The organism is Streptomyces sp. NPDC107654 (assembly GCF_055639035.1).
The window spans coordinates 168,446-223,497 of the sequence record NZ_JBVKBI010000011.1 but is presented as its reverse complement, the minus strand read 5'-3'; the positions used below and the strand labels follow the sequence as shown (position 1 = coordinate 223,497).

The 55,052-nt window shown below is 74.3% G+C and carries 52 protein-coding genes and 3 pseudogenes (1 of these 55 cut by a window edge); 22 read left to right on the top strand and 33 right to left on the bottom strand.

Annotated elements, in window-relative coordinates; genetic code table 11:
• Positions 1-95 precede the first annotated feature (95 nt).
• A complete protein-coding gene (locus tag ACZ7N4_RS21590) occupies positions 96-668 on the top strand; it encodes a helix-turn-helix domain-containing protein (RefSeq protein ID WP_471359993.1) in 573 nt (190 codons plus the stop codon).
• Positions 669-711: 43 nt separating this feature from the next.
• The gene (locus tag ACZ7N4_RS21585) at positions 712-1,272 is read left to right on the top strand and encodes a YbaK/EbsC family protein (protein WP_471359991.1); all 561 of its coding nucleotides are present in this window, start codon (positions 712-714) and stop codon (positions 1,270-1,272) included.
• 85 nt (positions 1,273-1,357) lie between these two features.
• Here the strand turns inward: ACZ7N4_RS21585 and ACZ7N4_RS21580 are convergent, their stop codons facing one another.
• Positions 1,358-2,413, bottom strand: a complete 1,056-nt coding sequence (locus ACZ7N4_RS21580) for a cation diffusion facilitator family transporter (RefSeq protein WP_471359989.1) — start codon at positions 2,411-2,413, stop codon at positions 1,358-1,360.
• 61 nt (positions 2,414-2,474) lie between these two features.
• Here ACZ7N4_RS21580 and ACZ7N4_RS21575 point away from each other — a divergent pair, with 61 nt between their 5' ends.
• A complete protein-coding gene (locus ACZ7N4_RS21575) occupies positions 2,475-2,840 on the top strand; it encodes an ArsR/SmtB family transcription factor (protein ID WP_471359987.1) in 366 nt (121 codons plus the stop codon).
• Here the strand turns inward: ACZ7N4_RS21575 and ACZ7N4_RS21570 are convergent.
• The 3 genes from ACZ7N4_RS21570 to ACZ7N4_RS21560 form a co-directional block, all read right to left on the bottom strand.
• A complete protein-coding gene (locus ACZ7N4_RS21570) occupies positions 2,837-4,066 on the bottom strand; it encodes a 4-hydroxybenzoate 3-monooxygenase (protein ID WP_471359985.1) in 1,230 nt (409 codons plus the stop codon). The two genes, ACZ7N4_RS21575 and ACZ7N4_RS21570, sit on opposite strands and share 4 nt — an antisense overlap.
• Before the next feature lie 66 nt (positions 4,067-4,132).
• Positions 4,133-5,767, bottom strand: coding sequence for an APC family permease (locus ACZ7N4_RS21565; RefSeq protein ID WP_471359983.1), 1,635 nt, complete (start codon positions 5,765-5,767; stop codon positions 4,133-4,135).
• A gap of 226 nt (positions 5,768-5,993) precedes the next feature.
• Positions 5,994-6,401 (bottom strand): CoA-binding protein, encoded by a 408-nt coding sequence (locus ACZ7N4_RS21560; protein ID WP_471359981.1) that lies wholly within the window; start codon positions 6,399-6,401, stop codon positions 5,994-5,996.
• A 140-nt stretch (positions 6,402-6,541) separates the two neighbouring features.
• Here ACZ7N4_RS21560 and ACZ7N4_RS21555 point away from each other — a divergent pair.
• The 5 genes and pseudogenes from ACZ7N4_RS21555 to ACZ7N4_RS21535 all read left to right on the top strand — a co-directional run.
• A pseudogene (locus ACZ7N4_RS21555) lies at positions 6,542-6,907 on the top strand (hypothetical protein); the annotation flags it as partial.
• Positions 6,908-7,590: 683 nt separating this feature from the next.
• Positions 7,591-8,136: a SixA phosphatase family protein gene (locus ACZ7N4_RS21550; RefSeq protein WP_471359979.1), complete on the top strand. Its 546-nt coding sequence runs from the start codon at positions 7,591-7,593 to the stop codon at positions 8,134-8,136.
• Positions 8,137-8,170: 34 nt separating this feature from the next.
• The gene (locus tag ACZ7N4_RS21545; RefSeq protein ID WP_471359977.1) at positions 8,171-8,800 is read left to right on the top strand and encodes a YigZ family protein; all 630 of its coding nucleotides are present in this window, start codon (positions 8,171-8,173) and stop codon (positions 8,798-8,800) included.
• 104 nt (positions 8,801-8,904) lie between these two features.
• Complete coding sequence (locus ACZ7N4_RS21540) at positions 8,905-10,068, top strand: exonuclease SbcCD subunit D (RefSeq protein WP_471359975.1); 1,164 nt, start codon at positions 8,905-8,907, stop codon at positions 10,066-10,068.
• On the top strand, positions 10,065-13,058 hold the full coding sequence (locus ACZ7N4_RS21535; protein ID WP_471359973.1) for an AAA family ATPase: 2,994 nt from the start codon (positions 10,065-10,067) through the stop codon (positions 13,056-13,058). Before ACZ7N4_RS21540 ends, ACZ7N4_RS21535 begins: the two co-directional genes overlap by 4 nt.
• A gap of 50 nt (positions 13,059-13,108) precedes the next feature.
• Here ACZ7N4_RS21535 and ACZ7N4_RS21530 read toward each other — a convergent pair whose 3' ends face one another.
• Positions 13,109-13,555, bottom strand: a complete 447-nt coding sequence (locus tag ACZ7N4_RS21530; RefSeq protein ID WP_471359971.1) for an Lrp/AsnC family transcriptional regulator — start codon at positions 13,553-13,555, stop codon at positions 13,109-13,111.
• Between the two features lie 94 nt (positions 13,556-13,649).
• Between ACZ7N4_RS21530 and ACZ7N4_RS21525 the strand changes: the two genes are divergently transcribed.
• The 5 genes from ACZ7N4_RS21525 (at position 13,650) to ACZ7N4_RS21505 (ending at position 17,341) form a co-directional block, all read left to right on the top strand.
• Positions 13,650-14,126 carry a rhodanese-like domain-containing protein gene (locus ACZ7N4_RS21525; protein ID WP_471359969.1) on the top strand — a complete coding sequence of 159 codons (477 nt, stop codon included), beginning with the start codon at positions 13,650-13,652 and terminating at the stop codon, positions 14,124-14,126.
• 83 nt (positions 14,127-14,209) lie between these two features.
• Positions 14,210-14,746: a GNAT family N-acetyltransferase gene (locus ACZ7N4_RS21520; protein WP_471359967.1), complete on the top strand. Its 537-nt coding sequence runs from the start codon at positions 14,210-14,212 to the stop codon at positions 14,744-14,746.
• Between the two features lie 82 nt (positions 14,747-14,828).
• Entirely contained in the window at positions 14,829-15,473 is a 645-nt protein-coding gene (locus tag ACZ7N4_RS21515; RefSeq protein WP_471359965.1) for a histidine phosphatase family protein, read from the top strand.
• A 117-nt stretch (positions 15,474-15,590) separates the two neighbouring features.
• Complete coding sequence (locus ACZ7N4_RS21510) at positions 15,591-16,244, top strand: response regulator (RefSeq protein WP_471359963.1); 654 nt, start codon at positions 15,591-15,593, stop codon at positions 16,242-16,244.
• Positions 16,241-17,341 (top strand): sensor histidine kinase, encoded by a 1,101-nt coding sequence (locus tag ACZ7N4_RS21505; protein ID WP_471359961.1) that lies wholly within the window; start codon positions 16,241-16,243, stop codon positions 17,339-17,341. Before ACZ7N4_RS21510 ends, ACZ7N4_RS21505 begins: the two co-directional genes overlap by 4 nt.
• Before the next feature lie 86 nt (positions 17,342-17,427).
• On the opposite strand, the gene ACZ7N4_RS21500 is transcribed toward ACZ7N4_RS21505, so the two are convergent.
• The 6 genes from ACZ7N4_RS21500 to ACZ7N4_RS21475 form a co-directional block, all read right to left on the bottom strand.
• Positions 17,428-18,666, bottom strand: coding sequence for a cytochrome P450 (locus ACZ7N4_RS21500; protein WP_471359959.1), 1,239 nt, complete (start codon positions 18,664-18,666; stop codon positions 17,428-17,430).
• Between the two features lie 36 nt (positions 18,667-18,702).
• The gene (locus ACZ7N4_RS21495; protein WP_471359957.1) at positions 18,703-20,094 is read right to left on the bottom strand and encodes an NAD(P)/FAD-dependent oxidoreductase; all 1,392 of its coding nucleotides are present in this window, start codon (positions 20,092-20,094) and stop codon (positions 18,703-18,705) included.
• Positions 20,084-20,314, bottom strand: a complete 231-nt coding sequence (locus ACZ7N4_RS21490; RefSeq protein WP_388328053.1) for a ferredoxin — start codon at positions 20,312-20,314, stop codon at positions 20,084-20,086. The genes ACZ7N4_RS21495 and ACZ7N4_RS21490 overlap by 11 nt, the downstream gene beginning before the upstream one ends.
• A gap of 154 nt (positions 20,315-20,468) precedes the next feature.
• Complete coding sequence (locus ACZ7N4_RS21485; RefSeq protein ID WP_471359955.1) at positions 20,469-21,173, bottom strand: hypothetical protein; 705 nt, start codon at positions 21,171-21,173, stop codon at positions 20,469-20,471.
• Positions 21,174-21,350: 177 nt separating this feature from the next.
• Positions 21,351-23,042, bottom strand: a complete 1,692-nt coding sequence (locus ACZ7N4_RS21480; protein WP_471359953.1) for a DUF885 domain-containing protein — start codon at positions 23,040-23,042, stop codon at positions 21,351-21,353.
• A gap of 53 nt (positions 23,043-23,095) precedes the next feature.
• Entirely contained in the window at positions 23,096-23,581 is a 486-nt protein-coding gene (locus ACZ7N4_RS21475) for an Lrp/AsnC family transcriptional regulator (protein ID WP_356148846.1), read from the bottom strand.
• Positions 23,582-23,641: 60 nt separating this feature from the next.
• On the opposite strand from ACZ7N4_RS21475, the gene ACZ7N4_RS21470 reads away from it, so the two are divergent.
• Positions 23,642-24,844 (top strand): trans-sulfuration enzyme family protein, encoded by a 1,203-nt coding sequence (locus ACZ7N4_RS21470; protein ID WP_471359951.1) that lies wholly within the window; start codon positions 23,642-23,644, stop codon positions 24,842-24,844.
• 313 nt (positions 24,845-25,157) lie between these two features.
• On the opposite strand, the gene ACZ7N4_RS21465 is transcribed toward ACZ7N4_RS21470, so the two are convergent.
• The 4 genes and pseudogenes from ACZ7N4_RS21465 to ACZ7N4_RS21450 form a co-directional block, all read right to left on the bottom strand.
• Positions 25,158-26,561, bottom strand: coding sequence for a GNAT family N-acetyltransferase (locus ACZ7N4_RS21465; protein ID WP_471359949.1), 1,404 nt, complete (start codon positions 26,559-26,561; stop codon positions 25,158-25,160).
• Between the two features lie 112 nt (positions 26,562-26,673).
• A pseudogene (locus ACZ7N4_RS21460) lies at positions 26,674-28,259 on the bottom strand (alkaline phosphatase D family protein).
• A gap of 197 nt (positions 28,260-28,456) precedes the next feature.
• Complete coding sequence (locus ACZ7N4_RS21455) at positions 28,457-29,287, bottom strand: alpha/beta fold hydrolase (RefSeq protein ID WP_471359947.1); 831 nt, start codon at positions 29,285-29,287, stop codon at positions 28,457-28,459.
• Between the two features lie 100 nt (positions 29,288-29,387).
• Complete coding sequence (locus tag ACZ7N4_RS21450; protein WP_471359945.1) at positions 29,388-30,041, bottom strand: NADPH-dependent F420 reductase; 654 nt, start codon at positions 30,039-30,041, stop codon at positions 29,388-29,390.
• Between the two features lie 121 nt (positions 30,042-30,162).
• On the opposite strand from ACZ7N4_RS21450, the gene ACZ7N4_RS21445 reads away from it, so the two are divergent.
• Entirely contained in the window at positions 30,163-31,047 is an 885-nt protein-coding gene (locus ACZ7N4_RS21445; protein WP_471359943.1) for an RNA polymerase sigma-70 factor, read from the top strand.
• A 288-nt stretch (positions 31,048-31,335) separates the two neighbouring features.
• Positions 31,336-32,097: a GntR family transcriptional regulator gene (locus tag ACZ7N4_RS21440; protein WP_471359941.1), complete on the top strand. Its 762-nt coding sequence runs from the start codon at positions 31,336-31,338 to the stop codon at positions 32,095-32,097.
• Between the two features lie 264 nt (positions 32,098-32,361).
• On the opposite strand, the gene ACZ7N4_RS21435 is transcribed toward ACZ7N4_RS21440, so the two are convergent.
• From ACZ7N4_RS21435 to ACZ7N4_RS21425, 3 genes are all read right to left on the bottom strand, one after another.
• Complete coding sequence (locus tag ACZ7N4_RS21435) at positions 32,362-33,519, bottom strand: ROK family transcriptional regulator (RefSeq protein WP_471359939.1); 1,158 nt, start codon at positions 33,517-33,519, stop codon at positions 32,362-32,364.
• A 98-nt stretch (positions 33,520-33,617) separates the two neighbouring features.
• Complete coding sequence (locus tag ACZ7N4_RS21430; RefSeq protein ID WP_471359937.1) at positions 33,618-34,274, bottom strand: response regulator; 657 nt, start codon at positions 34,272-34,274, stop codon at positions 33,618-33,620.
• Positions 34,275-34,288: 14 nt separating this feature from the next.
• Positions 34,289-35,443 carry a sensor histidine kinase gene (locus tag ACZ7N4_RS21425; protein WP_471359935.1) on the bottom strand — a complete coding sequence of 385 codons (1,155 nt, stop codon included), beginning with the start codon at positions 35,441-35,443 and terminating at the stop codon, positions 34,289-34,291.
• A gap of 107 nt (positions 35,444-35,550) precedes the next feature.
• Here ACZ7N4_RS21425 and ACZ7N4_RS21420 point away from each other — a divergent pair, with 107 nt between their 5' ends.
• From ACZ7N4_RS21420 to ACZ7N4_RS21410, 3 genes are read left to right on the top strand one after another with little or no spacing between them, the layout of a single operon-like run.
• The gene (locus ACZ7N4_RS21420) at positions 35,551-36,468 is read left to right on the top strand and encodes an ATP-binding cassette domain-containing protein (protein ID WP_471359934.1); all 918 of its coding nucleotides are present in this window, start codon (positions 35,551-35,553) and stop codon (positions 36,466-36,468) included.
• A gap of 2 nt (positions 36,469-36,470) precedes the next feature.
• The gene (locus ACZ7N4_RS21415) at positions 36,471-37,172 is read left to right on the top strand and encodes an ABC transporter permease (protein ID WP_471359932.1); all 702 of its coding nucleotides are present in this window, start codon (positions 36,471-36,473) and stop codon (positions 37,170-37,172) included.
• Positions 37,173-37,231: 59 nt separating this feature from the next.
• A complete protein-coding gene (locus tag ACZ7N4_RS21410) occupies positions 37,232-37,675 on the top strand; it encodes a hypothetical protein (protein WP_471359930.1) in 444 nt (147 codons plus the stop codon).
• Here ACZ7N4_RS21410 and mug read toward each other — a convergent pair.
• The 9 genes and pseudogenes from mug to ACZ7N4_RS21365 form a co-directional block, all read right to left on the bottom strand.
• Positions 37,636-38,166, bottom strand: a complete 531-nt coding sequence (gene mug / locus ACZ7N4_RS21405; protein ID WP_471359928.1) for a G/U mismatch-specific DNA glycosylase — start codon at positions 38,164-38,166, stop codon at positions 37,636-37,638. The genes ACZ7N4_RS21410 and mug overlap by 40 nt on opposite strands.
• Before the next feature lie 53 nt (positions 38,167-38,219).
• Positions 38,220-39,662 (bottom strand): adenylosuccinate lyase, encoded by a 1,443-nt coding sequence (gene purB / locus ACZ7N4_RS21400; protein ID WP_471359926.1) that lies wholly within the window; start codon positions 39,660-39,662, stop codon positions 38,220-38,222.
• Positions 39,663-39,920: 258 nt separating this feature from the next.
• A complete protein-coding gene (locus tag ACZ7N4_RS21395) occupies positions 39,921-40,709 on the bottom strand; it encodes an SGNH/GDSL hydrolase family protein (RefSeq protein WP_471359924.1) in 789 nt (262 codons plus the stop codon).
• Positions 40,710-40,824: 115 nt separating this feature from the next.
• A complete protein-coding gene (locus tag ACZ7N4_RS21390) occupies positions 40,825-41,844 on the bottom strand; it encodes a hemolysin family protein (protein ID WP_471359922.1) in 1,020 nt (339 codons plus the stop codon).
• Entirely contained in the window at positions 41,841-43,283 is a 1,443-nt protein-coding gene (locus ACZ7N4_RS21385) for a hemolysin family protein (protein WP_471359920.1), read from the bottom strand. The genes ACZ7N4_RS21390 and ACZ7N4_RS21385 overlap by 4 nt, the downstream gene beginning before the upstream one ends.
• 94 nt (positions 43,284-43,377) lie before the next feature.
• Positions 43,378-43,749, bottom strand: a pseudogene (locus ACZ7N4_RS21380) (GNAT family N-acetyltransferase).
• Positions 43,750-43,821: 72 nt separating this feature from the next.
• Positions 43,822-44,712, bottom strand: a complete 891-nt coding sequence (locus tag ACZ7N4_RS21375) for an LLM class F420-dependent oxidoreductase (protein ID WP_471359918.1) — start codon at positions 44,710-44,712, stop codon at positions 43,822-43,824.
• Positions 44,713-44,775: 63 nt separating this feature from the next.
• Positions 44,776-47,343 (bottom strand): ABC transporter permease, encoded by a 2,568-nt coding sequence (locus ACZ7N4_RS21370; RefSeq protein WP_471359916.1) that lies wholly within the window; start codon positions 47,341-47,343, stop codon positions 44,776-44,778.
• Positions 47,344-47,347: 4 nt separating this feature from the next.
• Entirely contained in the window at positions 47,348-48,190 is an 843-nt protein-coding gene (locus ACZ7N4_RS21365) for an ABC transporter ATP-binding protein (RefSeq protein WP_471359914.1), read from the bottom strand.
• Between the two features lie 145 nt (positions 48,191-48,335).
• Here ACZ7N4_RS21365 and ACZ7N4_RS21360 point away from each other — a divergent pair, with 145 nt between their 5' ends.
• Both ACZ7N4_RS21360 and ACZ7N4_RS21355 read left to right on the top strand, forming a co-directional pair.
• A complete protein-coding gene (locus ACZ7N4_RS21360) occupies positions 48,336-48,623 on the top strand; it encodes a toxin-antitoxin system HicB family antitoxin (RefSeq protein WP_471359912.1) in 288 nt (95 codons plus the stop codon).
• Positions 48,624-48,627: 4 nt separating this feature from the next.
• Positions 48,628-49,002 carry a fic family toxin-antitoxin system, toxin component gene (locus ACZ7N4_RS21355; protein ID WP_471359910.1) on the top strand — a complete coding sequence of 125 codons (375 nt, stop codon included), beginning with the start codon at positions 48,628-48,630 and terminating at the stop codon, positions 49,000-49,002.
• Here the strand turns inward: ACZ7N4_RS21355 and ACZ7N4_RS21350 are convergent, their stop codons facing one another.
• The 4 genes from ACZ7N4_RS21350 to bioB all read right to left on the bottom strand — a co-directional run bounded on the left by ACZ7N4_RS21350 (position 49,003) and on the right by bioB (position 53,174).
• Entirely contained in the window at positions 49,003-49,695 is a 693-nt protein-coding gene (locus ACZ7N4_RS21350; RefSeq protein WP_471359908.1) for a class I SAM-dependent methyltransferase, read from the bottom strand. It lies immediately after the preceding gene.
• Between the two features lie 240 nt (positions 49,696-49,935).
• Positions 49,936-50,652 (bottom strand): dethiobiotin synthase, encoded by a 717-nt coding sequence (bioD, locus tag ACZ7N4_RS21345; RefSeq protein ID WP_471359906.1) that lies wholly within the window; start codon positions 50,650-50,652, stop codon positions 49,936-49,938.
• 1 nt (position 50,653) lies between these two features.
• Positions 50,654-51,934: an adenosylmethionine--8-amino-7-oxononanoate transaminase gene (locus ACZ7N4_RS21340; protein ID WP_471359904.1), complete on the bottom strand. Its 1,281-nt coding sequence runs from the start codon at positions 51,932-51,934 to the stop codon at positions 50,654-50,656.
• Positions 51,927-53,174 carry a biotin synthase BioB gene (gene bioB, locus ACZ7N4_RS21335; RefSeq protein ID WP_471359902.1) on the bottom strand — a complete coding sequence of 416 codons (1,248 nt, stop codon included), beginning with the start codon at positions 53,172-53,174 and terminating at the stop codon, positions 51,927-51,929. The genes ACZ7N4_RS21340 and bioB overlap by 8 nt, the downstream gene beginning before the upstream one ends.
• A 147-nt stretch (positions 53,175-53,321) precedes the next feature.
• Between bioB and ACZ7N4_RS21330 the strand changes: the two genes are divergently transcribed.
• The gene (locus tag ACZ7N4_RS21330; RefSeq protein WP_471359901.1) at positions 53,322-54,449 is read left to right on the top strand and encodes an 8-amino-7-oxononanoate synthase; all 1,128 of its coding nucleotides are present in this window, start codon (positions 53,322-53,324) and stop codon (positions 54,447-54,449) included.
• 57 nt (positions 54,450-54,506) lie between these two features.
• Here the strand turns inward: ACZ7N4_RS21330 and ACZ7N4_RS21325 are convergent, their stop codons facing one another.
• Positions 54,507-54,728 carry a DUF397 domain-containing protein gene (locus ACZ7N4_RS21325; protein WP_471359899.1) on the bottom strand — a complete coding sequence of 74 codons (222 nt, stop codon included), beginning with the start codon at positions 54,726-54,728 and terminating at the stop codon, positions 54,507-54,509.
• Between the two features lie 9 nt (positions 54,729-54,737).
• Positions 54,738-55,052, bottom strand: partial view of a helix-turn-helix domain-containing protein gene (locus ACZ7N4_RS21320; RefSeq protein WP_471359897.1) — the 3' portion only. 546 nt of this gene lie beyond the right edge of the window; only the last 315 of its 861 coding nucleotides appear in the window; its start codon lies off the right edge, out of view; its stop codon occupies positions 54,738-54,740.

The window sequence follows — 55,052 nt, the reverse complement described above, 5'->3', positions numbered from 1 at the left end:
TACAGTTCGGTGAACACTCGGGTGCACCGAACCGTAGTTCAGTGAGATGAACTACGCCATCCAGAATATTGACCTTCCCGGATATTGGACACAACGTGTCGGACCTCGACCTCCTGACCCAGTCCCTGGCGCGCAACGTCAGGCACTGGCGCTCGGTGCGCGGCTTCACGCTCGACGTGCTCGCCGCCCGGGCGGGTGTCAGCCGTGGCATGCTCATCCAGATCGAGCAGGCCCGCACCAACCCCAGCATCGGCACGGTCGTCAAGATCGGCGACGCGCTCGGTGTCAGCATCACCACGCTCCTCGACTACGAGCAGGGGCCGAAGGTCCGCGTGGTCCCCGCCGAACGCGCCGTACGGCTGTGGCACACGGAGGCCGGCAGCTACAACCGGCTGCTCGCCGGCACCGAGGCGCCCGGACCGCTGGAGATGTGGGACTGGCGGCTGATGCCGGGGGAGAGCAGCCCCTCCGAGCCGCATCCCTCCGGCACGGTGGAACTGGTCCACGTCACCGCGGGCGAGCTGACGCTCACCGTCGAGGGCGAGGAGTACCGCGTCCCGGCGGGCGGGAGCGTCTCCTTCGAGGCCAACGTCCCGCACCGGTACGGCAACCAGGGCGAGGAGCCGATGGAGATGATCATGGCCGTCTCCGTGCCGCCCGTCCCCTGAGACCCCGGTACGGCGGACGGGCGCGCCTTGCTAGCGTGCGGCCATGCGCGCACCCATCGGCAACTTCGACGCCGCGACCCCCGCACCGGACTGCCTCGACGAACTGAGCGCCCCGGTCGCCGACGCCGTACGCGACTGGCGGGGCGCGGTCCCGGCCGACCGGATCCTGTACGTCGACACCGAGCCGCAGTGGGCCGACACGGCCGTCTTCGTGGAGCACTACGGCCGGGACCTGCTGGAGCGGTCGGCGAACTGCGTGGTGGTCGCCGGAAAGCGGGCCGGAGAGACCACCCTGGCCGCGTGCGTGGTGCCGTCCGCCACCCGGGTCGACGTCAACGGGGTCGTGCGCCGCCAACTGGGCGCCCGCAAGGCCTCGTTCGCCTCGATGGAGACGGCGACCGGCGAGACCGGCATGGAGTACGGCGGCATCACCCCGATCGGCCTGCCCACCGCCTGGCCGGTCCTGCTGGACCCCGCCGTAGTGGACCTCCCCTACGTCCTGATCGGCAGCGGCCGGCGTCGCGGCAAACTCCTGGTCCCCGGCAAGGCCCTCACCGAACTCCTCGGCGCGGTGGTCGTGGAGGGCCTGGGCGTACCCGCCTGACCCGCCCCGCCCCGGCCCGGGTGGGAGTCGGCCCCGTCGGTCGTCCGATCGTGCGGCCGCACCCCGCCGCGCACCCCGGTCGCGCTCACCTCACCCCGTGGTGGGCCAGTGTCAGATGGGGATCCGCTTCTCCCGGGGCCGGTGCCGGGTCCGCGTGGACGAGCGCCGCCGTGAGGCGGGGTACCGCGTGGAGCAGGGCGTGTTCCGTCTCGACGGCGATGGCGTGGGCCTGGCGCAGGGTCGCCTCGCCGTCCACCACCACCGTGAGTTCGGCCCGCAGCCGGTGCCCGATCCAGCGCAGCCGCAGCTCGCCCACCTCCCGGACCCCCGGCACCGCGCGTACCGCGTGCTCGGCCCGGTCCACCAGGGCCGGGTCGACGGCGTCCAGGATCCGCCGGAACACCTCCCGGGCCGCGTCCCGCAGCACCAGCGCGATCGCGGCCGTGATCACCAGGCCGACGACCGGATCGGCCAGGTCCCAGCCCAGCGCCGAGCCGCCCGCGCCGAGCAGTACCGCCAGCGACGTGTAGCCGTCGGTACGGGCGTGCAGACCATCGGCGACCAGGGCCGCGGAGCCGATCTCCCGGCCCACCCGGATCCGGTACCGGGCCACCCACTCGTTCCCGGCGAAACCGAGCAGCGCCGCCAGCGCGACCGCCGGCACCTGGGTGACCGGGCGCGGTTCCAGCAGCCGCCCGACGGCCGCCCAGCCGGCGAAGGCCGCGGAGGCCGCGATGGTCAGCACGATCACCAGACCCGCGAGATCCTCGGCCCGGCCGTACCCGTAGGTGAACCGCCGGGTCGCCGCCCGTCGGCCCAGCACGAAGGCGATGCCGAGGGGGACGGCGGTCAGCGCGTCCGCCGCGTTGTGCACCGCGTCGCCGAGCAGCGCCACCGACCCGGAGGCGGCCACCACGACCGCCTGCGCCAGTGCCGTCGTCCCCAGCACCGCCAGTGACACCCACAGCGCCCGGACACCGCGCGCCGAGGACTCCAGCGCCGGGTCGAGCTTGCCGGCGGTCTCGTGGGAGTGCGGGGTGAGCAGGTGGGCCAGGCGGTGCCGCAGGCCGGGCGAGGGGTGCGGGTGCTCGTGGGTGTGGTGGTGCGGATGCGCGTGGGTGTGGTGGTGCCGGTCGCTCACGTCCGTCCCCTTCCGGTGTGCGGGAGTGGACGCTCGGCGCCCACGGAGTCATTATGTGCGTATGAGCGCACGCATGCACCTGTCACCTGCGCACCATGCGCACGAGCGCACCCCGGGCGAGGAGCACTTCGCCCTCGCCGCCGACCTCCTCGCCCTGCTCGGCGACCGCACCCGCCTCGCCCTGCTGCACACCCTGACCGCCGGCGAGGCCGACGTCACCACCCTCACCGAGGCGTGCGGAGCCGCCCGCCCGGCCGTCAGCCAGCACCTGGCCCGGCTGCGGCTGGCCGGTCTGGTGGACACCCGCAAGGAGGGCCGCCGGGTGATCTACTCACTGCGCCACGGACATGTGCGGCGGCTGGTGGAGGAGGCCCTGAAGACGGCGGACCACCGCCTCGCCGACGGCGGTGGCCGAGGGGAGCGCTAGGCGGGTCGGAACGCGTCGGCCGTGCCCAGGTACTGCTCGGCGAAGGCAGCCGCCGCCGCGGGCGAGGTGAACAGCCGGCGCAGGCGGGCCAGCGTGGTGCCGGACCGGTAGGGGTCGCCGCTGGAGACGCCGTGGTAGATCTCGGACAGCCACTGCGAGAACTCCTGGTAGTCCCACACCCGGCGCAGGCAGGCGTCCGAGTAGCCGTCCAGGCCTGAGGAGTCGCCCGTCGTCAGCTGCGCGACCAGCGCGTCACCGAGCAGGAACGCGTCGCTCAGCGCCAGGTTCATGCCCTTCGCGGCGATCGGCGCGACGAGGTGCGCGGCGTCGCCCGCCAGGAAGAGGCGGCCGGACGCCATGGGCTCGACGACGTAGTTGTGCATGTCCAGCACCCGCTTCTCCAGCAGCCGCCCCTCCTTCAGCGGAGGGCGGTCCGCCGCGCCGAGACGCCGCTGCAGCTCGTCCCAGACGCGCGCGTCCGACCAGGCGTCCGGGTCGTCGCCGGGCGGGCACTGGAGGTAGTAACGGGTCATCCCGGGACTGCGGGGCATGTGCCCGGCGAACCCGTCGGCGTGCATCCCGAACAGCACGCGGTCGGCGGACGGCGGTGCCTCGGCCAGCAGCGCCAGCCAGCCGATGCCGTAGTCGTACCGCGAGATCCGCGTCCGCCCCGGCAGCGCGGCCCGGCTCGCCCCCCGGGCCCCGTCGCAGCCGGCGACGAACGCGCAGTGCACCCGTTGCCGTTCCCCGCTGTCCGGGTCGGTGTAGGAGACGGCGGGCCGGTCCGAGTCCAGGTCGTGCAGCGTCACGTCGCGCACGCCGAAGCGGATCTCCCCGCCGCGCACGTCGGCGTACTCGCGGACCAGGTCGGTCACGAGCAGCGGCTGCGGATACACCCAGTGGTGACGCCCCGTCAGCTCCGCGTAGGCGAAGCGGTGACCGTGCCCGTCGAAGCGGAACTCGCACGCGGAGTGCCGCTCCGCGCGGGCCGACAGACCGGCGGCCAGGCCGCGTCGCTCCAGGCCGCGTACGGCCCACTCCTCGATGACGCCGGCGCGGGGCCGTTGTTCGATGAACGCCCTGCTCCCGGTCTCCAGGACCAGGCAGTCGACACCGGCGGCCCGCAGGATGTTCCCGACGGTCAGGCCGGCCGGCCCGGCGCCCACGACGACGACCGGGAAGCGGGTGGCGGCAGGGGAGTCCGGGTGGGGGGAGGGAGACGTCACACGGGCCATTATGACGGTGTCCCGTCAGACGAGCCGACGGGACACCGGGGTGCGGGACGGGCGGGGTCAGTGCGCGGGCGCGTCCGTGACCACGACCTCGTCGATGCTCCGCTCGATCGCCTCGGGCCGCGACGCGGTGGCCTTGGCCCAGTAGTAGATGACCAGGGAGAACGCCGCGACGACCAGGATGTCCCACCACAGCGGGATGGTGCCCCGGCCGCCGAAGCCGCCCAGCCAGGAGATCACACCGAGGCCGGCCAGGTAGGCGGGCAGCCACTGCGCGGCCCTGAAGTCCAGCCGGGGCGCGTCGGGAAGCCGCTTGCCGGTGGCGTACCAGGCGTAGGAGCCCAGCAGCACGTAGCCGAGCAGGATCGCGAAGCCCAGCCGCCACAGGGTGTCCCAGCCGGCCCAGTAGATGATCAGGTTGGCGACCACGAACGACAGCGGCGAGATGATCTTGCCGCCGGGCAGCCGGTAGGGGCGCTCGAAGTGCGGCAGCCGGTCGGCGAACACGCCGTAGGCCAGCGGCGCGCCCGCGTACATCAGCACGCTCGCCGAGGTGATGAAGCCGACCAGCTCCTGCCAGCTCGGGAACGGCAGGAAGCAGACCACACCGGTGACGAACGACATCAGCAGGCCGAACCACGGCACACCGCGCTTGTCGGTCTTCGCGAAGGCCTTCGGCGCGTAGCCGTTCTTGGCCAGGCCGAAGGAGACGCGCGAGGTGGCGGTGGTGTAGATCAGGCCGGTGCCGCCGGGGGAGATGATCGCGTCCACGTAGAGCACCCAGCCCAGCCAGCCCAGGCCCACGAGGGTCGCCAGGCCCGCCCAGGGGCCGCTGATGCCGGCAAAGTGGAGCTGGGCCCAGCCGTGGGCGAAGGAGGCGTGCGGCAGCGCGGCGATGAACACGACCTGCAGCAGGATGTAGATCACGGCGCCGATCGCCACCGAGCCGAGGGTCGCCCGCGGCAGGTCGCGCTTCGGGTTGCGGCTCTCGCCCGCGAGCTGGATCGCCTGCTCGAAGCCGAGCAGCGCGAAGATGATGCCGCTGGAGCTGATGGCGCCGAGGACGCCCTTGGCGCCGAAGGGCGCGAAGCCCTCCGAGGTGAAGTTGCTCGTGTGGAAGTTGCCCAGCGCGATGACGAAGATCGCCCCGAGCGGGACGGCGATCTTCCACCAGGTGGCGGCGCTGTTGGTGTGCGCCAGCGCTCGGACGCCGAAGAAGTTGACGCCGACGAAGACCGCCATCAGGGCCACGGCGGTGAGGAAACCGCTGGTCGTGAGGGTTCCGTCGGCGTGCTGCAGGCTCTGGGCCCACTTCCAGTGACCGGCGTAGCCGATCATGGCCTCGACCTCGATCGGGGCCACGGTGGCGGCCTGCAGCCAGGCGAACCAGCCGAAGGACATCCCGGCCAGGCCGCCGAACGCGTAGTGCGGGTAGCGGGCCGTGCCGCCCGCCACCGGGAACATGCCGCCCAACTCGGCGTGGACGAGCGCCAGCAGCACGATCGCGACCGCGCCGATCACCCACGAGATGATCGCCGCCGGGCCGGCCACGACGACCGCCTTCTCGGCGCCGTAGAGCCAGCCGGAGCCGATGATGGAGCCCACCGAGGCCCACATCAGGCCGATCAGTCCGACGTCGCGGCGCAGACCGCCGGACTCCGTCGTGGCCTGTGGCAAGGCGTCGACTTTCGCCATGTCAAGTGGCCTCTCAGTTCATGAACGCAGAATCAACGAGCAAGGAGGCCACAGGCTAGGAAGGCTTTCCGTGTCGGCAAAAGACTGTTTTCCAAAACTTGACCCTGGATCTTGCCTGTCTTGGAGACAGCAGTGAGTGCTCTTCTCGTCACAGTCTTTGCACAGCTCAGGCGGCTGGTCGGAATGTCAATATTCAGTGGTGAATTGTGAGAAGAAAGTGAGACACCTAGTTCAGGAGGGGAATTTCGATCGCCGGGCACCGGTCCATGACCATCTCCAGGCCCGCTGCCCGGGTCCGTTCGTACGCGGCCTTGTCGACGACGCCCAGCTGGAACCACACCGCCCGCGCGCCCTTCGCCACGGCCTCGTCCGCCACCGCGCCGGCCAGCTCGCCGTTCACGAAGACGTCGACCACGTCCACGTCGAAGGGGATGTCCGCGAGGGAGGCGTAGCCGCGCTCCCCGTGCACCGTCTCGGCCTTCGGGTGCACCGGCACGATCCGCTTGCCGAACCGCTGCAGCACCCCCGCCACCCCGTAGGCGGCCCGGCGCTGGTTCGAGGACAGGCCGACCACCGCCCAGGTGTCGCCCAGCTCGGTCAGGATCCTGCGGACAGTCGCTTCGTCGCCGTACATCGGCCGCCTCCTCGGGCTGCGGGAACAAGGTGTCCGGGCAACGCCGTCCCGCCGGGCCGGGATTCCCGCCGTACCCGGCACGCTGTCCGGAATCGGTGCAAGCCGCTGCATACGGCCGCCGGTCCGCCTACGCTCACCCCGTGCTGCGCATCCTCGACGCCAGAACCGGTGAGCCCGTCCCCGCCGCGCCCGCCCGCCGCGGCCTGACCCGCATCGAGGTCCATGCCTTGGGCCTGGACCCGACGGGCCTGCGCGTGCTGCTCACCGCCGACCTGCTCGTCCGTGCCCTGGAACTGGGCGGCACCCCGGTCTGGACGATCCTCACGGCCCCCCGCGACCGGCCCGAACTGCGCACCGCCGCCACCCGCCTGGCCGTCCGCCCCTTCGAGGACGACCGCGACCTCGCCTCGGGACTGGGTGAGGCCCAGCTCCTCCATGTGGCCCAACGCGGCGCCGAGAGCGCGCTCGGGGAGGGGCCGGTGGTCTCGGTGGCGCCGGTGGAGTGGGTCGCGGGAGACGAGCGGGGCGAGCGCGGCGAGGCGGGGGGCCGGGGCGGGGGCGGGGCGGCCGAGGGCGCCGCCGGTGTCGGCCGGAGGGCTGAGAGCGCGCCCGGCGCCGGTGCCGGTACCGGTGCCGGCAGGGAGACGCCGGGCGGAGCCGGTGCCCGCTCGGGCGGGGCGCCGGTGGGACGCGGCGGGGCCGCTGGCGACGGCGACCGAGAGGATGCTCCTGGTGCTGGTGCTGGTGCTGGTGCCGGTGCCGGTGCCGGTGCCGGTGAGCGTTCCGGTCCCGGTGTCGTCCCCGACCGGACCGCCGACCCCGCTCCCCCCTCCACGCTCCCGCTGCTCCTGTCCGACCCCTCCGTCCTCCGTCTCGCCCTGCTGGCCGTCCCGCGGAGCGAACCCGCGCGGCTGGGCCCCGCCGCCCTGGACGACGCCGCGCGGAGCCTCGCCCGTTGGCGGCGGGCCGTCGCCGGCTGGGCCCGGCGGCCCTCCCGGCCGGTGCCCGCCGAGGTGCGGGACCGGCTGCGCGCCGCCTGGGAGGACGACCTGGACCTGCCCGCGGTGCTCGGTGTCCTGCGCGAGGTGGCGAGCGCGCCCGGCATCCCGGACGGTGCCCGCTTCGAGACGTACGCCTACGCCGACCGCCTGCTCGCCCTCGACCTCGCGAGCGACATCGGGGGTCCGGCGTGAACCGGCGGGCGGGGACCGGTCCGCTGCGCCGGCTGGTGGTGCTGCGGCACGCGAAGTCCGCCTGGCCCGAGGGCGTCGAGGACCACGACAGGCCCCTCGCGCCGCGCGGGCTGCGCGACGCCCCGGCCGCCGGACGCGCCCTCGCCGCCGGCACCCTGCCCGACCTCGCCCTGTGCTCCACCGCCGTACGCGCCCGCCGCACCTGGGAGCTGGCCTCCGCGGAGTGGGCCACCCCGCCGCCGGTGCGACACGACCGGCGGCTGTACGCGGCGAGTGCGCGGCAGCTGCTGGAGGTGGTGCGCGAGGTGCCGGCAGAGGTGCGGACACTGCTGCTCGTCGGACACAACCCGGGCCTGGAGGACCTGGTGGGGGCGCTGGCCGCGGACGGCCTCGACGACACGCTGGACCGGGTCCGCGCCAAGTTCCCCACCGCCGCGATCGCCGTGCTCGCCTGGCACGGCACCGGCTGGCCGGACCTCGCCCCGGGCGGCGCCCTGCTCACCTGGTTCACGGTTGCGCGCGGGACGAGGAAGAAGGACTGACCGGGGGCTTCCGGCGCTCGCATAGGCTGGCGGGATGCAGGACGAGTACCGCACAGTCGCCCGCGCGGGCGTGCACGAGACCGAGATCAACCGCTCCCGCTTCCTGTGCGCCCTCGCCCCGGCCGCCACCGAGCGGGAGGCCCAGGACTTCGTCGCCGCCGTGCGCAAGGAGCACGCCGACGCCACCCACAACTGCTGGGCCTACGTCATCGGCGCCGACGCCTCCGTGCAGAAGGCCAGCGACGACGGCGAACCGGGCGGCACCGCCGGCGTGCCCATGCTGCAGATGCTGCTGCGCCGCGACATGCGGTACGTCGTCGCCGTCGTCACCCGCTACTACGGCGGCGTCAAGCTCGGTGCCGGCGGACTGATCCGCGCCTACGGCGGTTCCGTGGGCGAGGCCCTCGACGCGCTCGGCACGATCACCCGGCGCCGCTTCCGGCTGGCCACCGTGACCGTCGACCACCAGCGGGCGGGGAAGGTGCAGAACGACCTGCGCGCCACCGGCCGCGAGGTGCGGGACGTCCGCTACGGCGAGGCCGTCACCATCGAGATCGGACTGCCGGACGCCGACGTCGACGCCTTCCGCGGCTGGCTCGCCGATGTGACGGCGGGCACGGCCGGCTTCGACCTCGGCGGCGAAGCCTACGGCGACGCCCGATAATTGGCGCTAAACGGACATAACGCTCTTGTGGGGGAGGGGTGATGGCGGCCGGGTGCGGGCGAGACCGCCCGTGATGTCCGACCCGGCCGTTAGTCTCGGGGCTCATGAGACTCCTGCACACGTCCGACTGGCATCTCGGCCGGGCCTTCCACCGGGTGAACCTGCTCGGGGCCCAGGCCGAGTTCATCGGTCACCTCGTCACCACCGTGCGTGAGCGCGAGGTGGACGCGGTGGTCGTGTCGGGCGACGTGTACGATCGCGCGGTGCCGCCGCTCGCCGCGGTCGAGCTCTTCGACACCGCCCTGCACCGCCTCGCCGACCTCGGCGTGCCCACGGTGATGATCTCCGGCAACCACGACTCGGCCCGCCGCCTCGGCGTCGGCGCCGGACTCATCGGCCGCGCGGGCATCCACCTGCGCACCGAGCCCTCCGCCGCCGGCACCCCGGTGCTCCTGGAGGACGCCCACGGCGAGGTCGCCTTCTACGGCCTGCCGTACCTCGAACCGGCTCTGGTGAAGGACGAGTTCGGCGTCGACAGGGCCGGCCACGAGGCCGTGCTCGGCGCCGCCATGGACCGCGTCCGCGCCGACCTCGCCACGCGCGCGCGAGGCACGCGTTCCGTCGTCCTCGCCCACGCCTTCGTCACCGGGGGCCAGGCCAGCGACAGCGAGCGGGACATCACCGTCGGGGGAGTGGCCGCCGTACCGGCCGGAGTCTTCGACGGCGTCGACTATGTGGCGCTCGGCCATCTGCACGGCTGCCAGACCCTCACCGAGCGCGTGCGCTACTCCGGCTCGCCGCTCGCCTACTCCTTCTCCGAGGCCGGCCACCGCAAGAGCATGTGGCTGGTCGACCTGGACGCGGACGGCTCGGTCACCGCCGAACGCGTCGACTGCCCGGTGCCCCGCCCGCTCGCCCGCCTCCGCGGCACCCTGGACGACCTCCTCGCCGACCCGGCGCTGATCCGTCACGAGGACGCCTGGGTCGAGGCCACCCTCACCGACCCGGTCCGCCCGGCCGACCCCATGGCCCGGCTCACCGAGCGCTTCCCGCACACCCTCAGCCTTGTCTTCGCCCCCGAACGCGCCCCCGAGGAGGCCGGGGTGTCGTACGCCCGGCGCCTCGCGGGCCGCGGCGACCAGCAGATCGCCCAGGACTTCGTCACCCATGTGCGCGGCGCCGCACCCGACGAGCGGGAGGCGGCCGTGCTGCGCGAGGCGTTCGACGCCGTACGCGCCGACCACGCCGTGCGGGAGGTGGCCCGGTGAGGCTGCACCGGCTCGACGTCACCGCCTTCGGGCCCTTCGGCGGCGCCCAGACCGTCGACTTCGACGCGCTGTCCGCGGCCGGCCTGTTCCTGCTGCACGGCCCCACCGGCGCCGGCAAGACCTCCGTCCTGGACGCCGTCGCCTACGCCCTCTACGGCAGCGTCCCCGGTGCCCGGCAGAGCAGTCAGGGCATGAACCTGCGCAGCGACCACGCCCAGCCGGGCACCCGCACCGAGGTCCGCCTCGAACTCACCGTCGCCGGACGCCGGCTGGAGATCACCCGGCAGCCCCCGTGGGAGCGGCCCAAGCTGCGCGGCACGGGCCTGACGGTCGACAAGGCCCAGACCTGGCTGCGCGAGTACGACGCCCGGGCCGGCACCTGGAAGGACCTCAGCCGCTCCCACCAGGAGATCGGCGCCGAGGTCGAGCAGCTGCTCGGCATGAGCCGCGAACAGTTCTGCCAGGTCGTCCTGCTGCCCCAGGGCGACTTCGCCCGCTTCCTGCGCGCCGACGCCGAGGCCCGGAGCAAGCTGCTCGGCCGCCTCTTCGACACCCGGCGCTTCGCCGACGTCGAGAAACGCCTCGCCGAACGCCGCCGCGCCGCCGAGACACGCGTGCGCGAGGGCGACACGGCCCTGCTCGCCGACGCCCACCGCATGCAGCAGGAGGCCGGCGACGCCATGGAGCTGCCCGAGCTGGCCGCCGGCGAGCCGGGCGTGGCCGAGGCCGTCCTCGGCGCCGCCGCGGTCGCCCGCAGCACCGCCCGGGAACGCCTCACCGTCGCCCACTGCCGGCTCTCCGCCGCCGAGTCCGCCCACACCGCTGCCCGCAGCGCCCTGGAAGAGACCCGCGAACTCGCCCGCATGCAGGAAAGGTTCGCCGAGGCCCGGCAGCGCGCCGAGCGCCTCCGGGAACGGGCCGGCGCCCACCGCGAGAACCAGGAGCGCATGGAGCGGGCCCGCAAGGCGGAGGCGGTCGCACCCGCCCTGGAGCTGCGCGAGGAGACCGAGAGGGAACACCGCCGGGCCGCCGCGGCCGAGGCGCACGCGCGTGCGCTGCTCCCCGACGCCCACGCCGACGCCGGCGCGAGTTCACTCGCCGCGGCCGCCCGCCGGGCCGCCGAGGAACTGGGCGGCCTGGACGCGGCCCGGCGCGCCGAACGGCGGCTCGCCGAACTCGCCGAGGAACGCGCCGGACTCGACCGTCAGGAACGCGCCGACGACGACGTGCTGCGCGAGGCCGAGGCCTGGCTCGCCGGCTGGGACACCGCCCGGGCCGCCCTCCAGGCCCGCCTGGACTCCGCCCAGGAGGCCGCCACCCGCGCCGAACAGCTCGCCGTCCAGCGTGAACCCATGCGGCGGCGGCTCGACGCGGCCCGCACCCGCGACCGGCTCGCCGCCGACCTCGACCAGGCAGGGCAGCGCGCACAGGCCTCCCGGCAGCGCGCCCTCGACGCCCGCACCCACTGGCTCGACCTCAAGGAACAGCGGCTGAACGGCATCGCCGCCGAGCTGGCCGCCCACCTCGCCGACGGCGAGCCCTGCGCGGTCTGCGGGGCCACCGACCACCCCGCCCCCGCCCGCAAGGTCGCCGGACACGTCGACCGCGAGACCGAGGACCGCGCCCTCGCCGCCCACCAGCGGGCCGAGGAACAGCACACCGAGGACGAGCGGCGCCTCGGCACGGTCCGTGAGGCCCTCGCCGCCGCCACCGCGGAGGCCGGTGACACCCCCGCCGACCGGCTCGCCACGGAGGCGGAGCACCTGGAGCAGGAGTACGCCCGGGCCCGCCGCGAGGCCTCCGCGCTGCACGCCGCCCAGCAGGAGCTGCGGCGGGCCGAGCAGGAGCGCGAGCAGCGGCTCGCCGACCGCCAGCAGGCCGCCGTACGGGCCGCCTCCCGGCTCACCCGGCGGGAGACCCTGGAGCGCGAACAGGCTTTGCTCGAAGCGGAGTTGGAGCAGGCTCGGGGCGGCGCCGACAGCGTGGCCGCGCGCGCCGCGCAACTGGAGCGGCGGGTGGCACGGCTCACCGACGCCGCCGACGCCGTGCGCGCCGCCGAGGACGCGGCCCAGCGGCTGAAGGACGCCGACGCCCGGCTCGCCGACGCCGCCTACCGGGCCGGCTTCGACACCCCGCAGGCCGCCGCGGCGGCCCTTCTGGATCCCGCCGCCCACCGCGAGCTGCAGCACCGCCTCGACGCCTGGCAGCAGGAGGAGGCCGCCGTCCGCGCGGTCCTCGCCGAGCCCGGCACCGCCGCGGCCGCCCAGCAGCCGCCCGCCGACCCGGCCGCGGCCGAGCGCACGGCGGCCGCCGCGGAACGCCGGCTGCGCGAGGCCGTCTCGGCGCGCGACGCCGCCGCCCGCTGCTGCGCCGAACTGGACCGCCTCTCCGCCCGCGCCGCCGAGGCCGTACGCCGGCTCGGCCCGCTGCGCGAGGAGTACGACCGGGTGGCCCGGCTCGCCGCCCTGACCGCGGGCACCTCCGCCGACAACGAACGCCGGATGCGCCTGGAGTCGTACGTCCTCGCGGCCCGGCTCGAACAGGTCGCCGCCGCCGCGACCGTCCGCCTCCAGCGCATGTCCTCCGGCCGCTACACCCTGGTCCATTCCGACGACCGCACCGGGCGCGGACGCAGCGGGCTCGGGCTGCACGTGGTGGACGCCTGGACCGGGCGGGAGCGGGACACCGCCACCCTGTCCGGCGGCGAGACCTTCTTCGCCTCCCTCGCCCTGGCCCTCGGCCTCGCCGACGTGGTCACCGACGAGGCGGGCGGCGTCCGGCTGGACACCCTCTTCATCGACGAGGGCTTCGGCAGCCTGGACGACCAGACCCTGGACGAGGTCCTGGACGTGCTCGACAGCCTGCGGGAACGGGACCGCAGCGTCGGCATCGTCAGCCATGTGCCCGACCTGCGCCGCCGCATCCACGCCCAGCTGGAGGTGGTGAAGGACAGATCGGGCTCGACCCTGCGGCACCGGGGCGTGGCCTGAGGCCGTTCGGGGCCCTGGCGCTGCCCTGGTGCCCTGCGTGGCCCGGCGGCCTAGCGGCCCAGCGGTCGGCGGGCCAGCGGGGACGAGTACACCACGCTGGTGGTCACCGAACCGAGCGCGCCGATCCTCCCCGAGACCTCCTCCAGGTGGGACATCGACCGGGCGGTGACCTTGATGACGAAGCAGTCGTCGCCCGTGACGTGGTGCGCCTCCAGGATCTCCGGCGTCGCCGCGACCAGGTCGTGGAACGGCTTGTAGTTGCCGTTCGGGTAGCGCAGCCGCACGAACGCCAGGATCGGCAGGCCCAGCCGCTCCGGGTCGACCACCGCCGCGTACCCCTGGATGACGCCCGCCTCCTCCAGCCGCCGGACGCGTTCGGTGACGGCGCTCGGCGACATGGACACGGCGCGCGCCAGCTCGGCGTAACTGGCCCGTCCGTCGCGCTGGAGGACTTCGAGGATGCGCCAGTCGGTGGCGTCCGGGGAATACACGGTCATCCCGGATGGATAGCAGGGGAATCCCCGGCCCGGCAAGGGAAGGCCCGGGGATCTCCGCTTCTGGGAGCGGTCCGCGGACCGTAAATTCTCCGTCATGATCGACACGGCTTCCGAGAACTCCGTCCTGCGCGCCGCCCCCGCCGCTCCCGCCGAGGCCGCCGCCTACTTCCGCGCGAGCCTCGCCTTCCACGCCGACGTCTCCGACGTCGCCGCCGCGCTCGCGGCCGGTGGCGACCCCGGGTTCGTCGTGGTCGACTCCCGTTCCACCGAGTCCTGGGACCAGGGCCATGTCCCCCGCGCGGTCCACCTGCCCACCGCGCTCATCCCGGAGCAGGCCGGACAGCTCCTCGACAGGAGCGTGCCGGTGGTGACGTACTGCTGGGGCCCCGGCTGCAACGGCGCCACCCGGGCCGCCCTCGCCCTCGCCGAACTCGGCTACCAGGTGAAGGAGATGCTCGGCGGCTTCGAGTACTGGACGCGTGAGGGCTTTTCCTATGAGACCTGGCAGGGCACCGCCCGCCGGGACACCGACCCGCTGACCGCACCGGTCGACGGCGACTGCGGCTGCTGACGCCGCACCCTCCGGCGCGCGGCACTCGGTCGCCCGGGGGAACCCGGGTGGGGCCGGCGCCCCCGGCCGGGTACAGTCGGGCAGTGCCCGAGCTGAAGCGGCTGCACGCCAGCCACGCCCCCGCGGTCCTGGACTTCGAGCGGTCGAACCGCGCGTACTTCGCCGCCTCCGTGCCCGACCGCGGCGACGCGTACTTCGACCAGTTCACCGACCGGTACAACGCCCTGCTGGCCGAGCAGGAGGCCGGCGTCTGCGCCTTCTACGTCCTCCTCGCCGAGGACGGCTCGGTGCACGGCCGGTTCAACCTGGTCAACATCGAGCACCAGACGGCGGAACTCGGCTACCGGGTCGCCCAGCACGTCACCGGCCGCGGGGTGGCCACCGAGGCCGTCCGGGAGCTGTGCCGCCTGGCCGCACAGCGGCACGGACTGCGAGCCCTGCGGGCGGCCGCCACCCACCGCAACGCCGCCTCCCACCGGGTGCTGACCAAGTCCGGGTTCGTCCCGATCGGACCGGCCGACCCCGCCGAACTCGGCGGTGAGCCGGGTACCTGGTACCAGTGCGACCTGGCCATGCTCCGGGCCCGCACCGGTGAGAAACCCGCCGACCGGCGGGGGTGATCCGGCCACCTGCCGGAGGTTGCCCAGGCACCTTCCCTGGGATGTGGAGTGCAGGGGAAAACCTCGGAGAAGGAGGTCGACGGTGACGGTGCGACTGACGATGCTCTGCGCGACCGCCGCGGACAGCGGCCCTGACCGGGTCTTCGGCGACGCCGCCCTGACCGAGGGCCGCCGGCGCGAGCTGGCAGCGGTGAAAGCGACCCTCCCGCCGTACCCGCCGGCCCTCCGGGGCCCTTCCGTCCGCTGCGCCCAGACCGCGGCGGCTCTCGGGATCGAGGCCCTGCCCGAGCACGCCCTGCGCGACCTGGACCACGGCACCTGGGACGGCCGCTCCGTCGAGGACGTCGCGGCCGAGGACCCCCACGGCCTCTCCGCCTGGCTGACGGATCCGGACGCCGCACCGCACGGCGGTGAGTCCGTCCGCGCGCTGTGCCGCCGTACGGCCGCCTGGCTGGACGCGCTGCCCGCCGGCCCGGGCCCCGTCCTCACGATCACCGAGGCGTCCGTGATCAGAGCCGCGCTGGTCCACGCCCTGGCCCTGCCCGCCCGCGCGTACCGGCAGCTGGAAGTGCCGCCCTCCTGCCTGGTCACGCTGACCCTGCGCGACGGCCTGTGGAGCACCCGGCTGGGCCGGCTCGCCGTCCCGCAGCGCCGGCAGCCGCCCGACGGGCCGGCGACCGTCGCGGTGCTGACCCTGCCGGCCACCCGGCGGCCCGCGATCGCCTGATCACGGCACCCGGGCCCACGGCGCCTGTCCGTACCACGCCCGGCACCTCGCCCGGCGGCGAAGCGGCCCCGGGCGTGGTACGAATCGGACAGTGGTGCCGTACAGGCTGGAGCGCGCGTGATCCGGGTACTGGTGGTCGACGACGAAGCCCTGATCCGCACGGGCTTCCAGCGCATCCTCGCCGCCGCCGACGGCATCGAGGTCGTCGGGGCGGTGTCCGGCGGCCAGGCCCTGCGGGCGGTGCGCGAGCAGCGCCCCGACGTGGTCCTGCTGGACATCCGGATGCCGGACGTCGACGGGCTCACCGTCCTCGAAGACATCCGCCGGCTCCCCGAGCCTCCCGTCGTGGCCATGCTGACCACCTTCGACATGGACGAGTACGTGGAGACGGCACTGCGCTCGGGCGCCGCCGGATTCCTCCTGAAGGACACCGACCCCGAGGCGCTGCCCCTGGCCGTGCAGAGCCTGGCCCGCGGCGGCACCGTGCTGGCCCCCAAGGTCACGCGCACCGTCGTGGACGGCTATCTGAGCGCCGGAGGGCAGGAGCGCCCGCCGAAGGCCCTCGACCGGCTGACCGGCCGCGAGCGCGAGGTGCTCGTCCTCATCGCCGAGGGCCTGTCCAACACCGACATCGCCTCCCGGATGCACCTGAGCACCGGCACGGTCAAGGACCACGTCAGCGCGATCCTCACCAAGCTGGAGGTCAGTGGCAGGGTGCAGGCCGCCCTTTTCGCCCAGCGGGCCGGGCTCCTCACGGAGGAGACCGGATGACCCGCCGCCCGCCCCCGCTGGTGCTGGACGGCGTGGCGGTGACCATGGCCCTGCTCGACGTGTGGGCCCACTGGGACATCGACGAGCCGCTGCGGATGGCCTGCGCCCTGGCCGCCGCCGTCGCCCTGCTGCTGCGGCGCCGGCTGCCGCTGCTCACCTTCCTCCTCGCCCTGCCCGCCGTCCTGTTCTCCGACGCGGTCGTCGCCTGCCTGGCCGCGCTGTACACGCTCGCCTCGCTCAGCCGGCCGGGGACGCTGCTGGTCCTGTGCGTCCCGGCCTTCGCGCTCAGCGACACGCTGTCCCTGCCCTCGCCCGCCCTCGATCCGAGCAGCACCCGGACGCTGATCGCGTTCGGCTACAGCGCCGCCACGGCGGCCGCCGCCGTCTTCCTCGGACAGCTCGTGCGGACCCGGCGCGATCTCTCCCTGCGGCTGACCGAGATCTCCGAGGCCCGGGACCACCAGCAGCTGCTGACGGCCCAGGCCGTCCTGGCCAGGGAGCGCGCCCAGCTGGCGCGGGAGATGCACGACGTCGTCTCGCACCAGGTCAGCCTGATCGCGGTGCGCGCCGGAGCGCTCCAGGTCGGCGCGCCCGACGCGGAGACGAAGGACGCCGCGGCGACGATCCGGCGGCTGAGCGTGCAGACGCTGGACGAGCTGCGCCACATGGTCGGGGTCCTGCGCGCCTCCGGCGGCCAGCCCACGGAGCTGACCCCGCAGCCGGCGCTCAACGACATCCGCAGGCTCGCCGACGGCTGCGGCATCGAGACCGAGCTGCGGATGGACCTGCCCGAAGGCCTCCCGGCCACCGTCCAGCGCGCGGTCTACCGCACGGTCCAGGAGGCCCTGACCAACACCCGCAAGCACGCCCCAGGCGCCACCGCGCGCATCGACCTGCTGCACACCGACGGTTCCGTCCGCGTCCGGATCACCAACACGGCGCCGACCCAGCCGCCCCTCCCGCTGCCCGGCGCGCACCACGGCTTGATCGGTCTGCGTCAGCGCGCGGAACTCCTCGGCGGCACCATGACCTCGGGCCCGACGCGCGACGGCGGGTACGAGGTCTGTGTGGTGCTGCCGGCGGAGGTCAGGGAATGACGCGGGTCACGGACCGACGCAGGACGCGGGCCGAGGGCTGACGCACGGCACAGGTCACGGACGGCCGCGGCGCCGGGACGGCGGGCTCAGCGCAGTCCCTCGAAGGTGATCCCCAGGTGCCGGGGGCCACGCAGCACCGCGTTCTGCCGGTAGGGCGGCGGGTCCTCGACCAGGCGGGGGCTCTCCAGCCGCCGGGCCAGTTCGGACAGCGCGATCTGCGTCTCCAGCCGGGCCAGCGGAGCGCCGAAGCAGCTGTGGATGCCGCTGCCGAAACCGAGGTGCTGGATGTCCCCGCGGTCCGGGTCGAACCGCTCGGGGTCCTCGAAGCGCTCCGGGTCACGGTTGCCCGCGGCCAGCACCAGCCAGATCCGCGAGCCCTTGGGGATCGTCACACCGCGTACCTCGATGTCGCTGATGCAGGTGCGCTGCGGCACGAGCTGCACCGGCGGCTCGTACCGCAGCAGCTCCTCCACGATGTTGACCGACAGCCCCGGGTCCTCCCGCAGCCGCCCCAGGTACTCCGGGTGGCGCAGCAGGGTGAGCATGCCGTTGGTGATCAGGTTGACCGTCGTCTCGTGCCCGGCGATCAGCAGCAGCACCGAGGTGCTGAGCACCTCCATCATCGTCATGGCGCCGTCCGGGCCCCGGCTGTTCACCAGGTCGGACAGCATGTCGTCCCGGGGCTCCCTGGCCCGCTCCTCGACCAGCCCCGCCAGGTACATGCCGAGCTGCATGCGGGCTTCCAGCGCCGTCTTCTGCTGGTCGGATTCCTCGCCCCGGCCGGCGGCGGGGTCGAGGCTCGCCACCAGCGGGTCGACCCAGGTACGGAACTTCGGCTCGTCCTCCCGGGGCACCCCGAGCAGCCGGCAGATCACCGTCACCGGGAAGGGGTAGGCGAACTGGTCGACCAGGTCGATCTGCCGGGCGTCGCCGAAACCGTCGATCAGCTCGGTGACGATGTCCCGCATCTGGCCCCGCATGTTCTCGACCCGCCGCGGCCGGTGCGGCGGCCCGAACGCGCCGTTGGCGATCCGCCGCAGCCGGTCGTGCTCGGGCGGGTCGAGGCGCAGGAAGGACGGCGGCAGCCCGCCCGTCTCCTCCGACTGGTCCAGCGCGTCGTCCCCGGCGGCGGCCAGGTTCGCGGCATCGGAGCTGATCCGGGGATCGTGGAGGAGCGCCTTGATGTCGTAGTAGGAGCTGATGAGGTAGGGGCCGTCCTCCTCCTCGTGGAGCACCGGTGTCCTGCGGAGTTCCTCGTACACCGGATACGGGTTGGCGCGGTTCGCGAAGTCGGTGATCTGGCGCAACATCGAGGCGTGCGGCATGGCGGGTCCTTGGGGCGTCGAGGCCGTCGGCGGCGGTCAGTGGCGGGCGGGGTGGAAGACCAGCTGCTGGTCGGCCGGCGAGTAACCGCTGAGGGTCACCATGGGGCCGTGGGTCGGCAGGGACGGGTCCGGGAACCGGGCGTCCACGGGCTGCCGGCCCTCGGGCCGCCGGTCCGTCGTCGCGTACTCCACCGGGAACGGCGCGCCGCGCTCGATCTCCCGCTGGTAGAACTCAAGCCACCGCGTGTTGTCGAAGGTCACGGCGGCCACGATCCGGTCCTGGTGCCCGTAGACGGCGGCGAACCGGCGCTCGGCCAGCGAACCCTGCGTGACCATGAGCTGCTCGCCCATGGGCGGCACCCCGACCGACTTGATGTTCACACCGAACATCGAGGACCAGAAGGCCGGCATCCACAGGTGCGGGCGCCGTTCGGCGCCGTGGCAGATCATGTTGTGCGCGGCGGTCTCCGCCTGCGCGACGGCGTTGCCCCAGTGCTCCAACGAGAGGAACTGGTAGCCGAAGAGCGCGTGCGGGGAGCGCGCCACGTCGCCCGCCACGAACACGTCGTCCGTGACGATGCCCCGGAAGTCGAAGGCCCGGCAGCCCGCGTCGCAGGCGATGCCCCGGGGTCCGGCGCCCAGCCCCGACCCCTCCAGCCACTCGGTGTTCCGCAGCGATCCCAGCGAGACCACGACCACGTCCGCCTCGACCACGCTCTCGTCGGACAGATGGACCGCCCGTACCCGGCCGGCCGAGTCACCCTCCAGCGCGGTCACCGTGACATGGGTGCGCAAGTCCACCCCGTTCTCCGTCTGCAGGTCGGCGGCGACCGCGCCGACGACCCCGCCGAGCGCGCCCACCAGCGGGGCGCCCGCGCGTTCCGCGACGGTGACCGGCAGGTTCATCTCCCGGCACGCCGAGGCCACCTCCGAACCGGCGAACCCGGCGCCGATGACGAACACCCGGCGCGGCCCCGCCTTCAGCCGCCGGTACAGGTCGGCCGCGTCCTCACGGGTGCGCAGCAGGCAGACGCCGTCCAGCCGGGCCTCCTCCGGCTTCGGCCACGGCCGGGCGCGCACCCCGGTCGCGATGAGCAGCCGGTCGTACTCCACCTCGTCCCCGTCGGCCAGCCGCACCCGCTTGGCGGTCAGATCCAGACCGGTCGCCGCGACGCCGAGGCGCCACTTGGCGTCGATCTCCCGGCGGTGGGGCAGCTCGGTGTGGTGCGGGGACGCCATGCCCAGCAGCACGGACTTGGACAGCGGCGGCCGGTCGTACGGCTCGTACGGCTCGTCCCCGATCAGGGTCAGTTCACCGGTGAAGCCCTCGGCGCGCAGCGTCTCGGCGGCCCGCAGGCCGGCCAGCGAGGCGCCGACGATCACGATCCGGCCCTCGCGCCGGAGCCACTCCATGTGGTCAGCGGCCATCGGACGCCTCCCGGACCTCGCCCACGCGGTCCAGTCCGTCGGCGGTGATCGCCTGCACCGGGCACGCGGCGACGGCACGGGCCAGCCGTTCGCGCTGCTCCTCGTCGGCGCGGGGGTTGTAGATCAGCGACTCCTCGCCGTGCATGGCGAAGACGTCGGGCGCGAGGAACGCGCACTGCGCGTACCCCTGACACTTGTTGAGATCGACGACGAGCCGCATCGACGCTCCGCCCTTTCCGATGGCCAGGTCCGCCCGTCCCACGCGGCTCGCGCGGGCGGCTGCGGACGGCGGTCGTCCCCCCGCACGCCAGCATGCGAGCCGGGGTGGGGCGTCCGCGCGCCGGGCACGCCGATCGAGTGAGCGGCCGACGGCCCTACACGGGATCCGCAGGGGTCCGGGCGCCCCGGCCCGCCGTCAGGATGTGCACGCTGAGCAGCAGCGACCACGCGGGGAAGACGAGTTCCGCCCAGGGCACGTTCGAGGAGGCGAACAGCAGCGTCAGGGCGGTGAGGAGGCCGAGGACCGTGAGCCAGCGGGGCAGGATCCTGAGGCGGCGGCCGATGACCGACATGGAGGACACGAAGACGGCCGCCATCCGCATGGCGTACTCCGTCATCAACGTGAACGCGAAGTGGCGGCCGAAGTCCCAGGTGCCGGGCACCGGCGGCAGGTCGGCGGGATGGTCCACGACGAGCACGGCGCTCGCCGCCGCGGCGGCGCCGAACAGCGTGGCGGTGAACACCAGCCCGCTGCCGAGGAAGACGGTGGCGAGGAACCTGTCCTCGCCCGCGCCGACGTGCGCGCGGATCACGCCGATGAACCACAGGAAGAAGATCCCGGCGAACGGCACGAGCGCGAGGGCCGCCCGCAGCGCGTTCCGCCGCGTCGCGTCCGTGAACCCGGTCGCGGCGGCCGCGTCGGCGCCCTCCGGGATCCCGATCCTGACCAGGACCATCGCCGCCGCCAGGAGCAACGCGAAGACCACTCCGGCCAGCCCCGCGGCCCGCGGCGTCCGCAGGGTCCGCGGCCCGGTCCCCGTCTCCTCCCGCCGTCCCGTCCCCGTTCCCGTCTCCTCCATGTCCGGCCCGCCTTCCGCATCGGCCCCCGGCACCAGCTAGCCGCCTGCGCCCCGCCCGCGCCAGCGGGGGACGCCCGTACGGCCGAGGACCGTTCCGCGGCCCGGGCACGCCACCGGCGGGGACCGCGCGGTTACGACCGCGCGGTCCCCGCCGGGACCCGGTTCGGCGCCGCGCCGTCAGAGGCGGGACAGCTCGTCCACCAGGTCGTCCAGGCCCAGGGAACCCTGGGACAGGGCCGCCATGTGCCAGGCCTTCAGGTCGAAGGCGTCGCCGTGCCGCTCCCGGGCCTTCTCCCGGCCCAGCAGCCACGCCCGCTCGCCGAGCTTGTAGCCGATCGCCTGGCCCGGGATCGTCAGGTACCGGGTCAGCTCGCTCTCCACGTAGTCCGCCGGCCGGCTGCTGTGCAGGCCGACGAACTCCTCGGCCAGCTCCGGTGTCCACCGCTCACCGGGGTGGAACGGCGAGTCCGCCGGGATCTCCAGCTCCAGGTGCATGCCGATGTCCACGATCACCCGGGCCGCCCGCATCATCTGCGCGTCCAGGTAGCCGAGCCGCTCCTCCGGGTCCGTGAGGTAGCCCAGCTCGTCCATCAGCCGCTCCGCGTACAGCGCCCAGCCCTCCGCGTTGGCGCTGACCCCGCCGATCGTCGCCTGGTAGCGGGAGAGGTCCTCGGCCACGTGCGCCCACTGCGCGAGCTGGAGGTGGTGGCCGGGCACACCCTCGTGGTACCAGGTCGACACCAGGTCGTAGACCGGGAAGCGGGTCAGGCCCATCGTGGGCAGCCAGGTGCGGCCCGGCCGGGAGAAGTCCTCCGACGGCGGCGTGTAGTAGGGGGCCGCCGCGCCACCGGGCGGGGCGATGCAGGACTCCACCCTGCGCACCCGCTCGGCGAGGTCGAAGTGGGTGCCGTCCAGTTCCGCGATCGCCCTGTCCATCAGGCCCTGGAGCCACTCCCGGACCTCGTCCACGCCCTCGATGTGCCGGCCGTGCTCGTCCAGGTGGGCGAGTGCCGCCCACGGCGTCGCGGCGCCGGGCAGGATCCTCTCCGCCTCCTTCCGCATCTCGCCGAGGATGCGGTGGAACTCCGCCCAGCCGTACGCGTACGCCTCGTCCAGGTCGAGGTCCGTGCCGTTGAAGTAGCGGGCCCAGCGCGCGTACCGCTCCCGGCCGACCACGTTCGGGGCGCCCTCGATCGCCGGCGCGTACACGTCCCGCAGCCAGTCCCGCAGCTCCACCAGGGCGGTGGTCGCGGTCCGCGCGGCCTCGTCCAGCTCGGCGCGCAGCGCCTCCGGGCCCGCGGCGGCGAAGTCCTCGAACCAGCCGCGCCCCTCGCCGTCCGTGTCCGTCCACTCGGTGAGCTGGCCGATGTAGGTCTCCGTCGGCCGGGGCGCCGCGAACAGCTCGCGCTCCAGGCCGAGTTCGAGTGACGCACGGTAGCCCGCGAGCGCGCCCGGGACCGCGCGCAGGCGCTGCGCGATCGCCGCCCAGTCCTCCTCCGTCTCCGCCGGGGTGACGGTGAAGATCTCCCGGACCGCGTGGCCGGGCGTGTCCATGTTGCCGATCCGGCGCAGGTGCTCCTCCGCGTCGTGCACGGCGAGTTCGGCGGTCAGCCGCTCCCGCAGCAGCCGGCCGCAGCGCCGCTCCACGTCGCTGTCCGCACCGGGTTGCCGTTCCGCCTCGTCCAGCCTGGCGAGCGTGGCCCGCGCCAGCTCCGCCAGGGCCTCCTGACCGGCCGGCGAGTAGTCGGGGAGCCTGCTCGAACTCTCCTTCACACCGAGGTACGTACCGGTGACCGGGTCGAGGGCGATGAGGTCGTCGACATAGGCGTCGGCGACCTGGCGGGGCAGCGGGATCTGGGTCTCAGACATGCGGCCCATCCTCGTACGCGGAGGATCACCGCGTCACCCGCGTTTGCCGGGATTCAGCTCTGGGCGTGGCCGGGCGGCAGCAGCGGCCCGCACTCCCACTGCTGGAAGATCAGCCGGGTCTCCACCCGGGCCACCTCGCGCCGGGCGGTGAACTCGTCCAGCACCAGCCGCTGGAGGTCGGCCATGTCCGCGACGGCCACATGCACCAGGTAGTCGTCGGGACCGGTCAGATGGAACACCGTCCGTGCCTCCGGCAGCGCCCGGATCCGCTCCACGAACGGGCCCACCAGCTCCCGCCGGTGCGGTCGTACCTGCACGGACAGCAGCGCCTGGAGGCCGCGCCCGAGCTTGGCGGGATCCAGCCGCAGCCGGTGGCCGAGGATCACACCCGAGCGGCGCAGCCGGGTCACCCGGTCCAGGCAGGTCGACGGCGCCACGCCCACCTGGGCGGCGAGGTCGCGGTAGGTGATCCGGGCGTCGTTCTGCAACAGCCGCAGCAGATGCAGATCGACCGGATCCAGTACGACGGATTCGGCCACTGGCCGAACGTAGCACGGCGTTCGATCCCCGAGAACCGTTCGATGTTCACCCTTCCCGCCATGGACATTTCGAGCCTGAGTGACTACGACGGAGTAGGCACCGCACCGAGAGCGCTGGCCACCGAGGCCGTGCACGCCGGCCGTGACGACCTCGCCCGCCAGGGCCTGCACGCCCCGCCGATCGACCTGTCCACCACCTACCCCTCCTACGACAGCCGCACCGAGGCCGCCCGCATCGACGCCTTCGCCACCGACGGCGCCGACCCCGTGGGGCCACCGGTCTACGGCCGTCTCGGCAACCCGACCGTCGCCCGCTTCGAGACCGCGCTCGCCCGCCTGGAGGGCACCGAGTCCGCCGTCGCCTTCGCCAGCGGCATGGCCGCCCTCAGCGCCGTCCTCCTCGCCCGGTCCGCCATGGGCCTGCGCCACGTGGTCGCCGTACGGCCGCTGTACGGCTGCAGCGACCATCTGCTCACCGCCGGCCTGCTCGGCACGGAGGTCACCTGGACCGACCCGGCCGGCATCGCCGACGCGCTGCGCCCGGACACCGGCCTGGTGATGGTCGAGTCCCCGGCCAACCCGACCCTCGCCGAACTCGACCTGCGGGCGATCGCCCACGCCTGCGGTTCGGTGCCGCTGCTCGCCGACAACACCTTCGCCACGCCCGTGCTCCAGCGCCCGGCAGAGCAGGGTGCCCGGATGGTGCTGCACAGCGCCACCAAGTACCTCGGCGGCCATGGCGACGTGCTGGCCGGGGTGGTCGCCTGTGACGAGGAGTTCGCGGGCCGGCTGCGGCAGATACGTTTCGCCACCGGGGGAGTCCTGCATCCGCTGGCCGGCTACCTGCTGCTGCGCGGGCTGTCCACGCTCCCGGTGCGGGTGCGGGCCGCCTCCGCGAACGCCGCCGAGCTGGCCCGCCGGCTGGCCGCCGACCCGCGCGTGGCCCGGGTCCGCTATCCGCGGCTCGGTGGCGCGATGATCGCCTTCGAGGTGCACGGCGACCCGCACGAGGTGATCTCCCGCGTCCGCCTCGTCACCCCCGCGGTGAGCCTGGGCAGCGTCGACACGCTCATCCAGCATCCCGCGTCCATCAGCCACCGCATCGTGGACGCCGACGACCGGCGAGGGGCGGGCGTGAGCGACCGCCTGCTGCGGCTGTCGGTGGGCCTGGAGGACGCGGACGACCTCTGGGCGGACCTGGACCAGGCCCTGGGGGGCGTCCGGGAACGGCAGGTGACACCGCTGCGGGAGGCGGTGCGCTGAGGACGGGGCCCCGCGGGTCCGCCGCGTGGGGCCTGGTGGGGTGGTCGCGTGGGGTCCGGGGGTCGGTCGCGCGCGGCCCGGCGGGACGGTCGCGGGGCCCCGCAGCGCGGGAGACCGCCGGTGCGGGTCACCGGAGCGCGCGGTGCCGTGTCCGCGCGGGGCCGTCCCCGTGCGGTGGCTCCAGGCCGGGCGGAGAAGCCCCCGCTGCGGCCCGCGGCAGCGGGGGCGGCCCAGGCGAAGACGGCGTACAGGGTCATGGCCGGCGTACAGGGTCATGGCGCTGCACCGGCTACGGGCCGGGCGCCAAGCGGCCTCAGGCCGGGCGGGGTACCGGGGTCGCCGGTGTCGTGTCCAGGCGGGCCGTGATCACCAGCGTGCCCTCCTCCACCTGGTAGTCCAGCGGGAGGCCGAGGCCGCGCATCGCGGCGACCATGCCCGTGTTGGACGCCTTGGTCACGGCGTACACGCTCGCGCAGCCGGCCTCCGCAGCCATGGCCACCAGCCGGCCGAGCAGCTCGCCGCCGACGCCCCGCCGCTGCCACTCGTCCTCGACCAGCAGCGCGACCTCGGTCTCGTCGCCGTCCCACAGCAGATGCCCGAGGCCGACGATCCGTCCCGAGGCGGTCTGCGCGGCGAGCGTCCGGCCGAACCGGGGGCTGAGCAGGTGGTTCAGATAGCGGTCCGCGTCGCCGACCGGGCCGTGGTAGCGCATGCCGAGGGTGTGCGGCGAGCACCGGTCGTGCATCGCCCGGGCCGCGGCCAGGTCCCCGGTGTCCACCCGGCGCACGGTGATGTCGTTGCCCTCGGGCAGGGTCAGCACGTCCTGGCCGTCGGGGATCCGCGGCCCGAGCCGGCCGTCCAGCTCCACCAGCGCCCGGGCGCGGGCGAACTCGGCGGGGGTGAACGGGAGGTACGGCCGCTCCACGGTGAGCACGCCGCCCTCGGGCGCCGGCAGCCGCATCACGGTGTCCTCCAGCACGCCCTCGACCGGCACCGGTGCCGGCCCACGGCCGCCGCCGGCCGGTGCGCCGGGCAGGGAACGGATGGTGCAGCGGCCCAGCAACTGGCGCAGGGCCAGAGGGAGTTCGGAGGTGTCCAGGGCGGTGCGGGCGGCCAGGCCGAGCACCCGGGTGGGCACGTCGACCAGGTCGTGGGCGTCGGCCCGCTCGATCCAGGTGGCCGTACCCCCGGCCGACGCGACCGCCCGCGTGATCCCGGCCGCCGGGAGCGCGCCCGGCGCCCGCAGCAGGAACTCGTCCACCGTGCCGTCGGCCAGCGGGTGCGTCTGCAGGCTCAGGATGTCCACCCGCCGTCCGGCGAGCGCCGCGCACAGGGCGGCCAGCGAACCCGGCTCGTCCTTCACCGTCGTCCGCATCCGCCACAGCGTGCCGGGGTCCTCGCAGGTGCCGTCCTCACCGTCGGCGGGCTGCCCGGCCGGCCGCGTCTCGGCGGCCGGCCGGGCACCGGTATCGCTCACCGGCGGGGCGTGTCCGTGGCGGCGTGACCACCACACGTGGAATCCCGCCGTCGCGGCCAGCACGACGGCCGAGATCACCAGCAGGGCCGGGCCGTCCGGTCCGTGCCCGATCAGGTTCGCCACCGCGTCCGCGACGGCCACGGCGGTGAAGAGCGCGGCGAGTTCGACGACGTCCCGCCGCCAGTGGTGCACGGGCCGTCCGTGCCTGGCCCGGGTCACATCAGGCATGTCTGGAGTCATGCAACCACTGTGGAGGAACGGTGTTGCGTGATCACGAACTGATTGTGACCGATGGGTAAAGCATGCTCCGCCCCTTTTGTTGCACTTTCCATGGTTGACCTCCTGACGGGTCCTACTGACCGACGCGGCCCGGCTGCAGGGTCTGCGTGAACAGCACGGCGCCGTCCTGCTCCCGCAGCCGTACCGTCAGCTCCCCGCTCTCCCCGTCGATGTCGACCTCGCCGAAGAACTGGTAGCCACCCGCGGGCGAGACGTTCGACGCGGTCGGCGCCTTCACGAACACCCGCTCCGGGCCGAAGGTGCCGTCCAGCGCGCTCGCCGGGAAGGCGCCCGCGTTCAGCGGCCCGGAGACGAACTCCCAGAACGGCTCGAAGTCGGTGAACGCGGCCCGGGACGGCTGGTAGTGCTGGGCGGAGGTGTGGTGCACGTCCGCCGTCAGCCACAGCGTGCCGGTGATCCGCCGGTGTTTGACGAACCGCAGCAGCTCGGCGATCTGCAGCTCCCGTCCGAGCGGCGCCCCCGGATCGCCCTGCGCCACCGCCTCGAAGTTCGGCCTGCCCTCCGTCGAGTCCGGTACGACGAGACCGAGCGGCATGTCGGCGGCGATCACCTTCCACACCGCGCGCGAACGGGCCAGCTCCCACTTGAGCCACTCCAGCTGCTCCCGGCCGAGGATGCCCTGCGGGTCGGTCGTCCGGTCGTCGGGGGAGTTGGCGTTGCGGTACGTGCGCATGTCGAGCACGAACACGTCCAGCAGCGGGCCCTGGCGCAGCACCCGGTAGACCCGGCCCTCCCTCGTGCCCGGACGCAGGGTGGACAGGGGGAAGTACTCGGTGAACGCCCGCCGGGCGCGCGCCGCGAGGACGTCGACGCTCTTCTCGGTGTAGCGGGTGTCGGTCGAGGCGATCACCTCGCCCGGGTACCAGTTGTTGCGCACCTCGTGGTCGTCCCACTGGACGACCGAGGGCACCTGGGCGTTGAACCGGCGGAGGTTGGCGTCGAGCAGGTTGTAGCGGAAGTTGCCCCGGTACTCGGCGAGGGTCTCGGCGACCTTCGACTTCTCCTCGGTGGTGATGTTCCGCCAGGTACCGCCGCCGGGCAGCGCCTGGGTGGCGGTGATGGGACCGTCGGCGTAGACGGTGTCGCCGCTGCACAGGAAGAAGTCCGGGTCCAGCTTCGCCATGGCGTCGTAGATGCGGTAGCCGCCGAGGCCCGGGTTGATGCCCCAGCCCTGTCCGGCCAGGTCGCCCGACCACAGGAACCGCACGCCGTCCCGGCGGCGCCGGGAGACGGTGCGGAAGGTGCCGGTCACGGGCTCGCCGGTGCGGCGCGGGTCGTCCGGGTCGGCGAGCAGCACCGGTAGTGGATCTGCTCGCCGGAGGGCAGGCCGTGCAGCCGGGTGGTGCCGGTGAAGTCCGTGCCGGCGCCGAGCAGCGGGCCGTACCGGCGGCGCGGGTCGCGGAAGGACTCGGTGGCCGAGGTCTCCACGATCATCCGGGCCGGCCGGTCCGAACGCACCCACACCAGAGCGGAGTCGGCGGTCACGTCACCGGTCTGCACGCCCCAGCCGGCCTCCGGGCGTCCGGAGCGGGCGAACGCCGGGGCCGCGCCGAGGCCCACGGGCAGGGTCAGGGCCGCCGACGCGGCGAGGGAGCCGCGCAGGACGCTGCGGCGGCCGGGGAGCGGACGGTGGGACATGGCTGCGCCTCCAGGGACGGGATCCGGCCAGTGTGCAGAGCCACACCTACGGGGGCGCCGAGGCGCGCACGCGAACCGGAAGTGAACTCCAGTCGCCTGGACGACGGTCAGGGGCGGTCAGGGGCGATCAGGAACAGTCGGGGGCGGTCATGGGTGGTCGGAGTTCGTGAGAGGCGGCCGGGACGGTCCGGAGGAGGTCAGCGGCTGCCGTCCAGGATGACGCGCGCGACCAACGCCGGGTCGTCGTTCATCGGGCAGTGGCCGCAGCCGGGCAGCCGGACCAGCCGGGCGTGCGGGATCAGCTGCTTGGCGCGGACGCCCTGGCGGCGCACCAGGATCCGGTCCCGGGTGCCCCAGGCCACCGTGACCGGCAGGCCCGGCAGGTCGTCGGTGAAACGGACGGTGCCGCCCGCCCGCAGGGTCGCCCCGAAGCCGGCGGCCCCGACGAGCGCGAGTGTCTCGGCGACCACCGCCTCCGGCGAACGGCGCCCGGGACGGGCGTAGATGGTGCTGGTCAGCGCCGTACGGCCGGCCGCCGTACGGGACAGCCGCCGTACCAAGGGCAGCGGCAGCCGCCGGGCGATCCCGCGCATCGCGAGCAGCACCGCGAAGGCGTACCGCCGCTCGGCCTCCGACCAGAAACCGGCCGGGGACAGGGCGGTCACGGACCGTACGAGCTTCTCCCGGCCGAGCTCCAGGGCGAGCAGCCCGCCCAGCGAGTTGCCGGCGACGTGCGGGCGGTCCAGCTCCAGCGCCTCGAACAGGGCGCCGAGGACGGCGTTGGTGGTGGGCAGGTCGTAGGCCAGGCCGTCCGGCAGCGCCGGGGACGCGCCGAAGCCCGGCAGGTCGACGGCGATCACCTCGCGCTCGGTGGCCAGGATGTCCACGACCGGGTCCCAGGCCTGCCGGTGATGGCCGATGCCGTGCAGCAGGACCAGCGGTTCGCCGCGGCCCACGCGCGCGTAGGACACGGTGACGTCGCCGGGGCCGTGCGGGGCGGGGACCGGGAAGGAGACGGTGGCGGACATGGGGTGCTCCTCGTCTGGGCTGCTGACGGACGCCGTAGACAGCTTGTCAGCAATTACTACCGACGGGTAGCCCTTGGGGTGCCGGCACTCGGTCCGCCCTTCAACGCGCCCGGCGCACCTCGATGTTGAAGTCGGCGTCCCCGAAGCGGCGGAACAGGGTGAGCCACAGCGGCAGATACATCTCCACCGCCCGCGCCGACCGGATCCCGCCGAGGTCCAGCACCCGCCCGGCCGGCCAGCCGAACTCCCCGAGCAGCGCCGTCACCTGCTCCTTGGCCCCGGCGTCGTCCCCGCACACGAACAGCTGGTGCTCGCCCGGCACCCGCCCCGGATCCACCATCACCCGGCAGTTGACCGTGTTCAGCGCCTTCACCACGCGCGCCTGCGGGAACGCCCGCTGGATCCGCTCGCCCACGCTGTCCGACTCCACCGGGTCCAGTCGCGGCTGCCCGTCCTCGAACGCCAGCGGATTGGAGACGTCCACCAGCACCTTGCCGTCCAGGTGCTCCGCGCCCGCCGCCCGCAGCGCGTCCAGCGTCACCCGGCCGCCCACCGCGCTCACCACCACCTCACCCGCGGCCGCCGCGTCCGCGAACGTCCCCGCGTGGGCCCGCCCGGCCTCGGCCGTCGCCCACTCCACGGCCACCGGGTTGTCCCGGGTGCGCGAACCGAGGGTCACCTCGTGACCCAGCTCCAGCAGCCGGCCGGCCAGGGTACGGCCCACCTCGCCCGTGCCCAGCACCCCGTACCGCATCGCCCACCTCACGGTCACCGGCCGCCGCCCGCCGGCGGTCCGCGGTCATTGTGATCCGTACCGCTCCTGGAGCCGGGCATTCCGGGTGGACAGCGCAGGGCGTGTCGGCTGGGATGGACCCGTGACCGCAGACCCAGCCACCGATGTCTTCGAAGAGCACCGGCCCCTGCTCACGGGGGTCGCCTACCGCATGCTCGGCCGGGTCGCCGACGCCGAGGACGTGGTCCAGGAGGCATGGCTGCGCTGGTACCAGGCCGACCGCACCGAGGTCCGCGAACCGCGCGCCTACCTGGTGCGCATCACCACCCGGCTGGCCATCGACCGGCTGCGCCAGGTGCAGTCGCGCGGAGAGGCGTACGTCGGGCCGTGGCTGCCCGAGCCGTACCTCACCGAATTCGCCGACACCGCCCCCGACTCCGCGGACCGCGCGGTACTCGCCGACACGGTCTCCCTGGCCGTCCTGGTCGTCCTGGAGTCGCTGTCCCCGCTGGAGCGGGCCGTGTTCGTGCTCCGGGAGGCCTTCGGCTACCCGTACGCCGAGATCGCCGCGCTGCTCGACCGCGCCGAGCCGGCGGTACGGCAGCTCGCCGGGCGGGCCCGCCGGCACGTGGCCGAACGGCGCCCGCGGTACGAGGTCGACCCCGCCCGGCGCCGCGACCTGACCCAGCGTTTCCTCGCCGCCGCGGCCGAGGGCGACCTGGCGGGGCTGATGTCCCTGCTCGCCCCGGACGTCCGGCTGGTCGGCGACAGCGGCGGCAAGGCCAAGGCACCGCTGCGCACCCTGCACACCGCCGACAAGGTCGCCCGCTTCCTCATCGGCGCCGCGCGCAAGCTCCCGGCCGGGCTGTCCGTCCAGCCCCTGGAGGTCAACGGCGGCCCCGCCGCGCTGGTCCTCGTCGACGACAAGCCCGACAGTCTCTTCCAGGTGGACATCGCCGACGGCCGCGTCACCGCCGTCTACGTCGTCCGCAACCCGGACAAGCTCCGGCACCTCACCGGCGGCTGAACCGGCGAGGGGGCGCCACCGCCCCCTCGCGCCCACTCCGCACCCTCGCGCCCGCGCCGGCCCCTGGAATCCGCCGTGTGACGGGGGCTTTGCCGTGCCGTCACCCGCTGCGCCGCCCGCGAACGCCTCGTGAACGCTCCGTGGCGGGGCGCCCGTGCGTTCGGGCGGGGATCGACGATTGGTCTTGACCAAGGGTGACGGCCGCCCTATGGTCGCAGAGAAGTGCAACAACCTTTAATAAACAAGGGCGCCAAAAACCGCCGGACCACGGCTCTTGCGGAGGACAGGGTGGGGACCACGCAGCTGGAATCGGTACCGGAACCGAAGTACTGGCATCTGAAGACCGTGCTCACCGAGGCACTGGACTCCGAGTTCTCGGTCGGCGAGATCCTGCCCAACGAGCGTGACCTCGCGGCCCGTTTCGGCGTGGCCCGCGCCACGCTCCGACAGGCCCTCGAACAGCTGGAGCTGGAGGGCCGGCTGCAGCGCCGCCGTGGGGTCGGCACGACCGTCGCGCCGCCGCGCGTCGGTGTGTCCGTCGGCACCGAGCAGCACGCCTGGCCCGGCACCGCCGGAGACGCCTGGCAGCCCGTCGACAGCGACCAGGCGACACCGCCCGCGGCCGTCGCCGGCGCCCTGGAGACCGCCCCGGACGAGACCGTCCACACCGTCCGCCGCACCCGCATGTCCCACGGCCAGCAGGTCGCCACGGAACTGCTCTACATCCCGGCGGCCTCGGTGCCCGGCCTCACCGCGATCGACGCCCCGTCCGGCGCGGCACGCGCGCGTGCGGTGCTGCGCGAACTGCAGCACCTGCCGCTGGAGGGCGAGGACCGCGCCGTCGAACTCGGCTCCGCCCGCGCGGACGACGCCAGGGAACTCGACCGGCTCCCCGGCTCGCCCGTCCTCGTCGTCACCACCCGTTTCTTCGCCCAGGGCCGCACGGCGGCACTCTCGGTGGCGACGTACCGGGCCGACACCTGCCGGCTGACCTTCGGCGAATCGGCGGGAGTGGAGATACACCACGACCCGGAGCAGCGCGCCTCCTGAATACCCGGGCACCCCGCCGCTCCCGACGGGACGGCGGGGCGACGCTCCCTGTGCCGTCGTCTGCGTGCCGTCATCTGCGTGCCGTCGTCTGTGTGCCGTCGTCTGTGTGCCGTCGTCCGTGTGCCGTCGTCCGCGTGCTGTCATCCGCAGCCGCACCCGCGGTCCGTCACCTGCGGCCGGTCACCTGCGGCCGGTCACCTGCGGCCGGTCACCTGCGGCCGGTCGTCCGCGGCCGGTCACCTGCGGCCGGGCATCCGCGGTCCGTCACCGACGGCCCGTCACCGAGCCCTCCACGGCGAACAGCTGCTCCTCCACGTGGTCCAGGGCCAGCCGCAGCGCTCCCGTCGCCACGGCCGCCTCGCCCAGCACGGACAGCGCCACCCGGGGCGGCCGCAGGCAGTACCGGGCCAGTTCCCGCCGCAGCGGCTCCAGGACTCCGTCCAGGCCCGCCGCCCAGCCGCCGATCACCACCAGCTCCGGGTCGAGCGCCAGCACCAGCGCGGCGACGTCGTGCACGAGCCGCTGGATGAACCGCTCGACGGCCGCCCGGGCCCGCCGGTCACCCTTGCGCGCCAGCGCGAACACCTCGGCGACCGCCTGCTCGTCCAGCGGGTGCAGCGGCTCGTCGGTGGTGGACAGCAGCGCCTCCGGCGTGGCCTCCCGGCCCAGCAGGTGCAGCGCGCCGATCTCCCCCGCCGCCCCGCCGTAACCCCGGTGCAGCCGTCCCCCGATCAGTGAACCGGCCCCCGGGCTCAGCCCGGCCAGGACGAACACCACGTCGTCCGTCTCGGTCGCCGCGCCCTTCCAGTGCTCGGCCACGGCCGCCGCGTTGGCGTCGTTCTCCACCAGCACCGGACAGCGGAAGGAACGGCTCAGCCGCTCCCCGAGCCGCAGCCCGGTCCACTGCGGCAGGGCCGTGCTCAGCCGTACCGTGCCGTCGGCCTCCACGATGCCCGGTGTGCCCACGCCCACCGCCCGCAACGAGCCGCGCGCCACCCCGGCCCGGCGCAGCAGCTCGGCGACCGCACCGCGCAGCCGGTCGAGCCGCTCGTCCGCCGGGGCCTTCTCGTCGACCTCCTTGGCCTGCGCGCCCAGCACCCGCCCGTCCAGGTCGGACAGGAGCGCGGCGACCCGGTGCGGCCCGATCTCCAGCCCCAGCAGATGCCCCGCCTCGGCCCGGAACCGGAACCGCCGGGCGGGCCGCCCCTGCCGGCGGGCGCCGCCGTCGTCGTCCGCCGCCTCCACCACCAGCCCGCCCTCGATGAGCCCTTCCACGACCCCCTCGACGGTCGGCCGGGACAGTCCGGTGACGCGGGTGATCTCGGTGAGCGTCGCGCAGTCCGTGGCGCGCAGCGCGTGCAGCACCACCGCGGAATTGATCCTTCGCAGCAGCGAGGGATCGCCGCCGGTCAGCTGCCCCACCGTCCGTCCTCCCAGCTCGCGGGCGTGTTGGCCGGATCGTACTCGGCCCGGTCCGCCCCGGCGAGTGCCGGGTTCGGCCCGCGGGCCGGGTCCTTCGGTCACCCCGGTTCCACGAAACCGGACTCGTAGGCCGCGATCACCGCCTGGGTGCGGTCCCGCGCGCCGAGCTTGGCCAGCACGGCGCTCACATGCGACTTCACCGTCTCCGCGCCCACGAACAGCCGCGCGGCGATCTCGGCGTTCGACAGACCCCGGGTCATCAGCCGCAGCACCTCCGCCTCCCGCTCGGTCAGCCCGGCCCGCTCCAGCGCGGCCCGCGCCGGCCGGTCGCGGTCGCCGTACCGGGCGGCGAGACGCCGTACGGAGGCCGGGAACAACAGCGACTCGCCCTCCGCGGCCAGCCGCACCGCGTGCACGATCTCGGCCGGACGGGCCCGCTTCAGCAGGAACCCGTCGGCGCCCGCACGCAGCGCCTCGTACACGTACTCGTCGTCCTCGAAGGTGGTCACGACGAGGATCCTCGGCGGCTCCGGCACCGTGCGCAGCACCGCGCGCGTGGCCTCGATCCCGTCCATCAGCGGCATCCGCACGTCCATGGCCACCACGTCCGGCCGCAGTCGCCGTACGAGCGGGATGACCGCCGCGCCGTCGGCCGCCTCGCCCACCACCTCGATGTCGGGCTGCGCCTCCAGCACGGCCCGCAGGCCCGCGCGGACCAGGGGTTCGTCGTCGACGAGGAGTACGGTGACCGGCATCCGGCCAGCCTAGATCAGCCGAGCGGCAGCTCCGCGCGCACCTGCCAGTCGCCCTCGTCCGGACCGGTCCGGGCGGTGCCGCCGAGCAGCGCCGCCCGCTCCCGTATGCCGCGCAGGCCGCTGCCCCGCCCGGAGCCGGGCATCGCCCCGGGAAGCGGGTTGCGGACCTCCAGGGTGAGCAGCCCGCCGGTGACCTCGACCCGGACCCGGACGGGCACCGCTCCCGCGTGCCGCAGCACATTGGTGAGCGCCTCCTGGAGGATGCGGTGGCCCTCGCGGGACACCGGGCCGGGCACGGCCTCGAGGGGTCCCGTCACCTCGGCGTCGACCTTGGCGCCGGAGGCCCGCGCCGACTGCAGCAGCCGGCCGGCGTCGGCCAGCGTCGGCCGCGCGCTCACCGGCCGCTCCGTCTCCCGCAGCACGCCCAGGACCCGCTCCAAGTCCTCCAGCGCGGCCCGGCCGGTCTCCTCGATGGCGCTCAGCGCCCGGGCGGTGAACTCCGGATCGCCCGCCGCGCGCGCGGCACCCGCCTGCACCACCGCCACCGTCAGCGCGTGCCCGATCGAGTCGTGCAACTCCCGGGCCATCCGGGTGCGTTCCAGCAGGTGCTCGGTGCGCTCCTCCAGCGCGGCCAGCCGCTCGGCCGACGACGGCCCGAGGAGCCGGCGCGCGGTGGCCGTGACCAGCTCGCCGAGCCCGACGACCACGCCGTACAGGGCGAGCAGCGGCAGCGGCGCCAGCAGGGCCCAGGCGGGGTGCGGCGGCAGCCGGTCCAGCAGCGGGGCCCCGGCCGGCGCACCGCCCCAGGCGCACCGCACCAGTTCGAAGCAGAGGACGGGCAGCCACACCGAGGCGAAAGCGGCCGCGCCGCCGAGCAGCATGCGCAACTCCAGCCACAGCACCGTACGCAGCCGGTCCCGCCAGGTGGCCGCCCGCGTCTGCGAGATGCCCGGCTCCGGCTCGCCCGGCGTGAGCAGCAGCAGCGCCTGCGCCCCCTCGCCCCGCCGCACCGCGGGCACGAGGCCGAGCGGGAGGAGCAGCAGCGCGGGCACCCAGGGGGTCGACGGGTCGACGAAGAGCCAGACGCTGACCACCAGCATCGGCACCCACAGATGCAGCAGGCGCGTGTACGTCGTGCCGCGCAGCAGCGGGCGCAGGAGGCGGGCCATGACGTCATCGTCGCAGGCGGCACCGACAACGGCCCTCCCCCGCACGGGGGAGACGGTCCCCGCCGGCGGGGGAGGAGCCAAACGCCGTACCCGGCCAGGCTGTTGCCATGACCAGCATCGACGTACGAGACCTCACCAAGGAGTACGGCGGCCGGCGGGCCGTGGACCGCCTCACCTTCCGCGTGCACCCCGGCCGGGTCACCGGCTTCCTCGGCCCCAACGGCGCCGGCAAGTCCACGACCTTCCGCCTCGTCCTCGGGCTCGACCGGCCCACCGCCGGCACCGCCACCGTCGGCGGCCAGTCCTACGCGGGCCTGCGCGACCCCCTGCGCCGGGTGGGTGCCCTGCTCGACGCCCGCGCCGCGCACGGCTCCCGCACCGCCCGCGACCACCTGCTCGCCCTCGCCGCGAGCAACCGCATCCCGGCCCGCCGGGTCGACACCGCCCTGGAGGAGACCGGCCTCGCCGCCGTGGCCCGGCGCCGGGTACGGACGTACTCCCTCGGCATGCGCCAGCGGCTCGGCATCGCCGCCGCCCTCCTCGGCGACCCGGAGGCCGTGCTGCTCGACGAACCCGCCAACGGCCTCGACCCCGAGGGCATCGTGTGGATCCGCGCCCTGCTGCGCCGGCTCGCCGCCGAGGGACGTACGGTCCTGGTCTCCAGCCACCTCATGGGCGAGACCGCCGCCTTCGCCGACCACCTGCTGATCCTCGGCCGGGGCCGCCTGCTGGCCGACACACCCGTCCAGGACTTCGTCCAGGCGCGCGTACAGCCCCGCGTCCGCGTCCGCACCACCGACCCCGCCGCCCTCGGCGACCTCCTCGCCCGGCACGGCCACGACGGCTCCCGCGCCGAGGACGGGACGTGGACCGTACGGCACGCGCGCGTGGACGACCTCGGCCGGCTGATGTCGGAGGCGGGCGTCCCCGTCCTGGAACTCGCCGCCCAGGAGGCCACCCTGGAGGAGGCCTACCTCGATCTGACCGCGGCCGAAGCCGAGTTCACCGCTCACCAGGAGGCCTGACCATGCCGTTCGCGCCCGTGCTCCACGCAGAGTGGATCAAGATCCGTTCGCTGCGCTCCCTGGTGGGCGCCCTCGCCGCGATCCTCGTCGCCACCGCCCCGCCCGCGGCGCTCGCCTCGGCCGACGCCGACCCGCTGTTCTCGGTGTTCTTCGGCATCAGCTTCGGCCAGGTCGCCGCGATCGCCTTCGGTACGACGGCCGTCTCGTCGGAGTTCCGGGGCGGCGCGCTCCGGCTGACGCTGGCGGCCGTGCCCGACCGGGGGCGCTGGTTCGCCGCGAAGGCGACGGCGATCGCCCTGCCGGCGCTGGCCGTCGGGCTGCTCACCGGGTTCGTCACGCTCCTGGCGGGCAGGGCGGCCCTCGGCGGCTCCGCACCCGGCTGGGGCGAGGGCGTGCGCGGCGCGGTCGGCTGCGGCCTGCACCTGACGCTGATGGCGCTGTTCGCCGCCGGACTCGCGGCCGTGCTGCGCAGCGGGGCCGCGACCCTCTCGGTGCTGATCCCGTTCCTGCTGATCGTGTCCTTCGTGGTGGGCGACCTGTCCGGCGCCGCCGCCGACTTCCTCCCCGACCGGGCGGGCCAAGTGACCCTGCACAGCGGCTGGGACGGTGCCCTCGGCCCCTGGAGCGGACTCGCGGTGACCGCGCTGTGGACGGCGGCGGCCCTGGCGGCGGGCGGGTGGAGTGTCCGGCGCAGGGACGCCTGACGGCGGGCGGCGGCCTGACGGACCGCCAATTGTCAGTGCCCCCCGCTTTACTGGGGCCCATGGACATCGCGAAGTGCCTGGCCCTCATCGACCTGCTGTGCGCCCGGGAGTTCCCGGCGGCGTACGGCAGGACGGAGCACGGCGAGAGCGGGCCCGGCTATCACATAGCCGCTTTAGAGACGAGCGAGGACTTCTGGGACGACGACGGCAGCGCACGGGACGAGACGGAGGCGCAGGTCGAGGCCGACCGGGACGGCCTCGCCGAGCGGCTGGGGGAGCGGTGGGGCAGTCCGCAGCGGTTCAGCCTGTACAGCGTGCTCGACCGGAGCATGGCGGGCGAGGACCTCGCGGAGCCCTGGGCCGGGCTCAGCGGTCACGTCCCGGACGTCCACCTGTGGCGGGTGCCGGAGGCGGACCGCTGGGTCGCCCTCGGTGTCTCCCAGTGGGACAAGGAGCTGCCGTTTCAGCTGCTCGGGATAGTGACGGAGACCGACCCGCCGTGACCGGGCACGTCCGCCGCCTCCCGCAGCCGGGCGAACTCCTCCGCCATCGTCGCCGCCGTCCAGTGCGCGTTCAGCCCGCTGGGGTTGGGCAGCACCCACACCCGGGTCTCCCCGATGGTCCGCTCCTGCGGCCCGACCCGGGCCGTGCGGTCACCGAAGGCGGACCGGTACGCGGTCACCCCGACCACGGCCAGCCACCTCGGCCGCAGCCGCGTCACCTTCTCGGTCAGCAGCCGCCCGCCCTCGGCGTACTCCTCGGCGGTCAGCTCGTCCGCCCGCGCGGTGGCCCGCGCCACCACGTTGGTGATGCCGAGCCCGTAGGAGAGCAGCTCCCGCTGCTCGGCCGGCTTCAGCAGCCGGGGCGTGAAGCCGGACAGGTGCAGCACCGGCCAGAACCGGTTGCCGGGACGGGCGAAGTGGTGGCCGGTCGCGGCCGTCATCAGACCGGGGTTGATGCCGCAGAACAGCACGTGGAGACCGTCCGCGACCACGTCCGGGACGAGGCGGTCGCGGGCGGCCTCCAGGTCGGCCTTGGTCAGGCGGGTCAGAGGATCGCTCCGGGGGTGTAGCCGGCGGCCTCCGGGTGCTGCTTGACGATCTCCTCGATCCGGCCGACGACCACGCCGACCTGCTCGGCGGCGGCACCGGTGAAGGAGAGCTTGTCGGCCATCAGCGCGGCCAGCTGCTCCCGGTCGAGCGGCAGGCGCTCGTCGGCGGCGAGCTTGTCGAGGAGGTCGTTGCGCTCGGCACCCTGCTCGCGCATCGCGAGCGCGGTCGCCACGGCGTTCTCCTTGATCGCCTCGTGCGCCACCTCGCGGCCGACCCCGGCCCGCACGGCGCCCATGAGGACCTTGGTGGTGGCCAGGAACGGCAGGTAACGGTCCAGCTCGCGGGCGACGACGGCCGGGAAGGCGCCGAACTCGTCGAGGACGGTCAGGAAGGTCTCCAGCAGACCGTCCAGCGCGAAGAAGGCGTCCGGCAGGGCCACCCGGCGCACCACCGAGCAGGACACGTCGCCCTCGTTCCACTGGTCGCCGGCCAGCTCGCCGGTCATCGAGGCGTAGCCGCGCAGGATGACCATGAGGCCGTTGACGCGTTCGCAGGATCGCGTGTTCATCTTGTGCGGCATCGCCGAGGAGCCGACCTGGCCCGGCTTGAAGCCCTCGGTGACCAGCTCGTGCCCGGCCATCAGCCGGATCGTCTTGGCGAGCGAGGAGGGCGCCGCGGCGAGCTGCACCAGCGCGGTGACGACCTCGTAGTCCAGCGAGCGCGGGTAGACCTGGCCGACGGAGGTGAAGGCCTGCGAGAAGCCGAGGTGGCCGGCGATCCGCTGCTCCAGCTCGGCCAGCTTCGAGGCGTCGCCGCCGAGCAGGTCCAGCATGTCCTGGGCGGTGCCGACCGGGCCCTTGATACCGCGCAGTGGGTAACGGCCGAGCAGCTCCTCCACGCGCCCGTGGGCGACGAGCAGCTCGTCGGCGGCGGTCGCGAACCGCTTGCCCAGCGTGGTGGCCTGCGCGGCCACGTTGTGCGAGCGGCCGGCCATGACCAGCTCGGCGTACTCGCCCGCGAGCTTGCCGAGGCGGGCCAGCACGGCCACCGTACGGTCGCGCATCAGCTCCAGCGACAGCCGGATCTGCAGCTGCTCGACGTTCTCCGTGAGGTCGCGGGAGGTCATGCCCTTGTGCACGTGCTCGTGCCCGGCGAGGTCGTTGAACTCCTCGATCCGCGCCTTCACGTCGTGCCGGGTGACCTTCTCGCGCTCGGCGATCGAGGCGAGGTCGACGGTGTCGAGGACACGCTCGTAGTCGGCGAGCGCCTCGTCCGGCACCTCGATGCCGAGGTCCTTCTGGGCCCGCAGCACGGCGAGCCAGAGCTGCCGCTCCAGCTTCACCTTCTGCTCGGGGGACCAGAGCGTGGCGAGCTCGGCGGAGGCGTAGCGTCCGGCGAGGACGTTCGGGATGCGGGGCTTGGCGGGCGCAGAAGTCACGTGTCCAGATTCTACTGGCGGTTCGTGCAGGCCAACGCCATGGGTGCGGTCGGACGAAGCTACGAGAGCCCCGTCACGTCGGTGGCGTCGGCCGGCACCGGCCCGCAGGGCCCGTCCTGCCGCCGGCGTGGCTCGCGCACGCGCTGCCGCACGGTGAGCACTGCCGCGATCCCGTCGGGGACGCCGCCGGTGCCCGGCACGCCGGCGTCGCGGCCCGGCCGGGCAGGCGCGTCACACCACGCGAACGTCGCCGGAGGGCTACGCCAGGTCCTCGTACGCGAGCAGTTCCGGGCGCTTCGGCGGGCGGCCGTCCCCGGAGGACCGGCCGGTCAGGCGGCGGCCTATCCAGGGGAGCAGGTGCTGCCGGGCGAACCGCACGTCGGCGGTCCGCCGCGCCAGCCAGCCCGGCGGGAGCGTCGCCGGCATCGGTATGTGCCAGTCGGCGTCCTCCGGGTCGTACCCGAGCGTCTGCCACACCGCCTCGGCGACCCGGCGGTGCCCCTCCGCCGTCAGGTGCAGCCGGTCCACGTCCCACAGCCGCGGGTCGGCCAGCGCGGGCGCCCCGTAGAGGTCGACCACCACGGCACCGTGCTTGGCGGCCAGCTCGTCCACGCAGGCGAACAGCTCCTCCATGCGCGGCCGGAACCGCTCCAGCACCGGGCCCTGGCGGCCGGGGCTGCGCATCAGCACCAGCTGCTCGCAGGAGGGCGCGAGCCGTTCCACGGCCTCGGTGAGCAGGTCACGGACCCGGCCCATGTCGCACTTGGGGCGCAGGGTGTCGTTGAGCCCGCCGACCAGGGTGACGACGTCGGCGTTCATCGCCGCCGCCACCTCCACCTGCTCGTCGACGATCTGCCCGATCAGCTTCCCGCGCACGGCGAGGTTGGCGTACCGGAAACCGGGCGTCCGCGCGGCCATCCGGCCGGCGAGCACATCGGCCCAGCCACGGTAGGAGCCGTCGGGCAGCAGGTCCGACATGCCCTCGGTGAACGAGTCGCCGACCGCGACCAGGCTGGTGTACGCAGGAGATGCGGGGTTCGTCTGCATGGCGACAGAGATGGTATCCCGAGGCCAATACCTGCCGGTCGGTAGGTCCGCGGCCTCACCCCGCGTTCCCCCACCCGCGGACCTGTGCTCCCCCGCCGCGTGCTCCCCCTCGCCCTCACCCCTGAGCCGGCTGACCGAACAGCTGGCGCAGTACGTCCTCCATCGTCACCAGGCCCGCCAGCCGGCCGTCGTCACCGAGGACGGCCGCGAGGTGGGTGCGGCCGCCGCGCATGGCGGTGAGGACGTCGTCCAGCGGGGTGCCCTCGCGGACGCGGGCGATGGGGCGCATGTCCCGGAGCCGGAACGGCACGTCCGAGGGAGAGGCGTCCAGCGCGTCCTTGACGTGCAGGTAGCCCACGATCCGGCGGCCGGTGTCGACCACCGGGAAACGGGAGAATCCCGACTCGGCCGACAGGCGCTCCAGCTGCTCCGGGGTGACGCCCACGCGGGCGTAGACGACCCGCTGGAGCGGGACCACCACGTCCCGCACCGGCCGGCTGCCCAGCTCCAGCGCGTCGTGCAGGCGTTCCTGCGCACGGTTGTCGATCAGGCCCGCCTCGCTGGCGTCCTTGACGATCTCGGCCAGCTCGGTGTCCGTGAACGTCGCCGACACCTCGTCCTTCGCCTCCACCCGCAACAGCTTCAGCAGCCCGTTCGCGAAGGCGTTGATCGCGAAGATCACCGGGCGCAGCGCCCGGGACAGCGCGACCAGCGGCGGACCGAGCAACAGCGCGCTGCGCACCGGTTCCGCGAGCGCGATGTTCTTGGGGACCATCTCGCCGAGCAGCATGTGCAGATACGTCGCGAGGGCCAGCGCGATCACGAAGGACACGGCGTGACCCGCGCTCACGGGCACGCCCAGCGCGTGGAACACCGGCTCCAGCAGATGCGCGATCGCCGGCTCGGCGACCACGCCCAGCACCAGCGTGCACAGCGTGATGCCCAGCTGGGCCGCGGCCAGCAGGGCCGAGACGTGCTCCAGGCCCCACAGCACGCTCCGCGCCCGCCGGTCGCCCTCCTGGGCGAGCGGTTCGATCTGCGAGCGGCGCACGGAGATCAAGGCGAACTCGGCGCCGACGAAGAAGGCGTTGACGACGAGGGTCGCCAGACCGATCAGCAGCTGTACGGCGGTCATCGCGTCCCCTCCCGCGTCCCACGGGCCCCGCGAGGCCCGTCGGCCCCCGCCGTCCCGCCGGTCCTGTGACTCCTGCCGGTACCCCGAGCCCCGGCGGTCCCGCGGAACCCGCCGGCTTTCTCGGCGCGCTCGTCGTCCAGCGGCGCGTGCAGCAGGACCCGCGCGGCCCGGCGACCCGAGGCGTCGACCACGTCCAGCCGCCAGCCGGCCACCTCGACGCTGTCGCCCACGGCGGGTATGCGGCCCAGCTCGGTGGCGACCAGGCCGGCCAGCGTCTCGTACGGCCCCTCGGGCGCGCGCAGACCCACCCGCGCGAGCTGGTCGGTGCGGGCGGCGCCGTCCGCCGCGTACAGGGCGCGGCCGAGCTCGTCCGCGCCGGCGGGGGCGAGGTCGGGCGTCTCGTGCGGGTCGTGCTCGTCCCGCACCTCGCCGACGACCTCCTCCACGATGTCCTCCAGGGTGGCCACGCCCGCCGTGCCGCCGTACTCGTCGATGACGACGGCCATGGTGCGCCGGCCGCCGAGCCGGTCCAGCAGCCGGTCGACGGTCAGCGACTCGGGCACCAGCAGCGGCTCGCGCATCACCTGCGCGACCGTGCGGTGGAGCCGCTGGTCCGCGGGGACGGCCAGTACGTCCTTGATGTGGGCGGTGCCGACGACGGCGTCCAGGCTGCCCCGGTAGACCGGGAACCGGCTCAGGCCGGTGGCCCGGGTGGCGTTGGCGACGTCCTCGCAGGTCGCCTGGGTGTCCAAGGCGACGACCTGGACGCGCGGGGTCATCACGTTCTCGGCCGTGAGGTCGGCCAGGTTCAGCGTCCGCACGAACAGCTCGGCGGTGTCCGGCTCCAGGGCGCCCTCCTTGGCGGAGTGCCGGGCGAGGGCGGCCAGCTCCTGCGGTCCGCGCGCGGAGGCCAGCTCCTCGGCGGGCTCGATGCCGAGCCGGCGCACGCACCGGTTGGCGGTGTTGTTCAGGTGGGTGATGAAGGGCCGGAAGACCGCGCTGAACCAGCGCTGGGCGCTGCCCACCCGTCTGGCCACGGCCAGCGGCGAGGAGATCGCCCAGTTCTTCGGCACCAGCTCGCCGACGACCATCAGGACCACCGTCGACAGAGCCGTGCCCAGCACCAGGGCGGCCGTACTCGCCGTTCCCCGGGACAGGCCCATCGCCTGGAACGGCCCGGCGAGCAGTTTGGCGATCGACGGCTCGGCGAGCATGCCGACGACCAGGTTGGTGACGGTGATGCCGAGCTGGGCGCCGGAGAGCTGGAACGTCAGGTTCCGTACGGCCTTCAGGGCGCCGGCGGCACCGCGCTCGCCGCGCGCGACGGCCCGCTCCAGCTCGCCGCGTTCCACCGTGGTCAGCGAGAACTCCGCCGCCACGAAGGCGCCGCAGGCCAGCGAGAGAAGGATCGCCACCAGAAGGAGGAGCACTTCGGTCATCGGGTCACCCCCGTCCCATGATCGGACAGGGCAGGGAAGATCGCGCGGTGTCGCGGTTGGGGAGGCTCGCCCATGGGCGGACGCTCACTACCTTTCATAGAGGGCCGAGTGCTCCCTCAATCGTAAAGGATGAGCAAAGAAGCGTCGGGTCTCCGGTCGTTCGCGGCTTCACCGAGCGCCACCAGCGCTCCTCCGGCCCGTACCCGCCCGCCGCCCAGGCGTGGTGCGCGGTCTCGTTGCGGACCAGCGCCATCGCGTCCGCGCGCCGCCCCCCGAGCCGTACGAAGCGCTCCTCGGCGGCGAGCAGCGCCGAGCCGATGACCTGCCGCCGCCGCTACGGGTGCACCGCGAGCCGGTACGGACGGCACCGCCGGCCGTCGAACCCGGCGGTCACCGTGCCCGCCGGCTCACCGCCCGGCTCCGCCGGGACCAGGGCCTCGGGGTCCCGGTCGACCAGCCGCTCCACGCCGCCGGGCCCGGGGGTCCGCCCGGAGGGATCCGGGCGGCGAAAAGCACGTGCGCCCTCCCGAGGCCCCCCTCAGACGGACTCCTCCTCGCGCAGCCGGGCCAGCACCGGTGCGAACGCCTCCATCGACGGCTCCAGCACGGTCAGATACGTGAATCCGAACCGCTCGCGCAGCGCCCGTGCCTTCGCCACGACGTCCTCCAGCGGACCGGCCAGCACGATGGGCAGGGCCAGCGCCTCGTCCACGGTCATCCCGGGCAGGCTCTCCAGCAGCGGCTTCAGCACCGGTTCGGGGTCGTCGGTGACGGCGACCAGCTGGATCAGCAGGTTCAGCTCGGCGGCCTCCGCCCGGTCCGCCGCCAGCGCGCGGTAACGGCCCACCCGCTCGTCCAGCTCCTCGGCGCGCAGCGGCTCCAGCGTGCCCGGCGTCCTGCCCGGGCGGGCGCCGGTGAAGGCCGCGATGTCCGCGTGCGCGGCGGTCAGCCGCAGCATCCGGTCGCCGTTGGCGCCGACCAGCACCGGCACCCGGGACCGGGCGGGCCGGGGCTGGTGATCCCCGGAACCGAGCAGCCGTTCCAGCTCCGCCAGGGTGCGCTCCAGGTGGTCCACCCGCTCGCGCGGCGAGCCGAAGGGCAGCCCGGCCGCCTCGTGCTCCGCCTGTACGTACCCGGTGCCCAGGCCCAGTTCGAGCCGGCCGCCGGTCAGCGCGTCCGTGGTCGCGACCTCGCGGGCCAGCAGCGCCGGGTTCCAGAAGCCCGTGTTCAGCACGAACGTGCCGAGCCGCGGACGCCGGGTCGCCTCCGCCGCCGCGACCAGCGCCGGGAACGGCGCCACCATGCCGAGGTGGTCCGGGACGAGGATCACGTCGTACCCCAGTTCCTCGGCGCGACGGCACTTGGCGCGCCACTCGTCGGCGGGCGCCGGCGTGAGCAGATTGACCCCGAAGCGGAACGGACGCGACATGAACTCTCCCCGATGCGTGACGACTTGCTCCGCACCGATTCCATCACGCCCGGGCCGGCGTGATCACTCGTGGGCGATCGCCGCCAGCACGTTCATCCGCGACGCCCGCAGCGCCGGCAGCAGGGCCGCGACCACGCCCACCACCGCCGCGCCGATCACCACCGCGACGAGTGTGCCCCAGGGGACCGCGAGCGCCGTCAGCCCGCGCAGGGCCAGCACCCGCTGCATGCACACGCCCCACACGAGCCCCAGCCCCAGTCCCAGGACCGCCCCGAACACCGCGATCACCACCGACTCCAGCCGGATCATCCGGCGCAACTGCCGCCGCCCCAGCCCGATCGCCCGCAGCAGCCCGATCTCCCTGGTCCGCTCCACCACCGACAGGGCGAGGGTGTTGACCACGCCGAGCACGGCGATGACGATCGACAGCCCGAGCAGCGCGTACACCAGGTAGAGGAGCACCGCGATCTGGTCGTGGACCAGGTCCTTGTAGTCGGCCTGGTCGCGCACCTGGACCTGCGGGAACGGCGTGAGCGCCCGCTCCAGGCGGGGCCGCAGGTCCGTCGGGTCCGTGCCCGGGGCCGCGTTGACGTAGAGCGCGGCGTCCTGCCCGTCCGGCACGTAGGTCTCCAGCGTCGCCAGACCGAAGAAGAGCCCGCCCTGCGCGCCGAAGCCCCCCGCCTGCTGCTGGTCGGTCAGCGCCCCGACGGAGAGCTCCGCCCGGTGCCCGCCCGGGAACTCCACCGGCAGCACACTGCCCACCCGCACGCCGTGCTCCCGGGCGTAGTCGGCGTCCAGGGCGAGGTGTCCGTCCGTCAGGGCGGCCGCCGAGCCGCCCCGCGCGTAGTCGAGGTGGGCGACGTCGTCGAGCCGGGTGCCGTACCCGGCCGCGACCGTCGTCACCCGCCGGCCGTCCGGCAGCCGTACGGCGACGGCCGTGAGCCGCTGCGGTACGACGAGCCCGACCCCGGGGGTCGCGGCCACCCGGTCCGCGACCTGCCGGGTGAACGGCGTGAAGCCCGAGCTCTGGACGACGAAGTCGGCGCCCAGCGTCCGGTCGATCTGCCGGTCGAACGACGCGGACAGCGAGGCGCTCGCCACCGACATCCCGCCGACCAGGGCCAGACCCACCATCAGCGCGGCGGCCGTGGCGCCCGTGCGGCGCGGATTGCGCAACGCGTTGCGCTGGCTCATCCGGCCGACCGGGCCGAACAGCGCGGGGAAGGCCGCGCCCAGCACCCGGATCACCGGCCGGACCAGCAGCGGCCCGGCCACCACGGTCGCGATCAGCGTCAGGACGACACCGGCACCCAGCAGCGCGGCGGCCTGCGCGGTCCGCGACGCCGTCGCACACCCGGCCAGCGCCGCCGCCCCGACCGCCCCCACCACCGCGCCGGCGACCGCCCGCGTCTTCAGCGGCTTGCCCACACCGGCCACCTCGGCGTCGACGAGCGCGGCCATCGGCGAGACGGCCGCGGCGCGCCGCGCGGGCAGGTAGGCCGCCACGAGGGTGACGCCGAGACCGACGACGTAGGCCGCGACCGGCGTCGCCCAGCCGATCACCATCTCCGCGGCCTTCAGGTTCATCCCGAACGCGCCCATCAGCCGGATCAGCCCGAACGCCAGCCCGGTTCCGGCGGCGAGTCCCAGCGTCGAGCCGACCAGCCCCAGCAGCAGCGCCTCGGTGAGCACCGAGCGCCGCACCTGCCGCCGGTCCGCGCCGAGCGCCCGCAGCAGACCGAGCTCCCGGGTCCGCTGGGCGATCAGCATGGAGAACGTGTTGACGATCAGGAACACGCCGACCAGCAGCGCGATGCCGGCGAAGCCCAGCATCACGTACTTGACGACGTCGAGAAACGTGCCGAGCGTCGCCGTGGCCGACCTGGCCTGTTCACCGGCGGTCTTCACCTCGTACGACCGGCTGCCGAGCGCCGCGCCGACCCGGCGCGCGAGTTCCGCGTCGGACACACCCCGCGCCGCGTCCACCGCGATGCCGGTCGCCCGCGCGGACGAGCCGAGCAGTTCCCGGCCGGCCACCGCCGGGTCCAGGTAGACCAGGGCCGCGCCGGGGTTGGTCGTGGTGAAGGTGGCGATGCCCACGACCCGGACCCGGAGGGAGCCCAGCCGCGCCTGCAGGGTCAGCGGGTCGCCGATCCGTACGTGCCGCCTGCCGGCCGTGTCCGCGTCCAGCAGCACCTCGCCCGCCCCGCGCGGCGCGTGACCCGACGTCAGCCGAACCGGGTTGCGGTCGGTCGCGTACCAGGCGGCGGCGATGGTGGGGGCGCCGGTGGTCGGGCCGACGGGCCGGTTGCGGCGGTCGACCACCACCACGTTCTGCACGGACACCTCCGCGCGGGCCGCCGCCACCCCGTCGACCCGGGCCACCCGGTCCCGCAGGGCGGCCGGCAGGGTCTGCGCCACGCCGCTCGTGCGCGCCGACCGCAGGTCCTCCCTGGGCCGGACCGTCACATCCGCGGCGGTGGTGGCGAACAGCCGGTCGAAGGTACGGGTCACGGTGTCGGAGAAGATCAGACTGCCCGCGACGAACGCCACGGACAGGACCACGGCCAGCGCGGACAGCGCCAGCCGCCCCTTGTGCGCGAGGAAACTCCGCAGGGTCGCCTTGAGCACCGGGTCAGCCCTCCCGGGCGGTGCGGGCGTCGGCGGGCCGGCCCCGGAGCACCTCGGACTCGGGGGCCCGGGGGTTCCCGCCGGGAAAGACACGCATCCTCTCCAGCACGGCCTCCGCCGTCGGCCGGGGCATCTCGTCCACGATCCGCCCGTCGGCGAGGAAGAGCACCAGGTCGGCGTGGGCGGCGGCACCGGGGTCGTGCGTGACCATGACGACGGTCTGCCCGAGGTCGTCCACGGCGCCGCGCAGAAAGCCCAGCACCTCCAGGCCGGCCCGCGAGTCCAGGTTGCCGGTCGGTTCGTCGGCGAAGACCAGTTCCGGCCGCGAGAGCAGCGCCCGCGCGCACGCCACCCGCTGCTGCTGGCCGCCGGACAGCTGGGCCGGCCGGTGCGTCAGGCGCTCCCGCAGCCCGAGCCGGTCGATCACGTCGTCCAGCCGGCGCGGGTCGGGCTTCCGGCCCGCGATGTCCATCGGCAGCGTGATGTTCTCGGCCGCGGTCAGCGTCGGGATCAGGTTGAACGTCTGGAACACGAATCCGACCCGGTCCCGCCGCAGCCGGGTCAGCTCCCGCTCACGCAGCCCCGTGATCTCGGTGTCGCCGAGCCAGACCTGACCCGCCGTGACGGTGTCGAGGCCCGCGAGGCAGTGCATCAGCGTGGACTTCCCGGACCCCGACGGGCCCATCACGGCGGTGAACCGGCCCCGCGCGATGTCCACGTCCACCGCGTCCAGGGCGAGCACGGCCGTCTCCCCGGAGCCGTACCTCTTGGTCAGCCCGCGGGCACGGGCCGCGGCCCCGCCGTCCGGTGCGCGGTCGGGTGCGTGTTGCACAGCAGGTGTCGACAAGACCGCCTCCCGGTCGCCGGTACTGCCCCGTCCCGGGCGAGCGTAGGGCACCGCCCGTGCGGGCGAGCGTAAGCGACGTGCGCGCCGGGCGCAGCGCCTCCGTGCGCCCTTGCTGCCGCTAGCGTTCCGGCGCTAGCGTCGAAGGATGGCGAAGACCCAGCTGAACGTGCGCGTGGACGAGGGCACCGCGCGCGCCGCCCGCGAGCGCGCCGTGGCCCGCGGCATGAGCGTCAACCGCTACATCGAAGAGCTGGTCAGACAGGACACCGGCGAGGCGGGCCGCACCTTCGTGGAGGCCGCCGCCGACTTCATGAAGCAGTACGAGGCCGTGTTCGCCGAGGAGTTCGCCGAGACCCGTTCCGCCGAGACCCGCGCCGCCGGCACCCGTTCCGCCGACACCCGCTCGGCCGACACCGGTGAAGGCCGTCGCTGATCCCTTGGACGATCTCAGCATCGACCTCGCCTGGTTGCTCATGCTCGCCGAACGGAGGACCCCGGGTGACCCGCAGGTCACCGACTGGGGCGCCCTGGTCGCCGCCGTCGCCCGGCACCGCGCGGAGATATTCGGCGTGCCCGTCTACGACAGCCCGCACGCCCGCGCCGCCTCCCTGCTCCAGCTGCTGATCCACGTGCCCGCGCTGGAGCGCTCCAACGCGCTGTTCGCCTCGGCGGTCGCCTACGCCTATCTGGTCGCCGGCGGCGAGAAGGTCGCCCCCACCCCCGAGCAGGTCCGTGACCTCGCCCGGCTGGTCAAGGACGGCGCGGCGAGCGTGGACGACATCGCCCGGCACCTGCGCGGCTGGAGCGTCTGATCAGCGGGCGTCCAACTCGTCCTCCCGCCAGGCCACACCGAGCGAGCAGTAGGAGGCCGGCAGCGCCGGACCGTTCTCGGGCAGCAGTACCCGCCGGTGCGGGCCTAGGCGGAACCCGGCGGCGCGCAGCGCGGCGACCGGGTCCCGGGACAGATGGCAGCCGCCGGCCAACGCCGGCCATAGGGTGCGGTCCAGGGCCTGCTGGGTCAGCGTCATCGCCCGGCCGCCGCCCCGCCCGTGTTCGAAGAACCGCACCTCGCCGCCGGGCCGCAGCACCCGTCGTACCTCGCCGAGCGCCCGCTCGACGTCCCGCACACTGCACAGCACCAGCGACAGCACGGCCGCGTCGAACGCCTCGCTCTTGACCGGCAGGGCCTCCGCCGCGCCCGGCACGACGTCGACCGGCACCTGGGCGCGCAGCGCGGCCCGCAGCGCCAAGCCCCTGAGCAGCGGCTCCGGTTCGATCGCGACGACCTCCGCGACCGCCCCGGGGTAGTGCCCGAAGTTCAGCCCGTTGCCCGCGCCGATCTCGATCACCCGCCCGGACAGCCCGGCGAGCAGCCGCTGCCGCACTCCGGCCATCCCCAGCCGGGACTCGGCGCCGACGCTGACCAGGGCGTAGCAGCGGGCGAACAGTGGATGGCTTACCGGACTCCGCGCCATCCGGCCGGAACGGGTGGACAGCAGCCGCATGGCAACCTCCCTGGACGGCACGCCCCTGAGAAGAGTGTCCCCCGGGACGGCCCGGCGCACCCACACCGACCGCCGTCGGCCGGGGGGCGGCCCGGGAACACAGGACCGGCGGGCGGTGCGGGGAGGCCACGTCAGACGAAGGGCCGGCGCGCGGCGCGGGCATCTGCGTCGGACGCAGGACCGGCGTGGCGTGGGGAGGCCACGTCGGACGCGGGACCGGCCGACGCGCGGCGCGGGAGGCTACGGCGCCGCCCGGATCCGGAACGCCTCCGCGTCCCAGGTGCCGTCCAGCCGCGGAGCGAGCCAGCCCGGTGCCGCCGTACGGAACCGGGCGGGCGGCAGCCCCCCGGCGCCCGCGGGCACCGCGCCGAGCAGCGGGGCGTCGGCGACCTCCGGCAGGTCGGCCACATTGCAGCGGCTGGCCAGATCGGGGGCGTCCGGCCAGCTGCCGATCACCACACCCGCCAACTCCACCTCGCGACGCCGCAGTTCGCGGGCCGTCAGCTCCGTGGTGTTGAGCGTGCCGAGCCCGGCCTGCGCGACGAGCAGCACCGGCGCGCCCAGCAGCGCGGCCGCGTCGGCCAGCGTGCCGCCGGCCGCGTCGAACCGGACGAGCAGCCCGCCCGCCCCCTCGACCAGCACCAGGTCGTGCTCGACGGCCAGCTTGGCGGCCCGCTCCGCCACCTCTCCCGGGCGCACCGGCGCCATCCCGGCCCGCCGGGCCGCCGTGCCCGGTGCCAACGGCTCGGGGTAACGGGCGAGTTCCGCGGTCGTGACCGGGCCGACGAGCCGCGCGACCTCGTCGGCGTCCCCCCGCTCGTCCGGCCGTACGCCCGTCTGGGCGGCCTTCAGCACGGCCACCGAGCGCCCGGCCGCGAGCGCCGCGGCGGCGACGGCGGCGGTGGTGACGGTCTTGCCGACCTCCGTGCCCGTCCCCGTGATCACCAGTACCGGCATCTCATCCCTCCCGCGCCGCGGCGCACACCGCGCGCGCGATCCGTGTCACGTCCTCGTCCGAGGTGACGTAGGGCGGCATCGTGTAGATCAGGTCGCGGAACGGGCGCAGCCACACGCCCTCCCGCACGGCGGCGTCGGTCGCGGCCTCCATGTCGACCGCGTGGTCGAGCTGGACGACCCCGATGGCCCCCAGGACGCGGACGTCCCGCACCCCGGGCAGCCCGCGCGCCGGTTCCAGGCCCTCCCGCAGTCCCGCCTCGATCCGCCTGACCTCCGCGAGCCAGTCCTGCCCCAGCAGCAGCTCGATGGAGGCGCAGGCCACGGCGGCCGCCAGCGGGTTGCCCATGAACGTCGGGCCGTGCGCGAGCACCGGCACCTCGCCCCGCGAGATGCCGTCGGCGACCCGCGCGGTGCACAGGGTGGCCGCCATCGTCAGATAGCCGCCGGTCAGCGCCTTGCCGACGCACATGACGTCCGGGGTGACGGCCGCGTGGTCCGCCGCGAACAGCGCGCCGGTGCGGCCGAAGCCGGTGGCGATCTCGTCGAACACCAGCAGCACGTCGTGCGCGTCGCACGCCTCGCGCAGCACCCGCAGATAGCCGGGGGGGTGGAAGCGCATCCCGCCGGCGCCCTGCACCACCGGCTCCACGATCACGGCGGCCAGCTCGTCCGCGTGCCGCGCGATCAGCTCGCGCAGGTGGTCCGCGTACGACTCCTCGTACCCGGCGGGCGGCGCGTCCGCGAACACCTGGCGCGGCAGCACGCCGGTCCACAGCTCGTGCATCCCGCCCTCGGGGTCGCACACCGACATCGGCTGCCAGGTGTCGCCGTGGTAGCCGCCCCGCCAGGTCAGCAGCTGCCGCTTGCCCGGCCGGCCGAGCGAGCGCCAGTACTGCAGGCACATCTTCACCGCGACCTCGACCGACACCGAGCCCGAGTCGGCGAGGAAGACGTGCTCCAGGCCGTCGGGCGACAGGTCGACCAGGTGCTTCGCGAGCCGGACGGCGGGCTCGTGCGTGAGCCCGCCGAACATGACATGGCTCATCCGGCCCAGCTGATCGCGCACGGCCTCGTTCAGGACCGGGTGGTTGTAGCCGTGGATGGCCGACCACCACGACGACATGCCGTCGACCAGTTCGCCGGAGCCGTCGGCCAGCCGCAGCCGGACCCCGCTCGCCGCCTCCACGACGAGCGGTTCCGCCCGCCCGGGCATCGGGCCGTACGGATGCCACACATGCCGCCGGTCCAGCTCCAGCAGCTCCGGCACGCCGAGGTCAGGCATTGGGCGCGAGGTCCGTTCCGGCGCCCCGGCGGCGGACCGCGACGAGGTCGGGGCGCGGCTCGTTCGCCGCGCCGGGCGCGCCCGCCGTACCGCAGACACCGCCGCCCTCGTGGGACCCGCACCCGGTCTCGGCGTGCGCCCCGCACCCGGCGTCCGCGTGCCCCCCGCACCCGGCGTCCGCGCCCGCGTGCCCACCACGGCCCGTCCCGGCGTGCGCGCCGCACCCGCCGCCGGCCGCCCGGTGTTCCGGCAGCGTCACCTCGCCGGCGCCCTCCACCTCGAAGCCGGCGTCCGCGATCATCTCGAGGTCCGCCTTGCCGGCCTGGCCCTCGCTGGTCAGGTAGTCGCCGAGGAAGATGGAGTTGGCCAGGTGCAGTGCCAGCGGCTGCATCGTGCGCAGGTGGACCTCGCGGCCGCCCGCGATGCGGACCTCGACGTCCGGGCAGACGAACCGGACCATCGCCAGGATCCGCAGGCAGCGCTGCGGGGTGAGGTTCCACTCCTTGGCCAGCGGAGTGCCCTCGAACGGGATCAGGAAGTTCACCGGCACCGAGTCCGGGTCCAGCTCACGCAGCGAGAACACCACGTCGACCAGGTCCTCGTCGCTCTCGCCCATGCCGGCGATCAGGCCCGAACAGGCGGACAGACCGGCCGCGTGCGCCTTCTGCACCGTGTCCACCCGGTCGGCGTACGTGTGGGTGGTCGTGATGTCCCCGTACGTCCCCTCGGACGTGTTGAGGTTGTGGTTGTACGCGTCCGCGCCGGCCTCGCGCAGCCGCTCGGCCTGGCCGTCGGAGAGCAGACCGAGGCAGGCGCACACCTCGACGTCCTCGTTCTGCTCCTTGATCGTCTTGATGGTCTCGGAGACCCGGTCCACGTCCCGGTCCGTCGGACCGCGCCCGCTGGCCACCAGGCAGACCCGCTTGGCGCCGCCCGCGAGGCCCGCCGCGGCGGCCTGGGAGGCCTCGTCCGGCTTCAGCCAGGTGTACTTCAGGATGTCGGCCTTGGAGCCCAGCCGCTGGGAGCAGTACGAGCAGTCCTCCGGGCACAGGCCGGACTTGAGGTTGACCAGATAGTTGAGTTTCACCCGGCGCCCGAACCAGTGCCGGCGCACCTTGCCGGCCGCGGCCACCACGTCGAGCAGGTCGTCATCGGAGGTGGCCAGCACGGCGAGCGCTTCCTCGCGGGTCGGCAGCTCGCGCCGAAGCCCCTTGTCCACCAGCGTGTTCAGCAGGTCCATGAGGTCCGATCCTGTCCTACCGGGGCGCCCCGGGCCAAGGAGACTTCGCACAACAGAGTCGCTTCACCGTGTGGGTATTGCCACACCATGGGCAGTCGGCCGTACCGCTAGGGTCTGTCCGCTACCTACAAAAGCACCGGAGGACCCATGGTGTTCGGCTGGATCGACGAGCAGGCCGAGGCGCGCCGCCGCGCGGGACTGGTCCGCATCCTGCGCCCGCGCCCCGCCGACTCGCCGCTGCTGGACCTGGCGAGCAACGACTACCTGGGTCTGGCCCGCCATCCGGAGGTCACCGAAGGAGCGGCCGAGGCCGCACGGACCTGGGGCGGCGGCTCCACCGGCTCCCGGCTGGTCACCGGCACCACCGCCCTGCACACCGAGCTGGAGCGGGCGCTCGCCGCGTTCTGCGGGTTCGAGGCGGCCCTGGTGTTCTCCTCCGGGTACGCCGCCAACCTGGCCGCTGTCACCGCGCTCGCCCCGCACGGCTCGCTCATCGTCTCCGACGCGGGCAACCACGCCTCCCTCATCGACGGCTGCCGGCTCGCCCGGGGGGAGCGGCAGGTCGTCGGGCACGCCGATCCGGAGGCCGTGCGCAAGGCCCTGGCCACGCACCGGGGGCCGGCGATCGTCGTCTCCGACACGGTGTTCTCCGTGGACGGCGACCGGGCCCCGCTGGCCGGGCTGGCCGAGGCCTGCCGGGAGCACGGCGCGGGACTGGTCGTGGACGACGCCCACGGGCTCGGCGTGCTGGGCGACGGCGGCCGGGGCGCGCCGTACGCGGCCGGTCTCGCGGGCGCCGGGGACGTGGTCGTCACGGCCACCCTGTCCAAGTCGCTGGGCAGCCAGGGCGGGGTGGTGCTCGGTCCGGCGCGGGTGATCGACCACCTCGTGAACGCGGCCCGGACGTTCATCTTCGACACGGGTCTGGCGCCGGCGGCGGCCGGTGCCGCGCTGGCGGCGCTGCGGCTGCTGGAACGTGAGCCCGAACGGGCGGCCCGGGCCCGGGAGGTGGCCGCGGAACTGCACGCACGGCTGACCGCCGCGGGTCTGGAGGCGGTGCGTCCGGACGCCGCGGTGGTCTCCGTGCGGGCTCCGTGCCCGGAGCAGGCGGTGCGCTGGGCGGCCGACTGCCGTACGGCGGGCCTGGCCGTGGGCTGCTTTCGCCCTCCCTCCGTGCCCGACGGCGTCTCCCGGCTGAGGCTGACCGCCCGCGCGGACCTGTCCGGGGCGGAGATCGAACGCGCTGTACGGGTCATCGTCGAAACGCGACCGTGAGTCGGCGTGGCACGGCCGTGCGTCGCGCGGATGTGGTCAGGGGCTGATCGATTCTGATCAGAGTGCGGTCAGGAATCCCGTCCAGCTCTCGGGGGAGAAGAGCAGGGCGGGACCGGCCGGCCTCTTCGAGTCGCGCACGGCGAGCAGTCCGGCCGCGGGGCCGGAGCGCGGCCGTGCCGTCTCCACGCAGTTGTTGGCTCCCGTGCTGTGGCTGCTGCGCAGCCAGCGCACGGAGTGCAGGTCGGTACTGGAAGGGACGTTCCGAGGCAGAGCGGTCATGGTGCCTCCTTACGCGCCGTCACCTATTCCGGCGATGTAGTCCAACGAGTCCTCGGGGGAAAGGGCGTGGAACTGAAGGATGTCGAAAGCCTCCGTGTAGGCCATGAGGTCTTCTTTCCGTTCCAGGTAGAGGCTACTCGTCAACTGGTCGAGAACAACCACGTCCAGATCAGAAGTGCTCGGAAATGAGAAAATAACGAAAGGCCCGGTGAGGCCGACATGCGCCCCCGCGGCGAACGGCAGCACCTGGAGCCGTACCTGGGGCAGCCGCGCGGCCTCCATCAGCCGCTCCAGCTGCCGCGCCATCACCTCCGGACCACCGAC

What these genes read in the sequence shown, in the direction of transcription:
- ACZ7N4_RS21585 (WP_471359991.1), top strand. Translation starts at nt 712, where the DNA reads ATGCGCGCACCCATCGGCAACTTCGACGCCGCGACCCCCGCACCGGAC.
- ACZ7N4_RS21575 (WP_471359987.1), top strand. Translation starts at nt 2,475, where the DNA reads ATGAGCGCACGCATGCACCTGTCACCTGCGCACCATGCGCACGAGCGC.
- ACZ7N4_RS21565 (WP_471359983.1), bottom strand. Translation starts at nt 5,767, where the DNA reads ATGGCGAAAGTCGACGCCTTGCCACAGGCCACGACGGAGTCCGGCGGT.
- ACZ7N4_RS21560 (WP_471359981.1), bottom strand. Translation starts at nt 6,401, where the DNA reads ATGTACGGCGACGAAGCGACTGTCCGCAGGATCCTGACCGAGCTGGGC.
- ACZ7N4_RS21545 (WP_471359977.1), top strand. Translation starts at nt 8,171, where the DNA reads ATGCAGGACGAGTACCGCACAGTCGCCCGCGCGGGCGTGCACGAGACC.
- ACZ7N4_RS21540 (WP_471359975.1), top strand. Translation starts at nt 8,905, where the DNA reads ATGAGACTCCTGCACACGTCCGACTGGCATCTCGGCCGGGCCTTCCAC.
- ACZ7N4_RS21530 (WP_471359971.1), bottom strand. Translation starts at nt 13,555, where the DNA reads ATGACCGTGTATTCCCCGGACGCCACCGACTGGCGCATCCTCGAAGTC.
- ACZ7N4_RS21525 (WP_471359969.1), top strand. Translation starts at nt 13,650, where the DNA reads ATGATCGACACGGCTTCCGAGAACTCCGTCCTGCGCGCCGCCCCCGCC.
- ACZ7N4_RS21505 (WP_471359961.1), top strand. Translation starts at nt 16,241, where the DNA reads ATGACCCGCCGCCCGCCCCCGCTGGTGCTGGACGGCGTGGCGGTGACC.
- ACZ7N4_RS21500 (WP_471359959.1), bottom strand. Translation starts at nt 18,666, where the DNA reads ATGCCGCACGCCTCGATGTTGCGCCAGATCACCGACTTCGCGAACCGC.
- ACZ7N4_RS21495 (WP_471359957.1), bottom strand. Translation starts at nt 20,094, where the DNA reads ATGGCCGCTGACCACATGGAGTGGCTCCGGCGCGAGGGCCGGATCGTG.
- ACZ7N4_RS21490 (WP_388328053.1), bottom strand. Translation starts at nt 20,314, where the DNA reads ATGCGGCTCGTCGTCGATCTCAACAAGTGTCAGGGGTACGCGCAGTGC.
- ACZ7N4_RS21485 (WP_471359955.1), bottom strand. Translation starts at nt 21,173, where the DNA reads ATGGAGGAGACGGGAACGGGGACGGGACGGCGGGAGGAGACGGGGACC.
- ACZ7N4_RS21480 (WP_471359953.1), bottom strand. Translation starts at nt 23,042, where the DNA reads ATGTCTGAGACCCAGATCCCGCTGCCCCGCCAGGTCGCCGACGCCTAT.
- ACZ7N4_RS21470 (WP_471359951.1), top strand. Translation starts at nt 23,642, where the DNA reads ATGGACATTTCGAGCCTGAGTGACTACGACGGAGTAGGCACCGCACCG.
- ACZ7N4_RS21465 (WP_471359949.1), bottom strand. Translation starts at nt 26,561, where the DNA reads ATGACTCCAGACATGCCTGATGTGACCCGGGCCAGGCACGGACGGCCC.
- ACZ7N4_RS21455 (WP_471359947.1), bottom strand. Translation starts at nt 29,287, where the DNA reads ATGTCCGCCACCGTCTCCTTCCCGGTCCCCGCCCCGCACGGCCCCGGC.
- ACZ7N4_RS21450 (WP_471359945.1), bottom strand. Translation starts at nt 30,041, where the DNA reads ATGCGGTACGGGGTGCTGGGCACGGGCGAGGTGGGCCGTACCCTGGCC.
- ACZ7N4_RS21430 (WP_471359937.1), bottom strand. Translation starts at nt 34,274, where the DNA reads ATGCCGGTCACCGTACTCCTCGTCGACGACGAACCCCTGGTCCGCGCG.
- ACZ7N4_RS21425 (WP_471359935.1), bottom strand. Translation starts at nt 35,443, where the DNA reads ATGGCCCGCCTCCTGCGCCCGCTGCTGCGCGGCACGACGTACACGCGC.
- ACZ7N4_RS21420 (WP_471359934.1), top strand. Translation starts at nt 35,551, where the DNA reads ATGACCAGCATCGACGTACGAGACCTCACCAAGGAGTACGGCGGCCGG.
- ACZ7N4_RS21415 (WP_471359932.1), top strand. Translation starts at nt 36,471, where the DNA reads ATGCCGTTCGCGCCCGTGCTCCACGCAGAGTGGATCAAGATCCGTTCG.
- ACZ7N4_RS21410 (WP_471359930.1), top strand. Translation starts at nt 37,232, where the DNA reads ATGGACATCGCGAAGTGCCTGGCCCTCATCGACCTGCTGTGCGCCCGG.
- ACZ7N4_RS21395 (WP_471359924.1), bottom strand. Translation starts at nt 40,709, where the DNA reads ATGCAGACGAACCCCGCATCTCCTGCGTACACCAGCCTGGTCGCGGTC.
- ACZ7N4_RS21390 (WP_471359922.1), bottom strand. Translation starts at nt 41,844, where the DNA reads ATGACCGCCGTACAGCTGCTGATCGGTCTGGCGACCCTCGTCGTCAAC.
- ACZ7N4_RS21385 (WP_471359920.1), bottom strand. Translation starts at nt 43,283, where the DNA reads ATGACCGAAGTGCTCCTCCTTCTGGTGGCGATCCTTCTCTCGCTGGCC.
- ACZ7N4_RS21375 (WP_471359918.1), bottom strand. Translation starts at nt 44,712, where the DNA reads ATGTCGCGTCCGTTCCGCTTCGGGGTCAATCTGCTCACGCCGGCGCCC.
- ACZ7N4_RS21360 (WP_471359912.1), top strand. Translation starts at nt 48,336, where the DNA reads ATGGCGAAGACCCAGCTGAACGTGCGCGTGGACGAGGGCACCGCGCGC.
- ACZ7N4_RS21350 (WP_471359908.1), bottom strand. Translation starts at nt 49,695, where the DNA reads ATGCGGCTGCTGTCCACCCGTTCCGGCCGGATGGCGCGGAGTCCGGTA.
- bioD (WP_471359906.1), bottom strand. Translation starts at nt 50,652, where the DNA reads ATGCCGGTACTGGTGATCACGGGGACGGGCACGGAGGTCGGCAAGACC.
- ACZ7N4_RS21340 (WP_471359904.1), bottom strand. Translation starts at nt 51,934, where the DNA reads ATGCCTGACCTCGGCGTGCCGGAGCTGCTGGAGCTGGACCGGCGGCAT.
- bioB (WP_471359902.1), bottom strand. Translation starts at nt 53,174, where the DNA reads ATGGACCTGCTGAACACGCTGGTGGACAAGGGGCTTCGGCGCGAGCTG.
- ACZ7N4_RS21330 (WP_471359901.1), top strand. Translation starts at nt 53,322, where the DNA reads ATGGTGTTCGGCTGGATCGACGAGCAGGCCGAGGCGCGCCGCCGCGCG.
- ACZ7N4_RS21325 (WP_471359899.1), bottom strand. Translation starts at nt 54,728, where the DNA reads ATGACCGCTCTGCCTCGGAACGTCCCTTCCAGTACCGACCTGCACTCC.